This window comes from Oleidesulfovibrio sp., assembly GCF_047973035.1.
Classification (GTDB): Bacteria; Desulfobacterota; Desulfovibrionia; order Desulfovibrionales; family Desulfovibrionaceae; genus Oleidesulfovibrio.
The window spans coordinates 1-55,939 of sequence record NZ_JBKEBF010000018.1 but is presented as its reverse complement, the minus strand read 5'-3'; the positions used below and the strand labels follow the sequence as shown (position 1 = coordinate 55,939).

Genomic DNA, 55,939 nt, shown 5'->3' with positions numbered 1-55,939 from the left:
CGATTTTGAAGTGACCAAGCAGATGATTGCTTATTTTATCCGCAAAGTTATTTCAGGCATGAGTATGGCCAAGCCGCGAATCGTCATCTGTGTGCCGACAGGGATTACGCAGGTTGAAAAGCGTGCTGTCATTGAGTCTGCCCAGCAGGCCGGTGCACGTGACGTTAAGCTGATCGAGGAGCCCATGGCTGCTGCCATCGGTGCGGATATGCCCATTAATGAGCCTTTTGGCAGCATGGTGGTTGATATCGGTGGCGGCACTACAGAGGTCGCCGTTATCTCTTTATCTGCAGTTGCGTATGCAGAGTCTGTGCGCGTGGCAGGAGATGCCATGAATCAGGCCGTGCAGCGTTTTATGCAGGAACGTTTCCAGCTACTGATCGGCGAAAATATGTCCGAGCGTATCAAAATGACTATCGGTTCGGCATATGAGTTGCCGGAGCGTCTTACCATGTCTGTGTCAGGAAAGGATATGGTTACCGGAACGCCTAAAGCTGTAGACGTTTCTGATGCTGATGTTCGTGATGCTTTGATGGATCCCGTAAAGGCCATTGTTATGGCCGTGCGTAAAGCTCTGGAAAAAACACCTCCAGAACTTGCCGGTGACATAGTGAGTAACGGCATTCTGCTGGCTGGCGGCGGGGCTTTGCTTAAAGGACTGGACAAGTTGATAACAGCTGAAACGGGCCTGAAAGTCGCTATTGACTCGGAGCCGCTTACTACGGTTGTAAGGGGCACCGGGCGCACTCTGGATGACAAGAAGTTTTACAGCAAAGTTTACGTTAACTAAAACAACAACTGCTTAAGGCGGCCTTCAGGCCGCCTTTTTTCTGGTTTATAACAGGACGCTCGATGAAAGATTCATATAAAGCCCTGTGTGACGCTGCTCTGAACGTGGTAACTTCTGCAGGCATGATTATGGCCGAACACTGGAGTAAGCCCAGAAATATCCGGCTGAAAGGGCGCATTGATCTGGTTACGCAGACTGATGTTGCCCTTGAGTTAGCCTTGAAAAACGGACTGAGCAAAGTTTTGCCTGAGGCCACGTATCTGGCAGAGGAAACTGCAAGTGACGGATGTTTGGGAGAATGGACCTGGGTTATCGACCCGCTGGACGGCACAACGAATTTTGCTCACGGTCTGCCTTTTGTCGCATCTTCGGTGGCTTTGTGGCATAAAAACAAAATTGTTGCCGGCGTTGTGCACAACCCCATTCTGCAGGAGAGCTTCTGGGCTGTCCGCGGTGGAGGCGCGTGGAGGAAACAAGGACAGAGTGAAGCGCTGGCGCTGCATGTATCCGAAACGGCAATCTTGCAGGACGCTCTTGTAAGTACAGGGTTCCCTTATTCAGTGGCCGAAGATAGCGCAGAGGTGTTGAGCTGGCTGAAACAGGCTCTTGAGCGTTCAAGAGGTGTCAGGCGGTATGGAGCTGCCGCTCTTGATCTGGCGTACCTTGCAGCTGGTCATTATGATGTTTTTTATGAAATCGGGCTAAAGCCATGGGACACTGCTGCAGGTTGGCTTCTTATCGAAGAGGCAGGCGGGCATATTACTTCGTTTGATGGTGTATCTGCCTACCATCTGGGAGATCGCGGGATTCTGGCAACCAACGGCCAGCTGCATTCAATTGCGGCGGCAGGTTTGTTTGGTTCGTAATAAATCGCACGTTAGCGTTTGTCTGGAAACATGTGGCCGCTTTTATATGCCCAGAGAGCCGCTGGTGTAAGCATTTCGCTGAAGTGTGTGACCATAGCGGCCATATCTGCTTCATCAATGAACATGCCTTCACTCACTTCTTCATGATTTGGCTGAGGTGTAGCGGACGAAAGTCCTGTGGAAAAAAGAGCTGTAAATGCTTGCCCTGTTTCTTTTGATGCAGACAGCCTCCCGAGCTCTTTCATTGTGGGAACGTTGATCCCCAACTCTTCATGGAGTTCTCTGAGAGCTGCTCCCATGAATGATTCTCCGGCCTGAACATGCCCTGTAGCGGACAAATCCCATCTGTCAGGGTAGGCTTTTTTGTTTTTTGCACGTTTTTGCAGGTAGACTCTGCCTTTTGTATCATACAGCATAACCAGAACAATTTTATGAGTAAGTTCTTGCCGATGTACGGCTGATGCTGGCATAACCAGAAGCGTGCGGCAGTCTGCATCCACAACTTCTATGGGGAGTTGTTCATTTGTGATGGCATCATGGACCATATCGTGTTTTTTGGAGTCTGGTTGCTTGGTCATGTCTTTTATAGAGTGAAAATTGTTAATGACGATACGCGATGGTTTTTGCCGCTTGTCAGCGGCTGACACTGACGAAATTGTTACACTGGAAAAGAGCTGCTTTTCTACCCCATGGACAGAAGAGCAGTTTAATTTGGCGTTTAAACAGAAAATCTTTTCTGTGTTCGGCTTCAGAGTATCCGATAAGGTTGTGGCTTATATTGCTGTATATCATGCCGCGGGTGAGCTGGAAATTCTTAACATCGCAACACATCCCGATCATAGACGACGTGGTTATGCTTGTAAGCTGCTGTCGATGATGTTGCAAGTGGCTGCTCAAATGGGTATCGAGCGGGCATTACTTGAGGTGCGTCGCAATAATCATCCGGCCATCAATCTATATGAACATTTGGGGTTTGAGGCCGTTGGCGTAAGAAAAGGTTATTATCGGGATACAGGAGAGGACGCCATTGTATACTCGCGCGACATAGTTGTGTACAATGAGAGTTTAGACGCTCAGATTAGTGAGGATAAATAAGTATGAAGAAACTGATGGCTGCGAACTGGAAAATGTTCAAGACGGCTGATGAAGCTGTTCATACAGCTGAGGAATTGGTTGATGTAACTGGTGTTGTTCCGCAAGACAGGGAAGTTTTAGTTTTCTCGAATTTTATAAGTCTTTCTGGAGTAGCTAAGACCTTTTCTGCTCAGGCCGGCTTCTTTTGCGGAGCGCAGAATGTTTATCCCGCGAAAGAAGGCGCATTCACTGGCGAAATTTCTCCGGATATGATTACTGCAGCAGGTGCTGGTTGGGTACTGACAGGACACTCCGAACGTAGAAGCATTCTTGGAGAGAGCAGTGAGTTTGTGGGCCAGAAAACAGCATTTTGTCTTGAAAACGGACTTAACGTTGTTCTCTGTATCGGCGAAACGTTGGAAGAGCGTGAGAGCGGTCGCCTTGAGAGTGTCTTGCGTGACCAGTTGAGCAAGGGGCTTGCCGAGGTGCCTGTCGATATTGCTCCTGACCGCATTGCAGTGGCGTATGAGCCGGTATGGGCAATCGGCACCGGTAAGGTTGCCGGACCTGCAGAAATCCGCGAAACTCATGCAGGCGTCAGATCACTTTTGCGTGAACTTTTGCCTGCTGCCGCGGATAATATCCGTATTTTGTACGGCGGTAGCGTGAAGCCGGATAACGCGTCAGAAATCATTTCTCTTGACAATGTGGACGGAGTCTTGGTAGGTGGCGCTTCTTTACAGGCTGAAAGCTTCAGCCGGATAATTCTTGCTTGATTTTCGCTGTTGCGGAATCGCATATAGCTCCGAGGAGGAACAAGAACCGTGCAAACTCTGATTCTTACTCTTCACATCATCGCTTGTATTGTACTTACGGTGCTTGTGTTGCTTCAGTCCGGCAAGGAAGGTATGGGCGTCATCTTTGGTGGCGGCAGTTCTTCTATGTTTGGCGGAGCAGGTGCCGGCGGTATGCTGGCAAAACTGACTGCTGTTCTGGCAGCTCTTTTTATTGTAACATCTCTGAGCTATAACTACATCAGCGGTGCTGATCGTCGTGCAGAATCCAGCATTATTGATGTTCAGGTTGAAAAGCCTAAACAGGCTCCTGTCAGCATTGAAGAACCTGCTGAAAAGCCTGCAGCTTCCGAGCAGTAATTATTTGTGAGCCGAGGTGGTGGAATTGGTAGACACGCTATCTTGAGGGGGTAGTGGATTACGTCCGTGCGGGTTCAAGTCCCGCCCTCGGCACCATAAATTTTAAAGGCTGTAGCATCGCGCTGCAGCCTTTTCTTTTTCATATTTTTTTCTGGAGAGTGCAAATGGCTCCCAAATTAACTTTTGTTGTGCCTTCTTATAATATGGAAAAATGGCTTCCCGTGACCCTTGAGTCCTGTTTGGCTCAAACAGAGCAGGACATTGAGGTTTTGGTTATTAATGATGGTTCAACTGATAGAACACTCGAAATTGCTAAGACATACGCTAATGAGGATTCTCGTGTGCGAGTTATTTCGCAGCAGAATCTGGGGCTAGGGCCTACTCGTGCTGTGGGACAACGAGAGGCAACAGGTGAGTATATTACCTGGCTTGATGCAGATGACTTTCTTGATAAGGATGCTGCTAAAGAGATGCTCGCCGTCGCCTATCGGGATAGCGTTGATATGGTTTGCGGGAATGCTGTTGTTTTTTCGGAAAAGACTTTTAATACACGTAGTTACTTTTATTTGCCTGCGGTCTCAAATACAACGTTTGCAAATCCTAATTACTGGAAATGCAAAGTTGTTTGGCGTTGGATAATTAAAACACAATTTTTGCGTGAGGCTGGGGTACATCATCCTGCTTTTAAATTGGGACAAGATGTGTGCACTATGTATCAGGCCCTTACGCAGGTTTCTAGGTTTTCTCAATGCCCGCATCACTTTTATTACTTTAGGCAAGATCATAAGCGCACGTCATCTGCACTTGAGCTGGAAGTGGAGCACCAGATCAGGCACTTTCAGGAAGTCAAAGCGATTCTTATGCAAGCTCAGGCAATAAAACCGCTAGTAAAGTACCTTAATGAAAATCTTTTTCGGGATATTAAGAAGCTTGCTCCGCGAATGGTAGGCGCGGATGCTGTGTGGCGCGAACGTTGTATTGAGTATTGTTTTGATATCTTTGACGGGCTGAATGCCGAATGGTTCAGAAACACTTTTCTTGCACCGGAGCTTAAGGAGCAGAACGCTTTTTTGCCCTTAGTTGACGCTTTGATTGCTAAAGATATACAGGCTGTTTCGCAACAATTCGACTATTGGATGGAACAGGGACTGCAGAAAAAAGCCCCGAACAAAGAAAGTCCGTTTCACACGGTTCGTCGTCATTTCAAAGCTATATTGTTGCCACGATCAATAAAGACAAGGCTGTTGTTGCGGGGTTTGGAACGAGCGGCACAAAAACGTTTGCGTCGATCAGGGATAATATAGTGATAAGGAGGGGATTTTCCTCCTTTTCTTTTTGTTCATGGCTAGCCTCGAAGTATTTTCTCGTTTACTGTCATAGATAACGCTTTCACAAAAGAGACATTATGACTGCAGTACAAGTACATTTTGACCATGAAGAGCATGCGTCTTTGATTTTTGAAGGCAGCTGGACAATCCACGACAGACTACCTGACGTTACAGCTATCCTTGATGAGCTCCGCAGCCGGAAAAAAATTCGACGACTTTCTTTTTTCGGCGATGCAGTTACTGGTTGGGACAGCTGTCTGCCGACTTTTTGTCGGTCAGTGCTTGCAACTGTACCGGTAGATTCTGTTGCTGTTGACCTGGCCGGTTTGCCTGAGGGTGTTGTGCGCCTGCTTGACCTTGCTGCAAAAGTTCCCGAGCGGGCTGGTGCAGCCCGAAAGGAGATCAGGACTGGGCTGATAACTGCAGTAGGTGAGGGAGCTTTGCGCGTATGGGATGATACCCGTATGGCATTGGCTTTTGTAGGGGAAGTCAGTCTGGCTTTTGGCAAATTGCTGCTTGGAAAAGCTGTTTTCCGTATGTCTGATACCATATATCAGTTCAGAGTTTGTGGAGCTCAGGCTTTGCCTATTGTTTCGCTTATAAGTTTGCTCGTCGGATTAATCTTTGCGTTTGTCGGAGCGGTACAGCTTAAGATGTTCGGAGCCGAGATTTATGTTGCCAGCCTTGTGGCCATTGCCATGGTGCGGGTGATGGGCGCTGTAATGGCAGGTATTATTATCTCAGGCAGAACTGGCGCTGCATTTGCTGCAGAGCTTGGCACTATGCAGGTGAATGAAGAAGTTGATGCACTCTCTACTTTTGGAGTTTCTCCCCTTGAATTTCTGGTACTTCCCAGAATGCTTGCCCTTATTTTTATGATGCCATTGCTCTGCGTCTATGCTGACTTTATGGGGATTCTTGGCGGAATGATCGTAGGTGTAACCATGCTGGACATTAGCCCTGCTCAGTATTTTCATATGACATGGCAATCAGTGAAGCTTTCATATTTTGTTATCGGCGTGTTGCATAGTTTTGTTTTCGGCATATTGATAGCTTTGTGCAGTTGTTATAAGGGGATTAATTGCGGCAGAAGTGCCTCTGCTGTCGGAGAAGCCACAACAGCGGCCGTTGTTACAAGCATTGTAAGCCTGATAGTCGCGACTGCTGTCATTACATTTATTTGTAATGTAATGGGCGTGTAATGGAGCTTTAATATTTTGGACAATACAGAACATATCAAAGTTGACTCTCTGACCGTTGCGTATGGAGACTTTGTTCTAATGCGTAATCTTTCGTTCAGTATCGGCAGAGGGGATATATTTGTCATTATGGGAGGGAGCGGGTGTGGTAAAAGCACTCTGCTCAAGGTGTTGATCGGGCTAAAAGCTCCCGCTGAGGGGGAGGTACTTATCAACGGGCAAAACCTGTGGCAGCTGAGCGAGGCTGCACGTCAGGCTATACTGCGTAGAACGGGTATGCTGTATCAGAGCGGGGCGTTATGGAGTTCATTAACCCTTGCAGAGAATGTCGCCTTACCATTGCAGCAGTATACTGCTCTTTCCGCAGCAGAAATTTCTGATCTTGTTTCGTTCAAACTGTCTTTGGTGGGCCTTTCCGGTTTTGAGCAATTTTATCCGTCGGAAATCAGCGGCGGGATGCGGAAACGGGCTGGTCTTGCCCGTGCTATGGCTCTTGATCCAGAAATTTTATTTTTTGATGAGCCTTCCGCCGGTTTGGACCCGGTGAGCGCTCATTTGCTTGATGAACTTATTCTGGAACTTCGGGACAGTTTGGACGCAACAATTGTAATTGTTACTCATGAACTGCCGAGTATTTTTGCTATTGGTACTAACTCTGTTTTTTTAGACGTCACCAAGCGCACGATGACTGCGACAGGCAGCCCTGTGGAGTTGCTGGAAACATCTGATGATCCAGAGTTGATTACGTTTCTTACCCGCGGACAAGGACGCGGGCAATTTGACGGGGAACAATTATGAGTCAGCGGAAAAATACTGTAGTCGTCGGGGTGTTTGTCATTGGCGCATTGTGCTTGTCTATTCTTTTGCTTGTTCTCATCGGCTCAGGGAGTTTTTTTTCGAAAAAAACCCAGTGTGTAATGTTTTTCGAGGGAAGTGTTAAGGGGTTGAGTGTCGGCTCGCCAGTTGTCTTTCGCGGAGTTAAGGTCGGGAGTGTTTCTTCTATTTCGATTTATACCAATCCTGAAACGTTGAAGTTTACCATTCCTGTTTTAGTCGATTTTGAGCGAAACAGCCTTTCGCTGGCTTCTGTAGGTGTGGATAGTTCTAGTAGTTCACTTGAAGAAATTTTAAATGTGGAATCTGAACTGGTACTGGAACGATTAATAACAAAGGGGCTGCGTGCCCGTTTGGATATGCAGAGTTTTGTCACCGGTCAGCTTGTAATTACATTAGACTTTTATCCTGATAAACCTGTTGTTTTGCATCCTTCAGCAGCTGTTCCTGAAATCCCTACGATTTCATCTGCATTGGAGGAAGTAACAAAGACATTCGAACAACTTCCTTTGAAAGAGCTTGCTGCGCGTTTTTTAAATACGCTTGATAATATTGATAGGCTCGTAAGCAACCCTCAGATGCAGGCTTTACCCGGAGAAGTGTATGCCTTTGTTAACGAGAGCAGAGACGCTGTTGCACAGGCCACGTTGCTGATGAGGGATACCCGCAAAATTGTAACGCCGCTTGCGGAAGAAACCAGAAAGACAGTAACCAGCTATGGTAAGTTGGCTGAAAATGTTGACAGTCGGGTTGTTGAGGTTGCTGCTTCATTGAATAAAGTGCTTGCTCGGTCTGAAAAAGCTGCTGAGGGACTCAGTGCGATGACTTCGCCTGATGCCGCTTTGGTGCGGGATTTGCGTGATACGCTGAGAGAACTGGCAGGAGCCGCTCGCTCCTTGCGTGTTTGGGCTGATTATCTGGAAAGGCATCCAGAGGCTTTGATTCGCGGAAAGGGTGATTACAGGAGATAACAATATGAAATTTCGAGTTAGCAACGTTTTATTTTTGATTTCACTGCTTGTTGTTCTTGGTGGTTGCGGAGGCAAAAGTGCGCCGACCCGCTTTTATATGCTGGAAGCAGGTAGCGCCAGTCCGTCTTTGACCCAAGCCAGTCCGGTAGTTATTCTGGAAGAGGTGACTATTCCACCGTACCTTGATCGGCCCAATATCGTAACGCGAACAAGCGGAGCAAGGGTGCATCTGGCCGAATTTGATTATTGGGCAGAGCCGCTACGTGATGCTGTTGCGCGTCATCTTTTGATGGAGCTGTCCAGAGCTTCTGGCGCCACAGTGATCGTGGCTCATTCTGTTGAAAGAGATTTTACCTTGAAAGTTGCCATGCTGCGCTTTGATGCAACAGAAGACGGGCAGGCAATCCTTCAGGCCATGTGGCGCCTTGAGCCTTATCAGGAACAGTCAGGCGGTTCTGCCAAGTCGTGGCGGCATGCTTCTTATAGTGAAAAAGCAACAGACTCATCTTATGCTGCGATTGTGAATGCTCAAAGCAGGTTACTGAGTAAGCTGGCAGAAGAAATTGCAACTTCAATCAAGTAACAGCGGTTTCCAGCTTAAAAAACAAAGCCCGCTGACACCACTCGGCGGGCTTTGTTTACGGGGAGAGACAGGCGTAACAACAATGCTACAAACTGTGCCTGCCAAATCTTTTTATTAGCATTCGTTGTGTTAATAAATATTAACACAACGAATAAATAATTATCTTAATGAATTAATATCAAGCTTAGATCCGCAGCATGGGCATCGGGCAAGCAAGGCAGAGCTTTCATCGTCTGCAGTGTTGAAAAAAACGGTGTGCCACGAGTTGAACAGGTAGCGTACCCAGACAGAGGCTCCACAAGAGCAAAAACGTTGTTGCATGGCGGTCTCCTTTGTTGCAAAAAGTTAACATGCAGGTGCTTAAAAAAGGCGGCGCACCGCCTTATGTATAAAATAATTACTGGTACTCTCTGCCTACCCAGATGACTTTACCTATGATTCGAACAGTTTCAAGTTCATCTCCGCGAAGGTAGACAGGGGAGTAAGCCGGATTATCACTATGTAAAATAAGCCCTTCAGGCTTTTTTTCAACTCGTTTGACCATTACGGCGTCCTCAACGCCTACAGCAAAGATGGTCCCGTTTCGCAGAGTAGTATGTGATTGATCTACCAGCACAGTATCTCCGGCATAAATTTCAGGTTCCATACTGTCGCCGATAACATCCATCAGTACCATACTGCGAGGATTTCCCTTCTTTTGTAACCAGCTGAGCTGGAATATATGCTCTTCAACGGCAGCAGTTCCCACTTCCAGAGAACCACCACCCGCACATAGTTTTGCTTCGACTTTGGGAACAGGATAAAGTTCGGATTCAGCAAAAGCCTGCTGAAATGCTTCGATATTACCAGAACCTGTTTCCAGCCAGTCGGGAGATAGAGCAAACATTCGAGCAATCTTTAGTACCCATTTTTCAGGAACTGCATCTCTTTGCTTCGCTTGAGTAACGGCAGATCTGTTAACACCCAGAGCTTTGGCTAAAGCTTGTTGTGTCGTAAGATCTGTGGATTCTTTTACCCGGCGAAAGAATATGCTGAAAGAGAGTTTTGTCATGAATTCCTGTTTGGGTTGATGTCCGTCTGTTCACTTTTGTTAACGCAATGGTGATTAGCTGTCAACAGGACAGGAAAGATAAAGTTAACTTTTATTAACTTGTTCTCAGTCTTATTTAAGATTTCTTCGGGTGTACGAGGTATAGTCCTTGATTTCAGGGTGATATACCTGAGTCATATTCGGGCTGGTAATCAAAAAGTCTGCTGTGGAGCGGTTATAGGCTGCGGGAATGTTATAAAGTACAGCAAGCCGCAGAAGAGCCTTGATGTCAACATCGTGAGGGTGGGGGGCCATCGGGTCAATAAGGAAGAAAAGCATGTCCAGCTTTCCATCCGATATCATTGCGCCCAGCTGTTGGTCGCCGCCCAGAGGGCCGCTTTTCATAGGAGTAACGTCTAACTCTGGAAACGTTTTTTTCAGCAGGTTGCCGGTTGTGCCTGTAGCAAAAATATGGTGCCCTTTTAGAGCGTTAAGATTGTCTTTTACCCAGTCCAGCAGATCCTGCTTGCGCTCATCGTGCGCAACCATGCCGATATTTCTGATAATATCCATACCGTTTCCAGAGTTATGGAAGTGACTCTTCAGGGCCTATCAGGTCTTCGTATGTTTCTCTACGACGGATGAGGTTTGCGTGCTGTCCGCTTACCAGAACTTCTGCTGCCCGCGGGCGCGAGTTGTATTGCGAACTCATGGTAAAGCCGTACGCTCCGGCAGAGAATATGGCCAGAAGCTCGCGCTGCTCCACAGCAGGCATTATTCTGTTACGGGCAAGGAAGTCGCCGGATTCACAAATCGGCCCCACTATATCGACAGTATGCTCAGGGCGTCCCATCGGCGTTACTTCTGCCACATTGTGATGCGATTGATAGAGCGATGGGCGGATGAGGTCGTTCATTGCAGCGTCTACAATGACAAACTCCTTGCTGGCAGTTTTTTTGGTGTACTGCACTTTGGTAACCAGAATACCGGCGTTGCCTGCGATCACGCGACCGGGCTCAAGGATCAGGGTGATATCAAGCCCTGCGAGCATTTTTGTGAGAACGGAACCGAATTCCTCAGGGTGAGGCGGCTCTTCCTGATCGTACGGAATGCCCAAGCCTCCGCCAAGGTCCAGATAATTGATGCACAAGCCCGCTTTGCACAAGCGTTCACGGAACGCAAGAACACGTTCAACTGCTTCAATGAACGGTGACAGACTGGTCAGCTGTGACCCAATGTGACAGTCGATTCCCATGGGCACAATTGCAGGCATTTCCAGTGCGCGCATGTAAGCTTCATAGGACTGCTCAAGATCAAGGCCGAACTTATTCTCTTTTAGTCCTGTCGAGATATAAGGATGCGTCTGTGGGTCTACATCGGGGTTGATGCGTAGAGAAACATTGGCCGTGTGACCTGTCTGATGAGCAACCTCGTTGATCCGCTCCAGCTCGCCGCGGGACTCGACGTTAAACATCAGAATACCGGCTTCAAGTGCCTGATGGATTTCAGTGCGCGTTTTTCCGACACCGCTGTACACAATCTTTGATGGAGCAATACCCGCCCGCAATGCCCGATACAACTCGCCGCCGGAAACAATGTCCATCCCTGCACCCAGTTTGCCTAACAGGCGCAGAATATGTGTGTTTGAACATGCCTTTACAGAGTAGCATGTCAGGTGTGGAATTGAAGCAAATGCAGAATCGAATGCTGTGAAGTGTCTTTCAAAAGTAGCCTGCGAGTATACGTACAAAGGAGTGCCGTAGCTGCTGACCAGTTCGCGGATAGGTAAATCCTCTGCGTACAGTTCTCCGCCACGATATGTGAAATGATGCATAGGTTTCTCCTTGTGCGCACTAGCGAAGCGTGAGCATTTCGACGTTGCTCAGTGCATAGGGGGCATTTCTGTGAGTACTTCTGGCAACAAACCGCCAGCGGTAGCTCGGTGCGTTATCATCAACGCAGATTGTCTGAGTGAACTCATTATTTTCACCCTGAAGACCTAACATACCCGCAGAATAAGTGCGGCGCATGGTCGGCTTAAAGGGGCAAGTCGGGCAGTTTGCATCTTCCGCCACGGACTCTAATTCGATAACCACAGAATCAAGCCGCAGCATATCGCCTTGCAACGTGCCCGAAAAGCCTATGCAGTTTGTATCTACAGGTGTCGCAGCTGCTTGTGACCAGTTGAATGTCCCCGGTTTATTCTGAGGGACTGGAGGTCCTTTTTTACCGCAGCCTGTAGCTGTAAAGCTGAGGGTGAGCAGGGCGGCAAGGCACAGGAGTACCTTGCAGGCCTTTGTGGCCGATGTGCGACGGGAAGTTTTAGTCTGCATTTTGTTCAGACCCCCAGAGGAGTTTCCACTCGCTGAGCACTGTCAAAGCCTCAAGCGGAGTAAGATTGTTTGTATCAAGATCGCGCAGTGCTGTCAGGACGGGCGGCTCAAGCCGGGATGTCTTTTCCGGTTCAGTGTCTGGCGCTGGAAGATCCGGCGGTTCGGGCATTCCCGGCAGAAGACTTTGTGATGTCGCAGCGACGTCAATATGTCTGGAGCTGTTATCTTTGGCCTTTTGCTCAAGCGTTCCCAGAATTCGTCTGGCGCGTTGTACTACGTTTTGGGGAACTCCGGCCAGCTTTGCCACTTCAATACCGTAGCTTCGGTCTGAGGGGCCGGGCACCAGACGCCGGAGGAATACAATGTCACCACCCCATTCTTTAATGGCGATGTTCATGTTATGGACTCCGGGGATTTTTCCTTCCAGAGACGTCAACTCGTGGTAGTGTGTGGCAAACAGGGTGCGGATGCCCCCTTGTTGCTTTTTCATAAGCTCTTCAACGACTGCCCATGCAAGTGCAAGCCCGTCAAATGTGGACGTACCACGACCGATTTCATCTAGAATGACCAGGCTTCGTTTACCGGCCTGTCTTAAAATACGGGCTGTCTCCATCATTTCAACCATAAAGGTTGATTGGCCTTGCGCAAGGTTGTCTGATGCACCGACTCGCGAGAATATCCTGTCGCAAAAGCCTATGCGGGCTTCACGGGCTGGCACATAGGAACCTATCTGGGCAAGAATGCAGATGATGGCAGCCTGACGTAACACTGTAGACTTACCAGCCATATTAGGGCCGGTGATAAGGAGTAAACGCCGCTGGTCATCAATGCGCAGATCATTGGGAATAAAACCTGCCGAGCCTTGCACCGCTTCAACAACTGGATGGCGTCCTTCACGTATGACGATATCCTGATCGTCATGAAGTTCCGGCTTCACCCAGTTCCAGTGGCGTGCAGCCTCTGCCAGACCTTGCCAGTGGTCTAATGTGGCAAGTATATCGGCCATGAAGAGTACGCGGGGGCGTGCCTGTGCGATGTGTTCTCTGACCTGATGGAACAACTTGAGTTCCAGCGTCTTGCGTTTATCAGCCGCTGAAAACAGGCGATCTTCCAGTTCTTTCAGTTTTTCTGTGGTGTAGCGCTCTGCGTTTGCAAGGGTCTGGCGGCGGACGAAATAGTCAGGCAGTTCAGTGGCTGCAGATCTGGGGACCTCAAAGTAGTAGCCGAAGACCCGATTGTTCCCCAGCTTCATTTTGGTAACGCCGGTAGACTGTTGTTCTTCGGCCAGCAGTTCATTCAACTTTGCCGTGCCGTGCTCTGTAAGATCCATCAGCTCATCAAGTCCGGCGTGGAAACCTGCTCTGAACAGACCGCCTTCGGTGATGACATGCGGGGGATTGTCCACCAGCGCGTTATCCAGAAATTCACAATAGTCGTCCAGATCATCCCAGCTTTTCAGCAGTCTGTGCAGAAAAGCGGGCAAGGTCGTACCTTGAGCCTCGTCTGGAGTGGCGTAAGTTCCGGCAGTGCTTAACGGTGCGGCCAGCAGTTCACGGACTGGCGGCAGGGCATGCAGGCTTTGCCGCAAGGCAACATAGTCTTTGGGCGTGGCGCGGTTAAGGAATATTCGTGTGCTCAGCCTTTCAATATCATAAACAGTGTCCAGAGCTTCTCTGAGCTGCTGTCTGAGTGAGTCATTTGAAAAGAAGTGAGAAACCGCTTCCTGAGTTTCAAGAATTGGCGCCTTTTCGCGCCACGGATGCTTCAGGCGCTCCTGAAGGAGGCGTCCACCCATAGGGGTGACTGTATGATCCAGCACATGCCACAGGGTGCCTTTGCCTTTACGCCCGTCCAGCCTGCGGAATAATTCAAGGTTGCGCTCGGTTATTTCGTCGAGCAGCAGATGCTTGTTCAGATTGAGCGGTTTAAACTGCCCGAGATGATTGAGGTCCTGCTTTTGTGTTTGAGCAAGGTAAACCAGCAGCGCTCCGCAGGCACGGACAAGTTCATTTTTGCTTTCAAGGCCCAAAGCTCCCAGCTCTGCAACCTGCTGAGCCGCTAAAAGTTTTTCTGTGGCTCTGCGGGCGTCAAAATACGCACGCTCAGGCACTTTGGTGATCTGAGTGTCTGTCAGCTCCAGAGTGGCTGGGGCTGAAAGGCCGTCTGCAAGAAGCAGCTCACGAGGAGCCATTTTTTGTGCCCATTGCCAGAGTTCCTGCTCCTTACGGCTTTGAAGCCCCGACCATTCACCGGTGGAAAAGTCTACCCAGGCGAAACCGCCGGCACCGGATGTGGAATCCCAGTAAAGAGCCCCGAGGTAGTTGTGCACTTTGGGAGCCAGATTGTCATCGTCAAGCGCTGTACCGGAGGTGAGCACCCGGATGACACTTCGTTTTACAAGGCCCTTAGCCTCTTTGGGGTCTTCCACCTGTTCGCATATAGCAACTTTGAATCCCTTATCAACCAGCTGGTTTATGTAGCCTCTGGCTGCATGGTGTGGAACACCGCACATGGGGACTTTGGTTTCTGCGTTAGGGTTACGGCAGGTGAGGGCTATCTGTAGTTCGCGTGCTGCGACTTCGGCATCATCAAAAAAGAGCTCATAAAAGTCGCCCATGCGATAGAACAGCAGGGCATCGGGATATTCTTCTTTGATGTTCAAGTACTGCTCGAACATCGGAGTCAGCTTTGGGGTCTGAGTGGTCATTGGTCAAGAAATGAACAGTTGTAATCTGTTTGTATAGAATGTGTTTGCGTGTTGATGAACAATGAATGTGCAGCGGTGTTGTAAGGTGGACAACGTTAGTCCTGCAGAGATGTTCTGAAGCCTATCGAATGCCAGCTGCGACAACGAGGGCAGCGGTAGAACGTGGTTTTGCGGTGCAGACCGCAAGCTCTGCACACAAACTTTTTTACATGGTGTGCATGTTCTACAAAAAATTCAAGCTGTCCTTTGAAAACCGGCGACAACGGCTGCTGTGACATGGCGATGTCTAAAAGAGCAAGCCTTGCTGCCCAGAAATCCGGATTAAGGACCATTGTCTTGGCAAGCCATGCGTTTGCAGTTTCAGTGTCGCCACAGCGCAGCAGGTTCAGCGCACCATAGTATTGCAACAGCAAATCCGGCTTCTGGTCTTCTACTACCGATAGCACAGATTTGCAAAGCTGCATCCGAAAATTTTCAACCTGTTGCGTCGGTACGTATTTAGGAAGAGTAAGGTGCAATAAATTTTCAAGAATCAGAAAACGCAGGTCGGCAGGAACGCTTTCAAGAGCGTTGGACAATTGTTTTTTGGTTTTGCGCCAGTCTTCATCAAGGGCAGACAATTTTATGAGTTCCTGCCAAGCTTCCACGCTGCCGTGGTTTACTTTTAGCGCGCGCGAAAGAAGCTTGCGCCCTTCGTTTTTTGCCCCGCTCTGGAGTAGCTCCTGAGCGTGTCGAACAATGTAATGAGCTTGAGGGATTCTAAGCCCGAGCTTGCCGAACAAGGCTGCGGCTTGATCAAAGTTGCCGCTTTCGGCATGCAGTCGGGCCATATCGCGGGTAATTTCGTCTGACTCCCCGATAAGTCTGCGGGCCTGATCAAAAGCCTGAAGAGCGCGGTCGATGAATCCGCCGCGTTTGTAGTCGTGGCCTAACTCGAAGTAGACGCGAGCCTTCAGTTGATCTTCCAGATTAGGGCGGACGATAAGAGTATTTCGTAACTGAATGGCTCGTTCTATATCGCCCTGAGCACGAAACAGGTTGCCCAGGGCGAGATAGATTTCAACCGAGTCTGGATCATTACGCACCGCATGGCTAAGCGCTCTGATGGCGGCAAGCCTGTCACGTTCTCCCGGGTCTTCACCCAGAAGAGGCGTCAGGATTTCTTTGTCTTTAGAAGAAGACAAAAATTCCGGAAGCTTTATTGAGGGAAGGCGAAAGCGTGACAAAAAAGACACGGGTGTCTCCGCGGTTAAGCGTTAGTTGGCTGTTTTTCTGCTGCGGGCTCTTCAATAACCTCTGCTGCGGGAAGCTGGTTTGCTTCTTCCAGGGGCAGGGTGCGCAGAGAGTTTACTTCTTTTTCCAGACGGCCGATCTGCTTGCGTGCACGGCGGAGTGCTGCACCCAGACGGATGCGTTCTGCAATGAAGTAAACCAGAGTTGCCAGAGCGCCGACCAGAAAGCCCATCAGGAGCAAAAAGTAGAACGGCAGAGGAATTGTCTGCCAGGCACCCATGAATAGATCGAACCTAAGGGTAATGGGCTGCGAAAGAACCTGCGTGTTTTGCACAAAAAACAGCATGGAAACGAAAAAGAGCAGCACCAACCCCAGAACCTTGATGAAACGCATGTATATCCTCCTTAATTAATCGCCCGAGGGCAGCCTTTCGAAGTACGGTTTTAACGCGGCATACGTAGCATCGAGATGCTCCGGTATTACACGTGTTTCGTCCATAACAGCCATAAACGACGAATCCCCGTTCCAGCGCGGAACAAGGTGAAAGTGCATATGTTCGCGAATCCCTGCGCCTGCGGCTTCACCAAGGTTCAGCCCGACGTTGATTCCTTGCGGATTAAAACGTGCTTTTAAGATTCGCACACATTCCTGAATCAAGTCCATGCATTCGTGTGCTTCTTCGGGCGAAAGTTCAGCCAGACTCATCACATGGCGGTATGGGGTAACCATGAGATGGCCGTTATTATATGGAAATTTGTTCATGATGACAAAGTTGAACTTACCACGATGCAGGATTAAGCGTTTTTCGTCTTCTCGGGTATGTTCCGGAAGACAAAAAACACATGAGTCAGGCTTTGGCCCCAATATGTACTGCAGGCGCCAGGGGGCCCATAATGTCTTCATATTGTCTCCATACGTTTTTGAACATTCGCCGGTTTAGAATTTAAAAAGCACGGCAAAAATCGACTTGAGAAAAAACAACCGAAGTCCGGCGAGCTTTTCATGCAGTGTCGAAACTACCTACACAGTCAAAACGTCGAACGCAATCAAATCCTTGCTGCGCAGACGCCGGTTTTGCCTAAGTGGATGAAGGTAGGTGCCAGTCTTTGCCGAAGTTGTATTTACCAAGCAACTCGTAGGCCATTTCCAGCTGGTCTTTGCGGTTTGTCACAATGCCATCAAGTTTGGCTGCCAGAATTTCATTCAGCACCACGCCGAAGCACGGGCTGGGGGTTCCCCCCAGAACCTGCAGGTCTTCACCTGTTATGTCCGGCTCTATATCTCTGAGCTTAGTAAGGTAATGTGACACGAACTTTCTGATTTCTTCAATCTTGGTTCGTGCCATAATGTACAGAAGCCCTTCGACGGGCAGTGAATGCAGAATGTTATACAAACCGCTCATAGAGCGGTCTTTGCGGAGCCACGTGGATAAAAGCGCTGCAGCCTCACGGCTGTTTTCACGTAACATAAGAAAATCCTTTGCCTGTTTGCGCGGCAGGTACAGTCTGCCCAGCAGGTCGGATACCTCTGCATATTTGGCGTTATGACAAAGGCCCAGCAACAGAGCTATCCACGCCTCGGCTGGCGGGTCCTGATACAGCAAACGATGCCAGCCCAGCACTTTTTCCAGATCTTCTATTATCTGCTCTTTGCCATAGCTTAATGCCAGCACCGGATGTGCAGCCCGAAGTAGGTCAAACTCTTCCATGCGCTTAAAGCAGGCAAGCGGAGAGGCTTCGTTCATGATCAGTTGCAATTCATGAAACAGGCGGGAGCCGGAAAGCTTTTCAATGAGCCCCAGCCCGAGAGCATTTTTAATAAGACGCGATGTTTGAGGGCCTATGACAAAATTATAGCGTTTTTCAAACCTGATAGCGCGTAAAATGCGGGTTGGGTCTTCAACAAAGCTTAATGAATGCAGCACCCGTATACGCTTATCTTTAATGTCCTGCTGTGAGCCGAAAAAGTCTACCAGTCTGCCAAAGCCTTCGCTGTTAAGCTGAACTGCAAGGGCATTAATGGTAAAGTCACGCCTGAACAGGTCCATTTTTATGGAAGACAGCTCAACGGTCGGCAGGGCAGCGGGGTATTCGTAGTACTCTAATCTTGCCGTTGCCACGTCTATGCGGCTTTCTTTGCCAGATTCATCTTCAAAGATCACAACGGCTGTTTTAAATTTCTGGTGCTCCCGTACTCTGCCGTTCAGCTCTTCCGCAAGACGTTTGGCAAAAGCGATCCCTTCGCCCTCAACAACAATATCCAGATCAAGGTTCGGCCTGCCGAGCATCAAGTCGCGTACAAAACCTCCGACTATGTATACTGACACCCCCATGGCATCACCCAGCCTGCCGGCAAGTTCCAGCCATGCTACATGCTGTCTGGGGAGCTTTTCCCGAACGATAGTCTGGATATTGCGCTCACGTTTTTTTTCAGGCTGCAGTGTTTCCGGTATGCGGGCGGGTTCTTCGATTATTGTATTGATCAGGTCGGTTCTGGTCACCACGCCGATGGCATTACCATTAACATCTGTCACCGGAACAATACGCTGTCGCTGCCCTACAATTGTTTCCATCAATGTGTGTAAGCTGTCGTCCGGAGTGGCTGTACTAAGCTCCCGGTTCATGTAGTCGGTAACAGGAACTTCTCCCAGCCCGTGTGCTGTTGCCCGTGTGGCTGTCTGGTATTCTATGTAGCCGGAGCAGACGGCTGTTCCGGGGTGCATGATAGGAATGGCCTTGAGGCCGAAGCGCTGCATTGTTTCAGCCACTTTTGCAATACTTGCGGTTTCGTCTTCGGAAATAACCGGAGACGACATAAGCGCCCCGACAGAAAGCTGTTTGTTTACAGCAGAGTAGAGGAGAGAGAAAAGTTCATCCTTTACTTGAGATAATGTCTTGAACTTTACGGATGCAGAAGCCGCGTATGAGTGTCCGCCTCCACCTAGTTCGGTACATATTTCACCCACGTTGACATCGCTGATGCGGGAGCGGGCAACTACTTGAACCCTGTCTTCCATACGGCCGAGGGTAAAGAGCACTTGAATATTTTCCATATCCATCAGCTTGTGTGCAAGCAGAGCAAAATCCCCCATGTATGCATCCATGCTTGCTTCCGCAATAACTACTGGAATTCCATTGATGTCATGAGTATGCGCCGATTCAAGCAGCTCGTTAAGAATGCCTATTTGCTCACTGGTCAGATCTCGGGTCAGGAGTTCTGAAATTGTATTCAGATCCATACCTTGTTTCTTCAGCCAGCCGGCAGCGACAAAATCGTGTTCCGTGGTGGAGGCGAATGTAAAGGAGCCTGTATCTTCAAATATTCCCAGCCCGAGAATTGTTGCCTCGTCCGTGGTCAGGCTAGCTCCGGTTCGCATGATCTCGTGCGTCAGGATAGAAGCTGTTGCTCCCCAGTTTTGAACCTGACAGTAGGTGCCCTTGATATCTTCTTCAGTTTCTGGGTGGTGATCATAAAGGTGTACTTGAACCTCAGGACGTTCAAGTATCGCATGAACATGAGGCACCCTTGAATATTGTCTGGTATCTACAATCACCAATGTTTTTACGGAATTGACGTCGATTTCTTTAGCTTGTTTAAAGTTAAAGAGGTAGGTCGCGCTTTTGATGAAAAAATGTCTGAGGGTTCGCTCCTGACTGCCGGGAAAAAGAAGCGTAGCTCCGGGGTACAGTTTGCCAGCCGCAACAATGGAAGCCAGCGCGTCAAAGTCGGCATTGGCATGCGCAGTAACAACGACAGGGGCTGCGATTGTTCCTTGGCTGCTTGAAGTCTCGGGCATTGTAAAAGTTCCGTATATTGTCTGCTGTTATGCTTTTATTTTTGACCGTGGATGGAATTCTTTGTGAATTTTACGCAGGCGTTCCATCTCGACATGGGTGTAAATCTCTGTTGCAGCAATATCCGCGTGTCCCAGAAGCATCTGCACAGTTCTCAGGTCTGCACCGCCTTCAAGCAGGTGTGTTGCGAACGAATGCCTGAATGTGTGCGGAGAGACATTTCGCTTGATACCGGTTTGTGCAACATAACGCTGTACAGCTTTCCAGACTGCCTGCCTTGAAAGACCTTTTCCGGACCTGTTCAGAAAGATAAAGTCTTCAACCGGGTTAAAGGCAGGGCGCCAGTCTCGCAGGTACGCTGTCAAAAAATCTGCTGCTGCCGAGTGCACAGGGACAGCGCGCTCCTTTGAGCCTTTGCCAAATACTCTTACAAGGCCTGTCAGCGGATCAAAATCAAGCGGGCGTAATGAAATCAGCTCGGTAACACGCAGGCCTGCCGCGTACAGTAGTTCAAGCATTGTTCTGTCACGGAAGCCGAGCTTATCTTTTAAGTTGGGCTTGCCCAGCAAAGAGGCTATTTCATCTTGAGAAAGATATTCTGGAAGCGTCTTGGGTATTTTAGGGTTTTCCAGAAATTTAGCAGGATTAGAGTCAAGCAGGTTATGTTCTACGCCGTATTGAAACAATCCGCGTAATGATGATAACTGGCGGGCAAGCGATCTGCTTGTAAGTCCTTTGCGGCGTAGGTGCATAATATACAGCAGCAGGCTTTGATCGGTAGCATGATCAAGTGAACTGCGCTTTTCCTGCAGAAAGAGCAGGAAGCTATGAAGGTCACTTTCATATGCTGCCAGTGTATTTTCTGCCAGCCCCCGTGAAATCAGCTGATATTGCAGAAAGCTGTCAACAATCGGGTGCGAAGGAGCAGTGGGAGTGGAGGTCGTTTCATTTTTCGGCATATGAGAGCAGTGTGTAATATTCTTGATTGAAGAGATGTTTTAAGAATAGTACACAGGCCTCTGATTCGTAACAAGAGCTAAAAATTGACTCTCGTAACGACAATCGGTATTTTCGTCAGACTCTGCCGGAACGCAGATGAAGTGTTCCGGCTGTATTAAATAATCAAGGCTTATGGCAGAGCCTTGCTATACCGGCAGGGATGAAAATCCCAAGGAGACAATCGAATGACCCAGTTTACTCTCGCCGACAGGCTTGCAACGCTTCCTCCGTATCTGTTTGCACAGATTGATAAGGTAAAGGCAGAGGTTGCTGCACGTGGGGTTGATATCATCAGCCTTGGTATCGGCGATCCTGACCTTCCGACGCCCGATTTTGTTATCAAGGCGCTGCAGGAAGCTGCGGAGCGTCCTGCTAACCATCAGTATCCGTCTTATGTAGGCATGCTGACCTTCCGTCAGGAAGTGGCCAACTGGTACAAGCGTCGCTACGCTGTCGATCTTGATCCTAAAACCGAAGTGCTTACGCTGATCGGTTCGAAAGAGGGCATTGCCCACTTCCCAACCGCATTTGTAAACCCTGGTGATTTGGTACTGGTGTGCCCGCCTTGCTATCCCGTGTACGCCATTGCATCACGCTTTGTGGGCGGTGTGGTTAAAGAGCTGCCTCTGCTTGAAGAAAATGACTTCCTGCCCGACCTTGACTCCGTTGATGAGGAAACATGGAAGAAGGCCCGCTGCATTTTCGTCAACTACCCGAATAACCCCACAGCGGCTATGGCTCCGCGCAGCTTCTTTGAAAAGTTGATTGCCATTGCCAAAAAGTACGAAGTTATCGTGGTACACGATGCGGCGTACACCGAGATGTATTATAATGAAGATAACCGTCCGCTTTCCATTATGGAAATCGACGGAGCAAAAGACGTGGCCATCGAGTTCAACTCGTTGTCCAAGCCTTTTAATATGACTGGCTGGCGTATTGCTATGGCAGTCGGTAATCCTTCGCTTGTTGCCGGTCTTGGCAAAGTTAAGGAAAATACTGATTCCGGTGCGTTTCAGGCTGTTCAGGAAGCCGCTATTGTCGCCCTGCGTGACGGCGATGACTTCCTTGCCGAAATTCGCGAAATATACCGTAAGCGCCGTGACACTGTAGTCAACGCTCTGCAGAAGGTGGGCATTACTTGCCGTGTGCCGGAGGCTTCTTTGTATGTGTGGGCAAACGTACCCGAAGGATACACTTCCTCTGAGTTTGTTACCCGAGTGTTGCAGGAAACCGGCGTAGTTATGACGCCTGGTAACGGCTTCGGTGATGCAGGCGAAGGCTACTTCCGTATTTCGTTGACTGTAAACGATGAAAGGCTGGAGGAAGCGGTATCCCGCATCGCAAATCTGAAATAGCGTATATCTGCCTTGGTTCAAACCAAGGTGATACTGTGAATAATCTGGATAAGGCTGCAGCTGCTGTTGCAGCCTTATCTGGAGTTTGTGTTGAGGCAGGTTCCTCAGTTTACCGTACTGAGCCTCAGGAAAATAAAGATCAGGAGTGGTTTGCCAATCAGGTTATCCGTTGTAGTTGCCAAGGCTACTCGGCGGAAGAGTTGATGACTGCGCTGCTTTCCTGCGAAGCTGAATTAGGGCGGGTTCGGGACGTTAGTACGCCGGCTGCCCGGTTTGGTCCCAGAGTGATCGATATTGACCTGTTGTTGTACGGTGCAACGCAATCTGATAGTGAGTTGATTACGTTACCGCATCCAAGGATGTGGCAGAGGGCGTTCGTGCTGGTTCCGCTGTTAGATGTTTTTGTGGAACCACAAGAGCAGGGCGATGGTGTTATAATACGCGCTGACGTTCTGGACTCACTTGAACGGTTGGAATTTCGTGTCGAGGGCGACTGCATCTGGCAATAACTGCACCAAGAAGAGGGGTCATAAATGCTAAAGTGGTTGATCATCATCGTTGCTGGCTATCTGTTGTTTCGCATGCTGACAAACGACCAGAAGCGCAAGTCTAAAGATGGTGAAAAAGAAAAAGAGCGTATGTACGCAGCGGGTGAAATGGTTAAAGACCCGATTTGCGGCGCCTATGTTGAAAAAGATGGGGGCATTAGCGTACGCGACGGCGAGACTATTCACCGCTTTTGCAGCTATGATTGCCGCGATAAGTTTCTGGAGCAGTTGCAAGGTGGCGGAAGGGAAATTCCCGAAGCTGCCAAGCATGATGCAGATTAACTCGCTACAACTGAGTATTTCAGAACCCGTGATCATTTTGATCACGGGCTTTTTTGTGCCCAGAGTTGTTTTTCAGCTGTGCAGAATGAGACGAAAGGCATTCTTAGTGAAGATGGTTGTTGGAAAGGAAGTGCGTATTTGGCTTTTATCAAACTTCCAGCGCTCTAAGTGTGAAGGCTGAAGCTTTGTCCGGTTTTTTATATTCAGGGGCTGAAAATTGAATCTGAGGCAATGCGACCAGAATAGCTACAGGGGCGTTAGGGGAAAAGAGACGAAGTGTGATGAAAACGGAAGAGCCGCATTATTCTTATTTGAAGCTGAAAGACAGTCTGCAGGTTGGACGTTTTTAAGAAGGAAGTTGTGGCGTTGAATTGTTGGTTTCAAGGGGAAGTTTAAGGGAGAGATATATTTTTGATAATGTCTCATAATGTAAATTATGTTAACTTTTGAACATGAGAGATGATTTAAATTCAGTATATTGTGTGTTTTTATGAATTCGCGAAACAATCGATAAGCTTTCGGCTTAACGCTGCTCTGCGGTCTTGTTTTTTAATGGATGCTGGGCATTAAAAATGCCCGTCAAATATTCAATCTGACGGGCTTGATGCTTTTTTACGGCTTATGGGGTCGACTTTACGTTCACTCGTGCTCTGGGCGTGTTTTCCAGCGTTTGTGCATCCAGAACCATTGCTCCGGATACTTTCTGACGAACTCTTCAATATTTTTTGTGTAATACTCTGCAACCAGTCTGATACGTTCTTCTGTGGTGCCTTCAAGTTTGGCTGTATCAATGGGTTTATGACAATGGAAAACAAGTCGGCCATCTGGCTGTCGAGTCAGAAATACCGTCAGAACAAGCGCGTTTGCTCTGGTTGCCAATAATGCGGGTCCGCGGTTTACTGCTGCCAGCTTCCCCAGAAAAGGAAGGAAGATAGCTTCAGAGCGGCTACAGTTATGGTCGGCAAGAAAACACGCTATCGCATTGTTTTTTAATGCCTTAAGGATGGGACGAACTGCGTTTCTGTGCTCTACTATCCTTATATTATTAGCTCCTCGTAATGAGCATATAATGTTCTGTAATGTTTTGTTTTTTTGCTTGCGCATAACTACAAGCTGCTCGCGATCCGCGGGAGCGTATATTGAAAGGCAGCCTGTGAGCAGTTCCCATGCACCTAAATGGGCCGTAATGCCCACCACGGGCCTTTCTGCAGCAATCGCCTCTGCCAGATAGTGTGCGTTGTCTATGATCAGACGCTCTTTAAGTTCTTTTTTGGCTGTGGGGTTGAGTAATATTTCAAGGAATGATTGGCAGTTGCTGGAAAAACTTTCCTTAGCAATAACAACTGCTTTTTCTTTCGGAACATCCAGCCGTTTATGGATGTTCTCTATCGCCAGCTCTCTGCGGCTTTTTAAAGTCAGCCAAAATAACGAGCCAAGCCCTCTACCCAATGCTTCGATTTGTCGGGAAGTAATGATTTCCCCTAACTTCAGTACGCTTTTTGCTGCAATGCTTGTCATTTATGCCTTTCCGAGCGCATCTAGTTTGTTTTGAAGGACTCCGACTTCGCGGGTGACTTCTTCAGCTTCGAGCGAGTTTGCTTCAAGCGTATACGGCTTGCCATAGTGAATGTGGATGTCACTGAACGGTAGCGGCAACTGGAATTTGTCCCAGGCTTTTTCAAACTTCTTCGAGTTGGCCATTAAAATTCTTACAGGGACAACATGGGCAGGTGTTCGTTGTGCAAGGAATATCGCGCCCTCTTTTACTTTATGGCGAGGGCCACGCGGTCCGTCTACTGTGATGCAGCCGCAAAGGCCCTGGTTGCGCATCATTCTGGAGGCTTGAAGCAAAGCCTTCACTCCGCCTCTGGAGCTGGACCCTCTGGCTGTATGCAGTCCAAGCCGCGAAAGTACGCCAGCCAAGTATTCCCCGTCTTGGCTTTGGCTGACAACGGTGACAATTGCAAGGTCGCGCTTAACATGCATAAGAGGAAAAAGCTCGTCGTGCCACAGGGCAAAGACCATTGGCTCTTTGCGGGCCCATAGCGCGTCTATTTCTTCTCTTCCTGACTCGTTGTAGTGCAACGTTGAGCACCAGGCCTTGTAGAGACCATAAAGTGGCGGGCATACCAAGGATGGGCTGATTTTCATGTTACGCCTTTTCCAGTTCACTGGATTTGCAGCTGTTGCTGCCTTCCTCGGTTGTATGCTCTGTCTGGAACTGCATGTTGTAAAGACGGGTGTACAGGGAGCATTGGCCCAGCAGCAGCTCATGGCTGCCTTGCGATACTATTTTCCCTTTTTCCATTACCAGAATTCTGTCGGCGCCCAGAATGGTAGAAAGCCTGTGGGCGATGACAATGCTGGTTCGTTTTGCCATGAGGTTTTCAAGTGCTTTCTGAACGATTTGTTCAGATTCGGAATCAAGCGCACTGGTCGCTTCGTCCAGAATAAGCAGAGGCGCATTTTTAAGAATTGCCCGGGCAATGGTAAGGCGCTGTTTTTGTCCGCCTGACAACTTTACTCCGCGTTCGCCGATTACTGTGTCATAGCCATTCGTCAGCTGCAGAATGAAGTCGTGTGCGTATGCAGCACGGGCTGCTTCGTGTATATCTTCATCCGTTGTTTGTTCCATTCCGTAAGCAATGTTTTGGCTTACAGGAATGTTGAACAGGAAAGAGTCTTGCGAAACCATGGCGACGTTGCGGCGTAAGCTTGCAAGCGTGTAGTCGCGGATATCAACTCCATTCAGCAGAATACGTCCTTGGCTTTGTTCATAAAAGCGCGGGATGAGGTTTACAAACGTAGTCTTGCCCGCACCGCTGGGACCGACTATTGCCACTCTTTCGCCTTTTTTGACGGTCAGGTCTACGTTGTCGAGTGCAGGAGTTGCGCATCCGGCGTACTGGAATGTCAGATTTTCGAAGCGGATTTCTTCAAAATTGCCGTCAAAGGGAATTGTTCCGTCTTTTTCGACTGTGATCTCTTTTGAATCAAGAATTTCAAATACCCGCTCTGCCCCGGCCAAAGCGCGCTGTATGTCCATGTTCGCAGAATTCAGGCGCTTGACAGGGTCGTACAGCATGACAAGCGCTGCAACAAATGAGAAGAAAGTACCGGGGGTTGAGGCCCCGTCGATGACCTGCTTGCCGCCGTACCAGATGACAAGGCCGATGCCCAGTGCGCCTACAAGCTCCATAACCGGAGAGGAAAGCTCACTGAATATTGTTTCTTTTATCGCTATTTTTACTAGACGATCATTTTCTTTTTTAAAGCGCACTGCTTCTTTTTTTTCAGTGGCAAAAGCCTTTACCACTCTGATTCCGCTGAAAATCTCTTGCAGAAAAACAGAGATATCAGAGACCTTGCTTTGGTTGCGTCTTCCCAGTTTTCTGAGCTTGCGACCGAAGTACATAAAAGGCAGCGCTGCCAGCGGTAGAACAAGAACAGCCCAGATGGCTAGAAACCAATCTTGGTAGAATACAACGCCGATCAAAGTAACCATGGTGATTACCTGCCGGACAATCATTACCACAGAAGGCAAGCTGGCCCGAATGAGCATTACATCATTAATGATGCGCGACATAAGCATTCCGACCTGGTTTTCCTCATAAAACCGTGTGGGAAGGCAGATTATTTTTTCGTACAGCTCGTTCCTCAGGCGCTCAAGCACCATTAACCCGCAGTAGCGCATAAAGTAGTTCTGTATATATCGCCCGATTCCTTTGATAGTAATAATGACGATATATGCTACGGGGATAAGCATCAGCATTGTTTCGTCTTTGCGGATGAAAATATCATCCAGTGCAGGTTTTACAAGGTAAGCTGCAGCACCGGTGCAGGCCGCGACTGCAAGCATGCCTAATATTGCAAAGAAAAAATGCAGTTTGTAAGGAGTAAAATAGCCAACAATTCGAACAAAAAGGCGGCGGCTTTCAGATTGTTGTACCGCTTTTTTGTCAGCAGCTTTGTTAGATTCTTTAGACATTGATATCCGTAAGGCTGTAGTCAGCCGTTGCTTTTTGCAGTTATTATCGTCAATATCGTCTGACTGCGCGTAGGTTGCAAACTGATACGCGCTTTGAATTTCTTTTTCGTACCCAAACAGGAGCCGCATAATGCCAGAAATTGAACTGAACTGCCAGAGCCTTCCCTGCCCTCAGCCTGTGCTGAAATGTAAAGAATGTCTTGATGCTCAGTCTCCCTCGCAACTCTCTGTAATTGTAGATAATGATGCTGCAAAGGAGAATGTTTCCAGATTCTTGGCTTCTCGTGGCTACTCTGTGAATGCTGAAGCTTCAAATAATATCTGGAAACTTAAAGCGACACTTGAAGATACTGTGCCCTGCGAAGTTTGTGAAGTCATGACTGACCACGTTGTCCGGTCCTTTTCGGATAGAACGGTTCTGCTGTTGACCACTGACGTTATCGGTTCCGGCGATGATGTTCTGGGTGGAAAGTTGATGAAGAATTTTCTGCTTACCCTACCCGAACTCGGGGAAACTCTCTGGCGTATTATAATGCTGAACGGTGCTGTAAAACTTGCAGCTGAAGGTAGTCATGTCGTGGATGAGCTTTCGGGGCTTGAAAACTCCGGTGTGGAGATTCTTGTATGCGGGACTTGTCTTGAGCATTTCGGCTTGCTGGCTTCTAAAAAAGTTGGAGGCACTACCAATATGCTGGACGTTGTAACCAGCTTGCAGCTTGCAACAAAGGTCATCCGGCCTTAAAAAACACTAAACATAAAGTTGTACTTGAAGTATTCATGAATAAACGTTCTGGTCACGAAAAGCGTTCACCGCATCAGCGCAACGCAGCACAAAAGAAAAGTGTTCGTCGAGCCGGCAAGACGCCCGAGACGTCTTCACATCCTCGTAGTACCTCACCTGTTGCGTCAAATGGCTCTGGCGATAGCGCGGTAAGGATTAATAAAGCGTTGGCTGATGCGGGTATTTGTTCCCGCAGAGCTGCTGATGAGCTTATCTTGCAAGGTGCAGTAGTTGTAAATGGTGATGTTGTTCGGACGCCCGGTGTTAAAATTGTTCCGGGACAAGACCAGCTGGCTGTAAATGGTAAAGTTGTTACTTTGCAGGCGGCTACCGCAAAAACATATACTTACCTTTTAATGCACAAGCCGGTTGAGGTGGTTACTACTGCCAGTGATCCGGAAGGGCGAACAACTGTTATCGACCTGCTTCCTGCCCGCTATAAAAAGATGCGACTTTTTCCGGTAGGACGTCTGGATTTTTTTTCAGAAGGCTTGCTTTTGCTTACTGATGACGGCGCCCTTACACATCGCTTGACTCATCCTTCATGGCATTTGCCCAAGACATATACAATACGCGTACGAGGAGATGTGACCCAGGATGCATTGCGTGTGATGCGCGAAGGGATGACTCTTGCTGAAGGAGAAAAGTTGGCACCTGTCCAGGTAGAGGTGGTAAAAAGCATCCCCCAAGGGGCTGTGCTGGAAATGACTTTGATTCAAGGCATCAATCGGCAGATCAGGCGTATGTGTCGGGATTTTGGGCTTGTCGTGCTTTCTTTAAGACGTATTCAACAGGGCCCCATCTTGCTGGATGATCTGGAGAAAGGCGCTGTTCGTTCGCTTTCAAGGTCGGAAGTGGCAGCTCTTTATAAAGCTGTTGATTTGTAAGGCACTAAAAAAAGCCCTCTGAACTCAGAGGGCTTTTTTTAGTGCCTTATGGAATTACTGAAACAATTTTTTTTCCATTACCGTAGAAGATGTCCTGTCTTCAAGATCAACTCCTTTGGGCGGAGTAAAGGCAAACTTTTTATCAGTAACAGGGGCGTCAAACTTCATGTTGGAAAAAGTCAGGGTGTTCTCGTTACCGTAGAAGTCGACGATCATTACTTTATGGATTTCAGCAGTTTCGTTTACCCATAGAGTCGCCTCCGTCAGTGTCTGCTGAGGGCGGAACGGGTATAAATGAAGCTTGGTCAATCCATCTTCTGTTCCTTCATGTTCTACTTCAAAGTCTGATTCAATCTCACCTTGTCCGGTTACAAAACGCAGAATCGAACTTGAATCTTTAAGCATTTCCAAAGGATACTTGTATACAACCTCTTCATCTACGAGATAGTTCCAGATTGCATCATCGTTGATGACAATCAGCTCCTTTGAAGGGGCTGTGGTTTCCCACCGCAGAGCCTGCGGCTTTTTAAAGGATATAGTTCCAGTACGCGTTTCAGTTGTACCACTCTGCTGGTGTTTAAGAGTCTGGGTAAAGTCTGTGCTTAATGTGTTAAATGCACGGGACTGGCTTTCAATACGTTGTACGAGCGCAGCCGTATCTGCTGCAAAACAAGGTGCAACCAGTCCGGTAACCAATAAGATTGCAAGCGAAACAGAAGTAATAATCTGATTCATCTGTGATTTCCTTTTTAGCTTTCTCTGGCACCAATGACCATTCTGGGCTTACTACCATCCGCAGGGCCGATAATGCCATCCTGCTCCATCTGTTCAACATATCTAGCGGCTCTGTTGAAGCCGATGCGGAAACGACGTTGAATGAGCGAGATTGAGGCCTTGCCTTGCGCCATGACGAACTGAACGGCCTCTGCATAAACGGGATCATCAGCTACGCTGTCTCCGCCCATGCTGCCGCTTACAGCGTTTTCATCCTGTGCAGGGCTGCCCCATTCTGCAAAGTCAACACGATAACTCGGGGCCTGCCGTTCTTTCCAGTAATTTACAACGGTAACAACGTCTTCATCTGATACAAAAGCTCCATGCATGCGCTGCAAGCGTCCGCCGCCCGGTTTGAAGAGCATATCCCCTCTACCCAGCAGATGTTCTGCGCCGACAGTATCAAGAATGGTTCGCGAATCGTGCTTTGACGTTACCTGAAACGAGATACGGCACGGGAAGTTCGCTTTGATGAGGCCGGTAACAACATCTACGCTCGGGCGCTGTGTTGCAAGAATCATGTGTATACCGGCAGCACGGGCAAGCTGTGCAAGGCGGACGATGCTTGTTTCCACTTCTTTTGCAGCGGTAAGCATAAGGTCTGCCAGCTCGTCGATAATGATAACGAGGTAAGGAAGCAGCTCAAGGTCGCAGAGCTCTGGTGGTCTTTTGTCCCCAACGTCTTTCAGCTTCTGATTGTAGCTGGTGACATTTCGTACGCCAAGGCGGGCCATCGCTTCATAGCGCTTGTCCATTTCATGAACGGCCCAGTCCAGTGCATTTTTTGCCTGTGACATGTCGGTAACAACCGGATGTACAAGATGCGGCAGATCCGCATATACGGCAAGCTCAATGCGTTTGGGGTCCACAAGAAGCAGTTGAACTTCTTCCGGGCGGGATTTGTAGAGAAAACTCATTAAAATTGAGTTGATGCAAACACTTTTCCCAGCGCCTGTGGCTCCTGCAACAAGTAAATGCGGCATTTTTGCCAAATCTGCCACTGTCGGGGTTCCGGCTATATCCTTGCCTACTGCCATGGTAAGCAGTGATTCCGCTTTACTGAACGAATCGGCTCCAAGCAGCTCTTTCAGGCTGACAGTTTCCCGCTCTTCGTTAGGAATTTCAATCCCTACGGTGTCTTTACCCGGAATGGGTGCCTGAATGCGCACAGCTATTGCTTTAAGCGCAAGGGCAAGGTCATCGCTGAGGTTTGCTATACGGCTTACTTTTACGCCGGCTGCGGGCCTGATTTCAAACATGGTAACAACAGGCCCGGGCGTGATGCGGACAAGCTCGCCTTGTATGCCGAAGTCCGCAAGACAGTTCACAAGTGTCTGCCCTTTTTCTTCCAGAATTGCTCTCGGTGCCTTTTTATCAATACCTTTGGGTGTTTCCAGTAAAGAAACAGAGGGAAGTGCAATTTTGCGTTTCGGGCGTACTGGAGCAGCAGCCTTTTGTGGTTCTGGCTGCTTTACCCGAGGTTGCGAGTCTGCGCCTACTGTCGTTGAAGGAGTAACTTCAGGCTGTAAGTTTGCCAAGGGCTGTGATTCGTGTAATTCTGGGCCAATATAAAACTGCCCTGCGTTCTCTGCCTCTTTACGGGGCTGCGGGCTGGTCATGACGGGTTCATCCTCAAAGGCAAAAAGCGATGCCCTGTCCTCTTCTGCCGCCGGCAATTCCACGCGCTGTGAAAGTACGAGTTCGCCTTCGGGCTGAGAAGGAAAGAAGTTTTTCCAGATTTCTTTTGCCTTGTTCCACACTGCTCCGGCTTTACTTTTTTTGACGGCAGGGGGGCGTTCGACTCGCGAAGAAGAGTCATGCTCTATGATATATTCTGTTTTTTCACTACGAGTAGCCTTGTTGCCTGAGCGCATACGTTCCGGCATATGGATGCTGGCGATGAGCGTGGCAAGTAAAGCGGCTACCGTTGCCCATGTGAAGCCTACGGCAAGCTGTAACGCCACGATAAATAAAAAAAGCCAGATTATGCTGGAACCGGCAACGCCCAGAAATAAGGTGCTGAGGCGGTACAGTTCATTGCCGAGCAAGCCGCCGCCGTTGATATCCCCAAGGCTGACAGGTATGGCTGAGGCAAATGTTGCAATGCACATTGCCAGCAATGTTAAGCCTACCCAGCGCCACCATTGAATATCGCCGGACTTAAGGTAGTGTCTGCCCGCCGAGGTAAGCAGCGCTATGGGGATCAGATAGGCTGCCAGACCGAAAATGTCTGCCAACAGCCCGGATGCATAGGCGCCAGTGAGCCCTGCCCAGTTTTCGAACCCTTTTGACCTGCTGGTGACATGGTTGAAGCTGGGATCTGCCTGACTATGGGATATCAGGCTTAAAAGGAGCATAAAGCCTAAGAAGACGAGGAAGAGAGCAAAAATCTCCCGCGCCAATCTGTTACCTTTCGAAATGGTTCGCCTCCATTGGACGTTGAAAACTTAAAGGAATAAGGGACACAGCTTCTTCAGCCATATCCCTTACCGTAACCAGGATTATGCGTCCATAGGTGCCGGTGTTTTGGCCGCCGGTACCAGATGATGGGCTATTCGCGGCCCATATATTCCCGGGATTCAGTGTTCACTTTTACTCTGTCGCCGATGTTTACGAAGATCGGAACCTGAATAACTATGCCGGTTTCAAGGGTTGCAGGTTTGGTAACGTTAGAAACGGTATCGCCTTTTGCGCCCGGCTCGGTCTCTGTTACTTCAAGCACCAGAGCTGCAGGAAGTTCAAGCTCAAGGGGCTTGCCGTTGTACAGCAGTACACGCACGGTCTGACCGTCTTTAAGAAATTCTTCTTTACCCGCGGTAGTTTCAAGGGGCATGTAAATCTGTTCGTATGTAGTCAAATCCATAAAGACAAGGTTTTCATCTTCGCGGAAAATAAACTGCATATCGCGGTTTTCCATGTCAGGCTTGCCGACTTTTTCACCGGAACGGAAGTTGTTATCAATAATGCGACCGGTAAGCAGGTTGCGCAGCTTGGTACGCACAATTGCACCGCCTTTACCGGGCTTGAAGTGCTGAAAATCTACGATTTCAAACGGGGTGCCATCCATCTCAATGCGCAGACCGCGCCTGAAGTCAGTGGTAGAAAACATTATTCCTCCGAAAAAGTTAACAATAAAGCCCGTTGGCCTGGTTCCTAAGGTTATTCTTCGCGTTCCTGCAGGTGCATTGCCAGAGCCTGTACTCCTAACGCGTAACTCATAAGGCCGAAACCGGCGACTACGCCGATGACATGCCTGCCTATGAGGCTACGCTGACGAAGTTGTTCGCTTCTGGCAAGAACGTTGCTGATGTGAGCCTCTACACAAGGAATTTTGATCCATGCAAGACAGTCTGCCAGAGCAAGGCTTGTGTGAGTATATGCTCCGGCATTTAACACTACGCCGGACGTTCCATCGGCGCGGGTGGCTTCCAGTCTGTCAATCAAAGCTCCTTCAGAGTTGCTTTGAAAATGCTGAAGTGTAACCCTGCCGGCATTGTCACCCATGAGTTGCTTCAGCATTGCTGGTAAGTTGTCCATGCCCTGTGTACCGTATATTTCTGGCTGTCTTTTGCCCAGATGGCCAAGGTTGGGGCCGTTCATTATCAAAATGTTGAAGCTTTTCATGCTAAAAATCCTCTTTGTTTTTGCGCCTCGCTTCTGCTAGCATCAGAAAAGCAGGCATCGACGGACGAAAAGCTGAATATTTTTTCCCAAGCTACAAATCTTGTCAAGTCTGCCTGTGTGTTGAGTTTCAACAAGCATATTTTTAACAACAGATTTAGTTATGCAGCCAAAATTAGTACTTGATAGCACCATTTATACTCTTGATCAGCTTATAGCATATACTGCGCCGCAAATTGCCCTTGCGGGGCGTTCAAATGTAGGCAAATCTTCTCTTGTAAACACGCTTGCAGGGCGCAAAGGCCTTGCACGTATAAGCTCTACTCCCGGCAAAACGCGTAGTATCAACTTTTATCAGGTTGACCCTGATGCCTACTATGTTGTTGATCTTCCCGGATACGGTTACGCACGATGCAGTAAGGTCGAGCGCGAAAAGTGGGCGAAGCTTATTCGTAAATATCTTACAGATACGCCTGCAGTCTGCGGTATCGCGATTTTGCTTGATTGCAGACTTACTCCGCAGAAACTTGATGTTGAGCTTGCATCCTTTGCAAGACAGGCAGGTATACCGCTATTACCGGTTTTGACCAAGGCTGATAAGTGCAAACAGCAGGAGCGTGCTAAGCGCCAACGAGAATGGCGGGACATTCTGGGCGGCGGGAATCCTATTCTGTTTTCCAGCAAAACCGGTATGGGTAAAGACAAATTGTGGAATGCCCTGCACCGTATGGCATTTCCTGATTTTGTCCATGACATTGAGCCGGAATCTGATTCTGAAGAATAGTGTTTTTAGTGGACTAACAAAAAAGCGGAACTTTCGTTCCGCTTTTTTTATGCAGTTTTGGACCGTGATACATAGACTAGCCTGAAGATGGCGGAACCGCCGAAAAGGGCATTTGCTCCCCATGCTGCAACGCCCGGGGGCAGAATTCCGTTTTCTCCAAGCGAACCACCAATGGTAAACAGCGTATAAAACACAAAAACCAGCAGCAGCGACGCCCCAATATTCAGATAAATGCTGTCCCGCCAAGTTATTAAGGCAAGCGCAATTAAGGCCATTGAAACCAGTGAGAACGCATAGGCAAGCTTCATATGCCACGCAGTGCGAAGTGCTTCTACGTTGGAACCGCTCTGCTTCAGCCTGTTGATGGCATCTTGCAGTTGCCAAAGAGGAAGGCGTGACGGGTCTCCTCTCGGGTCGACGATGGCAAACGCCTTAACGTCCTGCTGAATGGGAAGCACTACCCTTTCAAGAGTTTCTACTTCGTAAGCACCGGGAATAAGACGAGTGCAGTTTGTGAGGGTCCACTTCCCTTCAGTGGCTGTAAAGTGTGCAGCAGTCACAACCTGTAACACACTGTTTTTGTCTTCTCCCAGCTCGTATACTGTAACGTTGGTGCCTTGCTCTTTCAGCGGCTGCAGTGTGCTGATTTTTATAACTCTGTTGCCTTCAGTAAACCAGAGGTTGGCAAGAGTCACTTCTCCCGCTTGGCGATTGCGGACTTGCTCTTTCCATATCTGGCTTGCTTCTTTCTCTCCGTAAATGCCTAAAACCTGAGAGAATCCTAACTGTATTCCTGCCCATATCATGGCGTACACGATGAAAAAACGTGTAAGGCGCAGAAAGGATATGCCGCCAGCCTGAAGAGCGACCAGTTCCCTGTCGCGGGCCATAATGCAAAGCTGAATGACTGCGGCCAGTAAGAACACCGCAGGCAGAATCTGCGAAATGATCAACGGCGTTTTGACTGCAAAGTATTTCAGGATAACTTCAGCACCGAGTCCGGCCCCGAGAAAGTCATCAAGCCTGTCAAACAAGTCTGAAAGCAGATATATTCCTGTTCCGATGGTCAGCGTAAGCAGAGTCAGGAACAGGTTAGTTTTTAAAAGATATCGTGAAAGAATGCTCACTGTGCGCTCTTTTTACGGAACAGTTTTATATGAGAAAGATAACTCGCCAGATTAAGCGAGCGCTCGCGCTCTGCTCTGTCCAGCCAGAACAGGCCGATAGCAAGAAAAATCAAGTTAGGCATCCACAGGCCCACTGCCGGAGGAATTGTGCCTGATTCCCCCGTTGAAAGGCCGACGGACAACAATGTATAATACACCAGAAACATGGCCAATGCTAACAGGATGCCGAATTGCTTTTCAAGCCCTTGGAAAGCGCACGCCAGAGGCATTGCGAATAAACCTAACACAAGGCAGGCCATTGGTAGTACCCACCTTTTCTGAAGTTCCACCTCTACCTTTCGCATGAAGTTGGCGTCTTTTTGGGCCATCGGATGTGACGGGTTGATACTGCGCAGGTCCTGCCACGAAAGTTCTTTAGGCTTGATTTTCCCTAGAGTTACACCCTTGAAAATCTGACTGAGCTCCAGACGTACAGTGTAGTCTGAAAAGTCGAGGACGCTTACACTGTCTTGCTGTTGGCGATAAATCTTACCGTCATGCAGCTTAAAAATGAGTTCTCCGAGCCGCTCGTCGGAAAGAAGCCTTCCAGAAGGGGCAAGAATAAGAATGCTGGTGCCGTCGCGGCTGTTGTCTTCTACCATGACATAGCCAAGCTCACCGGAACTGCTGTCCACATTTCTTGCAAACACAGTAAGCCCGGGCACTGTCTGGTTGAAAACTCCCGGTTGCAGTACGATTTTTGCGCGGGTGTTCGCTATTTCCATAATGGTATGGCGGAAGTTACCCATTCCCCATGCCACTCCGGAAAGTGAAATGTACAGGTTGAAAGCGCCGCAAATCAGGCAAAACAGAATTGGTGCAGGCAGAAGCTGAAAAAGGCTGAGGCCGCCTGCCTTAAGCGCAATCAGCTCTCTGTCTGTGCTCATGCGAAGGAACGTCAGGAATACGCTGAGCATACAGGCAATGGGTATGATCAGTGTAAGGAAAAGCGGGCTCAGGTATACGAAAAGAGTTGCCATATCGAGCGCTCCAAGGTCGAGACCGAGAAACAACTCGCGCAACTGCAGCATCCTGCCGATGAGGATCAGTGAGAGCAGTGAACCCATGCAGAGGCCGAAAAGTGAAAAAAGCTCTTTGAAAAGCTGCTTCTGCAACAGGCTGATATGAGAACGAAACAGAGAGTGCCTCCCTACTTCTGCTGGGTGGTGACTGAATTATTTGTGCGGAGAAAATCTTCGAGCATCTGACAGTCCTTAGGGCTTAAGTTGAAACGCATTCCTGCTTCTTCAATCAGTTTTTCAACGGGTAAACCGCTTTTTCCGGACTCCGCGATGTACTCAATAGCTTTGCGAACAAGTTCGCTGCCAGGCATAATTGTGGTCATTTGGACATCCTGAAGTTGATTGGTGCAGACTGGCTTAACGCAGCCAAGGAATCAGGCTTTCTACCTTATCACCATGTTGCTTGCAACAGGTTGCAGCATAAGCTATTCGCCTGTTCAGAGTTTTCGCCATTTGTCACCCCACACTTTACACAGGTATTATTGTTAATGACTGATTTATTGATTGCTGCCACTTTGGGTCTTGTAGAAGGATTAACTGAATTTCTGCCTGTATCTTCCACTGGGCATCTTATTATAACCGGCTACCTTTTGGACTATACGGGACCAAAGGCTGAATCCTTTCAGGTTGCTATTCAGTTAGGGGCAATTCTTGCCGTGGTCTGCCTCTATAAAGAACGTTTTAAAGATTTATTCAACTTCAGGTGCGAGCGACGTTTTTCCGGTATTCGCGGCTGGCTGCTGCTGGCACTTACATCGGCTCCGGCAAGCTTTCTGGGGCTGTTGGCTCATAGTTACATAAAAGAGCACCTTTTCGGACCGGTTACCGTCGCCTGGGCTCTGGCCATAGGTGCAGTGTATATTCTGCTTGTTGAAAGGCGAGGTGAAGGAACCAGCTATGAGTCGCTAGATGATGTCACGCCCAAGCTGGCTTTAGGGATTGGGCTCTTTCAGTGCCTTGCACTATGGCCCGGTTTTTCTCGATCCGCCGCGACAATTATGGGCGCTTTGCTGTTAGGCAGCCGACGTAAGCTTGCGGCGGAATATTCTTTTGTTGCTGCCGTGCCCATTATGTTTGCCGCTACCGGTTACGATCTGTACAAATCCGCCTCGTTATTTTCAGTTGCGGATCTTCCTTTCTGGGCTGTTGGTTTCGGCGTTTCTTTCTTATCAGCCTGGCTTGCTGTGAAAACCTTCATTCACCTTGTCGGCTGCATGACGTTCAGGCCGTTTGCATGGTACAGGTTGGCCCTTGCGCCGCTTGTGCTTCTTTTTTGGGCATAGGTGAAAAAAAACTTGCAAAGGTTTTTATTCTTGGATAAACACTGCCTCCGTCGCAACAACGACATCGGATGGCGAGGTAGCTCAGTTGGTTAGAGCATGCGGCTCATATCCGCAGTGTCGGGGGTTCAATTCCCTCCCTCGCTACCATCAATAATACTCCGGCTTATGGCGGAGTTTGCTTTTTCAGTGGCAGACCATTTGTTCTTTTTTTGATGAAAAGATTGACAACTTGGCTGAAAAAAGTCACAAACCAAATCCCGCAACACAAGTGTTGCATTTGCGGCGAGGTAGCTCAGTTGGTTAGAGCATGCGGCTCATATCCGCAGTGTCGGGGGTTCAATTCCCTCCCTCGCTACCAAGAAAATAAGCCCCGTTTTACGGGGCTTTTTTTGTATCCTCTGGATTATCATTCACCCCCCTGACCATGCTCCCTATATTGGATACATGGTTACGACTTCCCTAAAAACATACTTCAGATCTCAAGAAACGCGCTCCTCAGGTATCTTTGCGGCGTTCCTTACTTTATTCCTTCCGGCTGTATTCTTATCTGCCTTTGCTATCGGCTTTTTTTTCTACGCGGATAAACAGCAGCAGCTCAATATGGAAAAAAAACAGGAACAAGCTCGTGTGGGCCATGCATATGACGGCACCTCGCTGGAGCTTAATCTTGTTTTTCAAAGTGTATTGAATGCGTTGAATCGTTTTTCTCTCTTTGCCTATACCGAAACCCCTGACGAACAGAATTTTGCGCAACTGAAGCAGGACCTTTATGCTTTTGCGGTTGATAATACCCAATTTGACCAGATCAGACTGATTTCTGCCTCCGGCATGGAGCTGTACAGGGTTAATCGAACCGAAACAGGCCCTGTTGTTGTACCTGATGATTATTTGTCAGACAAATCAACACGTTACTATTTTAAAGAAATGATGAACATCAAGCCTCATGAATTGTATATTTCACGGCTTGATCTGAATATTGAAAATGGAGTGGTTGAAGTACCTTACAAGCCTATGCTCAGAGTTGGAGCACAACTTGTAAATAGCCAGGGAAAAGTCGTCGGCGTTATTCTTTTCAATTATCTGGCAGAGCACATTCTTAATGGTATCTGGATGAAACAGAACTCCCAAGAGGGCTCTTTGATGCTTCTTGACCATGATGGTTACTGGATGCAGTCAGATACTCCCTCACAGCATTGGGGCTTTATGTTCGGGGATATGCTGGGGGTGTCTTTTGCCCAGAAGAACCCTTCTGTCTGGCAATATATGCAGCGTATGGGTGCCGGTCAGATAGAAACTGATGAGGGCATATACACATTTGCTGCTCTGGCTGCGACTCCCGTAGGACATGTAATTTACTCCCGAAGGCAATACGAAGTTCCTGCTCACCTGCTACGGGATTGGTACATCGTTTCATTTTTACCACATCGTAGTATTGCTGATTTTTTATGGGCCGAAGGTCTGCCCTACTCCATGACATTTTTCCTTGTCTGTTTGCTTAGTATGGTAGGCACCTTTATGCGTGCTGGTTTTCTGCAGGAAAGAAAGGAAGCTATGCAGGCCCTGAGACAGAGTGAGGAGCGTTTCAGGGGAATTGTTGAAACATCCCGCGACTGGATTTGGGAGATGGATTTGAGCGGCTGGATTACTTACTCCAGCCCGAGAATAGAAGAAGTGCTCGGCTATACAGCTGTAGAAGCTACAGGCAAGCGCATCTTTGACCTCATGTCATATAATGATGCCAGAAATGCTTGGGGACAGTTTATGGACGCTGTTGAGCAGGCTTCGCTGGTGGAAAACAATGAGAATGTATTTCAGCATAAATCCGGTCATCGGGTGGTTCTGGAGTCTAATCTGGTGCCGATGGAAGGTGAGTCCGGAGAACTGCTGGGTTTCCGCGGAATAGCAAGAGATGTAACCGAAAAGCGTATAGTGCTTTCTCAGCTGGATACGGCCCGTAAAGAAGCTGAAGCCGCAAGCAAGGCTAAAGGAGAATTTCTTGCGCGGATGAGCCATGAAATTCGTACACCTATGAACGCAGTCATAGGTATGAGCCACCTTGCACTTAAAACACCTCTTACTCCTAAGCAACATGATTATCTGAGTAAAATTCAGTCTTCTGCGAATTCGCTGCTGGGTGTAATTAATGACGTTCTGGATTTTTCCAAAATTGAGGCGGGTAAGCTGGAAGTTGAAAATGTGCGGTTCAATCTTGAAACCGTTTTGACGAATGTTGTTGGCGTAAACTCCATTTCTGCCTCTGAAAAAGGGCTCGAATTTTTGCTGGATATGGGAAAGGACGTGCCGTTGGAAGTATATGGCGATCCTTTAAGACTGGGGCAAGTTTTGACGAATCTGGTAAGCAACGCGGTCAAGTTTACTGCAAGCGGAGAGGTTATTGTTGCTGTTAAGGTGGTTTCTTCGCATAGCGATGTGGCGCGTGTTCGCTTTACGGTTAAAGATAGCGGTATCGGCATGAACCAGGATGAACTTACCAAGCTCTTTAATCCGTTTTCTCAGGCTGATGGATCTATTACCAGACGATACGGAGGCACCGGCCTTGGTTTGAGTATCAGCAGCAAGCTTGTTCAGCTTATGGGTGGAGAGCTTGTTGTAGAAAGTGAAGTTGGTGTCGGCAGTGCTTTTTCATTCGAGCTGGACTTAAGGTGCAACGCTATTGAGCCGGAAGAATTAGAAGAACAGGTATACGAGCTTGCAGGGCTTCAGGTGCTTGTGGCTGACGACAATTTTACTTCCAGAGCCATTTTGAAAGAAGTTCTGGAGTCGCTGCGCTTCGAGGTTACCCTTGTAGAGACAGGTGAAGATGTTTTGCGCGTGCTTCAGGCCGAGGGCGATCGCTATCAGGTTATTTTGCTTGATTGGCGAATGCCGGGAATGGACGGACTGGATTGTGCTAAACGCATCAGGGCCATGCATTTAATGCTACGCCCGACTATTTTGATTATTACGGCTTACGGACGAGAAGAAGTTTTAGGCGGATTTCCTTCCGATACCATTGACGGGGTTCTGCTCAAGCCTGTCGCCAGATCTCTTTTGCTCAATACTATCGTAGATGCTCTTCCGGGTTATGCCAATTCTGTAGGCACTCTTTCCGGTGGTAACTTTGATGCTCATGAACTTTCACGGGATTTGGGCGGGAAAAACGTACTCGTTGTGGAAGACAACAAAATTAACAGACAGATTGCAAAAGAACTGCTGGAAACGGTAGGCGTACGGGTTACTCTGGCTGTTGATGGAGTGGAAGCCCTTGAACTTGTAGAGAAATATGACTTTGACTTGATCTTTATGGATATCCAGATGCCCAAAATGGATGGCCTTGAGGCATGTCGACGTATCAGACAACTGCCGGATAAACTGCAACCCCCCATTGTAGCCATGACAGCTCACGCCTTGACAGGTGATAAAGAGGCCAGTTTGCGCGCCGGCATGAACGATCACATCACTAAGCCGATTGATCCGGATCAGCTCTACGCTTCTCTAACACATTGGGTGCGTTCGGGGGCATCGTTTGAGGACTCTCCTCCTCCGTTGGCGGTCTCTGTACGAAGAGATTCTGGACAGAGGACGGAGTCTGGCAATGATGGAAGTTCAGCAGAAACGGGAAACTCTGCATCAGACGATTCCCCCTTGCTGGATACAGCACTAGGCTTGATGCGGGTGAAAGGCAACCGCCACCTACATGACGGTCTGCTGGCAGAATTTATCAGTGAATTTAAAAACTACCCTGCCCTGATGCGTTCGTTTGTGGAGAGAGATACCCCTGATGAGGCGAGAAAGCTTAATCATGCTCTAAGGGGTGTAGCTGGTAATATTGGCGCTACACGTTTATTTAACCTGTCTGTAAAATTGGGCGATTGCCTGAAGAAAGAAAGCCTGGGGTGCGCTCCGCTGCTTTCTGAGCTTGATAACGTTATGCATGCTACTGTTGATACAATATTACAGTATCTTAAAAGTGCTGAACACAGTTTGAACTCTGAAGCTTCTCCGCTTGCGTCAGGCGTTGCAGCCGCCCGTATTGAAGAGCTGCGTTCGTTGTTGCGGGTGCATGATACCCGTGCCCTTGATGTGCTTGATGAGTTGCGGACAACTATTCAGTCACAACAGCCAGATATTTATGATGCCCTACTTCGTGCTCTAAATAAGTTCGATTTTAAAGGTGCACTGAAGCACATTAATCGCATGGTTATTTCCTCTGACGATGAAAGGATGGTGTAGTCATGACAAGGCCAAGCCGTGTGCTCATCGTTGATGATAACCATGTGAATATTCTTATTCTTAAACAAATTCTTGAAGAAGAACATCAGGTTTTTGCTGCTGTTAGCGGCCCTGAGGCTTTGGAGCTGGCAAGTGGCCGCCCGCAACCTGATATTATTCTGCTTGATGTGCTGATGCCTGAAATGGATGGATATGAAGTGTGCCGCAGGTTGAAAGAGAATATTCAGACGAAGGATATTCCGGTTCTTTTTGTAACTACTCAGGGAGAAGAAGAAGACGAGGCGGCAGGGTTGGCAATGGGGGCTGTGGACTACATCGTAAAGCCAGTACGCCCCTCTATTGTGCTGGCACGAGTGCGTAACCATCTGCAGTTAAAAATGCACCAGGACAGGCTTGAAGAACTCGTGCGGGACAGAACTGTTGAACTTCAGTTGACACAGGATGTTACAATATTCTCTTTGGCTTGTTTGGCTGAGATGCGAGATAATGAACTGGGGGGGCATTTTAAAAGAACGCAGAACTATGTGCGCCTTTTTGCTACGGTAGCTAAAGATAGAGGCGCATATCTGGACTACTGGAGTGAAACTCCGATCAGCATGTTGTACAAGTCTGCTCCGTTGCACGATGTCGGAAAAGTAGGCGTACCGGACAACATTTTATTAAAGCCGGGCAAACTGACCGATGAAGAGTTTGCAGTTATGAAGTTGCATACCGTTTATGGAAGAGATTCTCTGGAACGGGCCGAATCTTTACTACAGTATAAGTCTTTTTTGAGTGTGGCTAAAGAAATCGCGTATTCGCATCATGAGCGCTGGGATGGGCGCGGGTACCCTGAAGGGTTAGCAGGGGATAAAATTCCTGTCAGCGGTCGGATTATGGCCATTGCTGATGTGTATGACGCGTTAATCAGTAAGCGTGTATACAAAGATCCCTTCCCGCATTCCAAGGCTGTACAAATAGTTCTTGAAGGCTGTGGTACACATTTTGATCCTTTATTGTGTGAGATTTTTGAAGAGCATCAGAATGATATCAGAACCATTGCTCTGGCAGATGCAGACCTTGAAGAAGAGCGCCTTGCTCTTTCCATGTAGATAGGGGGTAGGCTTTGGATTATGTCCATGACTCATCCAACGGAAAGACTGATCATATTGGCTGTCGATGACATTCCGGCAAACCTTTCAGTGTTGCATGGCATTCTGAGTGATGAATTTACCCTGCTGACTGCTACAAACGGTAAGGATGCCCTTGAGCTTGCAGCCGGAGAAAACCCGCCTGACCTGATTCTCCTTGACGTGATGATGCCGGGGATGGACGGATATCAAGTCTGTCGAGCCCTTAAGCAGCTACCCGCAACAAAAAATATCCCGATTATTTTTGTGACTTCTTTGGATGATGCGGACAATGAAGACAAAGGGTTACGCTTAGGCGCTGTAGATTATGTCCTTAAGCCTTTTTCCCCTCTTGTGATCAAAGCAAGAGTGCAGACCCATCTGGCATTGTTTCGGCAACAGCGGATACTCGAAAAATTGGTCCGCAAAAGAACCAAGGAGCTATTGCGGGCCAAAGAGCGTGCAGAGCAAGCTAGTAATGCTAAATCTGTTTTTCTTGCCAATGTCAGCCATGAACTGCGTACGCCGCTTAACGGTCTGCTCGGTATGGCCCAACTACTGTCCTCTACCAGCTTGAACAGCGAGCAAAGGCAACTATTAAGCAGGCTCAAGCAGTCTGCGGGCAAGTTGCTTTCATTGGTTTCTGACCTGTTGGAGCATTCCAGCATTGATTCCGGCTTGCTGCGCCCTCACTACGAGTCTTTTGTTTTTCTGGATTCGATAAGCTCATTGACGCACTCTTTTTCAGAGCTACTCGGAAAAAAAGGAGTGCATTTTTCTTTTTCTGCGCAGGAGACCATTCCGCAAAGCCTCATCGGAGATCGTGGTGCAATGCTTCAGATTCTGTTCAATCTGCTGGAAAACGCATGCACTTATACAAGTGCGGGCGTTGTTGATTTGCAGGTTCAGCTGTGGGGAAAAGAAAATGCATTTTCTGAAGGCAGGAAAAGAAGGCTCTGGTTGCGTTTTGAGGTGCGCGACACCGGTGCAGGTATTCCAGCTGACAAGCAGAAGGACATTTTTTCAGCCTTTGCAATTGCTGAACACTTTTTGACCAAGCGTCTGGGAGGTGCCGGACTCGGCCTTGCCATTGCAAAGCAATTAGCCGAGCGGGACGGAGGAGAAATTACTTTTGTAAGTGAAGAAGGCGCAGGAACAACATTCACCCTTGTTTTGCCTTTTCAGATTACGTGCGAGGCACAATGAGCGACGCTCGGTAAGAATCAGAACAAGTTGGGGGAGGATGGGGGTCTCTATGGCACCTATTTTGCTTTGTTTTGAGTGGTAGCCTGATAAGGGAAATACCTGCAGCGTTGGTCAGGAGGATATTATTGTGCCCATTGATAGCGATTATAATTCGTTGTCGCAAATGATGAGAATTAAACCCCTGCAGGAGGGGCCACAGTCTGCATCTGGAGAACGGGGGGAGGCAGTGACGGCCTCTCATGGTCGGCTGGCTCAACTGGCAGACAGAATAAGTCTTTCCTCTGTTGGTCCTGATGTAAAGCGGCAGTTGGAGTCTATTGCTGAACAGGGAGGAAACGTAGCTCCTGTTCTTGAAGACAACATTTCGCAGTTACAGGATGTTTTTATAGAAGAACTGCAGGGGATTATGAATGAGGCAGGCATCAGTCTGGATGACAAGCTCACTCTGCATCTGCAGGCGGACTCTCTTCAGGTTGCAGGGGCTCATCCTGACAGACAACGTGTGGATGAACTTCTGGCTTCTTCTCCTGACTTGTCGGGAGCTTTTAGAGAGCTTGCGGCCCAGTCTGAGCTGGTCCGTGACCTGAACAGCCTACGAAATGCTGTAGGTGCGGCCTCTGCTTCGCAACGGTATCATGCGCAGTCTGCTATGGGTGGTGGCGAGTACAGAGTAAGTATGAAGGGGGCTATGGCGCATTTTTACTTTTCAAATTGATTCGTTTTCCTCTTGCCAGCATGATATTTTGTGGCTACATGATTGTTGCACAAGCGGCGGATACCTTCTTCCGCTAAAAATTTCAGATAAGGGGGCGCACTGGTTTCGACGGGGATGAAGAAGCCGGAGTGGCAGGTCGAGGCGCCGCTGGCCTCGTAAAAAGCGGCAAAAAAGTAATTGCAAACAACGATTACGAATACGCAATGGCAGCCTAATTAGGCTTGCTGCACCAGTTAGTTGACGTCAGATACGCTGATTGGTGACAAACTCATCTGGCTGGCATCCAACGCCGTTCGTCGCTGCGGGTGTGAGACCTTTTCAGACGGACTTGCTGCCGGTAGCCCGATCAGGGGCATCACCAGTTTGCGAGCTTGAATTCCTGATCTAAACCTGTAGAAGCTTCGCGTGGATTATTCTCGGACGCGGGTTCGATTCCCGCCGCCTCCACCATTTAGAAAAGACAAACCCGTCTCTCTGGGGTCATTCTCCGGGGTGACGGGTTTTCTTTTTTCCCTTGTTTCTAAAGGGTTTGCGCCCGTTTCACATCTTTCCAAAGCACCTCTCCACACCATCGATTCTCCCCATCTTCCAGCCTTTCTTTCTCTGTTTGCCCCCTGATTCTCTGTTTTCTCCGGACCAAGTCCGAAGCGCGTCCGGGAAGCTACATCCTTGATTGATATGGGTTTGCGGCTTGTTGCCGTTTTTGGCGGTTGTCTTAGGTCATCGTTCGATGCCGCAACCGGACGCTTTTTTCGAAATCGCCCGCCTCGGCCATGAAAAGAAGCGCGGTCAACTCCGCTTTCCTACCCCCTAATCGAGTAGGAGGGGGTGTCACCACCCCCGTCCTCTCACACCACCGGGCATACGGTTCCGTACCACGGCGGTTCAGGTAACACGATGTAGCCTGCGGATCTGATCGAGCAGTGACACGAGTCCAAGTCCATCAAAGTATTTCCTGGGGAATGCTTGGTTCATATGTGACGCCCCTGAGTTCCACCAGGGACCCCGGCCGTTCGTTGCCGACCGCCAGGCCCGCTCCTCCCCAAGTCCTCTCTGCATCAGTTTTCTTGCACGTGTGTACGAGCGTTTCCATTGTCTCCAGAGAATGCACCGCAGCTTCCGCCGCAGGTATCCATCCATTTCTTCGAAAACGCCTCGTGTTTCCGCAAGCTTGAAATAGTTAGCCCATCCCCTCAGTTTTGGCGCAAGGATGTCTATCACGGTCGTTAGCGAGCGACCTCGACCGCTGCGGAAGATTTCCCGAAGCGCCTTCCTCAGGCGCTGCACGACTTCAGGAGCGACTCTCAGCCGGGGCTGACGGTGCGCCGTCATGCTATATCTGAGAAACTTCCGCTTCCAAGGCCGGTCCACTGCGCTTTGGCTGTATTGACCCTCAACTTCAACCGTTTTGAGAGAAACAGAGTAATCGAGGCCATTACACGTTCCCCCGCCCGCAGAGACCGCACGTAAATGTTGCAGTCGTCGGCATATCGGCAAAACGCGTGACCTCGGCGTTCAAGCTCCTTGTCCAAATCGTCCAGAAGGATATTGGACAAAAGCGGGGACAGAGGACCGCCTTGCGGCGTTCCCTCGCCCCGTGCAGAGACAAGTCCTTTCTTCATGATCCCGGCCTGCAGATAGCGCCGTATCAGCATGCGCATCCGCCGGTCCTCCACCTTGCGTGCCACCCGCGCCATCAGCACGTCGTGATTCGCCCGGTCGAAGAACTTTTCCAGGTCCATATCCACTACAAACCGTCGTCCTTTGGCTACATGTTCACGCGCCTGCTTCACTGCCTGGTGCGCTCCTCGGCTTGGACGAAAGCCGAAACTGGACTCGGAAAAGCCAGGATCAAAAATCGGACTCAACACCTGATGCATGGCCTGCTGGATAAGGCGGTCCAGTGCCGTCGGAATGCCCAGTTGGCGCATTCCTTTTCCCCCCGGCTTGGGGATTTCCACCCCCAGCACAGGTTGTGGTCTGTACCGACCCTCCAGCAGTTCGTCTTTGATGTGCGGCCATTGCTCACGGAGAAAAGGCACCAGGTCGTCCACAGTCATTCCGTCTGTACCGGGAGCCCCTTTGTTTCTCCGTACCCGTTTCAGGGCCGCTGTCATGTTCTCGCGTTCGACCACCGCTTCCATCAGCCTCTGCCGCCCAGAAGAGAAGGTATCCTTGCTTTCCGTGAGCTTTGACGCGTCACGTCCCTGCTCTTGGGGATTCCGTCCCCTACCCTCAGGAGTGATCGATGGCATCTCAGCCTTCTTTGCTGCGTCTGCGACACTCATCCGAAGTTCGGCTCCTCTTCGTGTTACCTGTTCGGGCCTTCAGTCCGGTCGAGGGACCTACTATGCCTTCTGCTGACTTCTGCCCGCCCATCCCACCGCCTCACGACGGCAGTAGCACTTGATGGCAGACGGACAGATCTCCCCGGGTAATGCGCACCCGCCTTCCCGCTTATGCCCGCCACATATACAGCCATGCCTTCCGTGCAGGTACTGGACTTTGGAGATACTTGCCTCCTCATCCGCCATGGATGCCTCGTATGTGGTTCCTGTTCGTCGGGCCAGCGTTTTGCCTTCGGCTTCCTTCAGATTCCACCTCACGGTGGACACCCTTGCCGTTCGGCTAACGATTCCCCCTGCCGGGTTCGTAGAGGACTTGCACCTCCAAGCAGGTGCGCCCTGCCGGGCGCACAAGTAGAAAAGCCGACGCTGATGGTCGGCTCTCTGGGGCAGTCTCCGGTCCGGTCGTCAGTCGGTGACGAAGCCGAACTGGCGGCGCTGCTCGATCCAGTCCTCGGGAAAGGTCTGGGTCAGTTTGGCCAGCGAGAGCCCATTAGGTTCCTCACCGTTGATCAGGGCTTCGACGATGTCGGGGGCCAGGGTCGTCAGCTTGAGAATGCGGGCCACATACGAGCCATCGACGTCGAGGGTACGGGCAAGCTCGCTGATGGACTTGATCTGGCCGGATTCGAGGATGTCGGCCCAGGAAAAGGCCCTTCCCAGCGCCTGGAGAATGGCGGACTGCACCGGTTCCTGCGCTCCGGTGATTTCTCCATCCAGGGCCTGGGGAGCGATGACCGTCTTGCGGCCACGCATGCGCCGGATCAGCATCGGGATGTGGATCTGCAGGTTGCCGTTGTCGGCAACGGTAATGGTCGGCTTCATTTTCATCGGCTTGCCCTCCGTTCGGTGACTTCGCATGCCAGACCAGCCAGCTCGGCGATGAGCGTTGTCAGCCCGTTGGTACGCAGCTCCATGTCGATTCCGGTCTCGCGGATCTCGACCTTATCCACCAGGAGGCGGATGAGCCGATTCCGTTCCACCGGGAAAAGGTCTTCCCAGAAGCCCTCGACATTCTGGAAGGCCTCCGACACATCCTGTTCCGTAATGCTGCTCCCCTGGTAGGCTCTGCATCGCTCGCTCACATGGGTCAGTTGTTTCGAGAGCTCGACCGCCTGGCGATTGACCGTCGTCAGCATCTCGGTCTTGCCCGGCTGATCGCTGCCGGGTTTCATTAATTCGAGAGCCTGCTCCCGCGCCTGCGACAGCTCCATCTCGAGTTGGGCTTTCTGCTTGAACAACCGCTCCCGCTCTGCCTGCTCGATGTCCCGGGCCGCGAAGTAGGTCTTGGCCACCAGCGTCGGTGTGCGGAACACGGCGCTCAACTGTTCGATTACCGCCTGCTCGATGTCCCCGGCGGGAATCCGTTTGAGCGGGCACCGGCTCACGGTCCGCTTGCTGTCCTTCTGACAGATGTAATAGGTGTAATGGCGGCCGTTCTTGCGGGCGTAGGTCGGTCCCATCGAGCAGCCGCAGTGGCCACAACGGATGACGCCTTTCAGCGGGGCGACCATTTTGGTTCTGGCCATGGAAACCTTGACCGGTTTGTTGTCCTCCAGGATGGCCTGAACCTTATCCCAGGTCGCCCGGTCGATGATCCCTTCGTGCTCACCGGGGTAGCTGCGGTCCTTGTGGGCGATCTCGCCGATATAGATCCGGTTGTTCAGCAGCCGGTAGATGTGGGCTGTGTTCCATTCGGAGCCCTCGCGCACCTTGCCTTTCTTGGTGGTCCAGGCCTTGGTGCGGTATCCCTGTTCGTTCAATTCCTGGCCCAGCTTCTTGGCCGAGCCGATCTGGATGAAGCGGCGGAAGATGTACTGCACCGTCCTGGCTTCATCTGGGTTGACCAGCAGCTTCTTGTTGTCCCTGTCGACGTCGTATCCGAGGATGGGTACGCCGCCGCAGTATTTCCCCCGGCGCTTGGCTGCCGCCACCTTGTCCCGGATACGTTCGGCGATGACCTCCCGCTCGTACTGGGCGAAGGTGATCAGGATACCGAGAAACATCCGGCCGGTGGGATCGGTGGTGCTGAAGTGCTGGGTGACCGAGACGAAGCTGACACCCTTCTCGTTGAAGAGGTCGATCATCTTCATGAAGTCCAGCAGCGAGCGGGACAGCCGGTCGACCTTGTAGACGACGATCACATCAACCTTCCCGGCGTCGATGTCCGCCAGCAGGCGGCGCAGCCCCGGACGCTCCATGTTCCCGCCCGAGAAACCACCATCGTCATAGCGATCCGGCAGAGCCGTCCAGCCACGCATCCTCTGGGCTTCGATATAGTGTTCCGCCGATTCCCGTTGCGCATCCAACGAGTTGAACTCCTGTTCGAGCCCTTCCTCATGACTCTTGCGTGTGTAAATGGCACAGCGCAGGGTCTTGTTCTTGCCCGGCGCGACATTGCTGTTATCAAGCATCCGAACCTCCCTCGGCTTTTCTGCCGTAAACCTTCTTCAGTCCGAAAAAGACCTTGCCATTCCAGCGCGTCCCGGTGATCTCCCTGGCCACCGCGCTGAGCGACCGAAAGGTGCGACCTTCGAACTCGTAGCCATCGGCAAGAACGATCACCTCATTGCGCCGGTCGTTCCATACCCGCACAAGTCTGGTCCCGGGCAGGATCGCCTCGTTTGATTTCCGCTCCTCTGGGATGCGTCGATTGACAGTGGCGACCGGGTCCTCCTTGGCGGCCTGCTGGAGATGGACCTTGGCCTGCTCCGACAACCCACCGTAGAAAAGCTCCTGGATGCGATAGGCCAGCCGCTTGATGAGGAATTGCTTTTTGTACTGGGGCGGCTCTTCGCCGTAGAGGTCGAGCCATTTTTCCCGGAGCTGCTCCAGGGACATGGATTGCAGCAGGGCCATCTGCCGAAGGACCGAGCTTCGGGTTCGGTCCTGATTCTTGCCGCCGGTGGCGGCGTTCTGTAACTCATTCATTTTCAACTCCTTATTTTGGTTTCCGGACGAGTTGTCATGAATGAATGCTCTGTTCCGGCAATGAATCAAGTCCTTCTCCGAGCACAGGGGAAGAATCTTGGAAAACCGCTAACTCATTGCCTACACATGCTTTTTTTGCCTTTCGGCGCAGGACCGCCGTAGCCAGAATGGAGGCGGCTGACTGGAGCCTCGCCTCACCCGACAGGCGGCCGGGATTGCCGTTTTCGCCGAGATCTTCCGTCCCCGGCACATCATTCATTTCCTGTACATCCAACATCGAACACCTCCGGTGGGACCGGGGGACTGGATGGTGTGGATGCCAGAAAACGGCGGCGGTCGGGATGCACGTTCGATGGCACCCACAACCGCCTCAGCTCCGCCTCTGGTCGGTTATCTGGTTGTGCCCGGCTTGAACCGGACTTGCGTTCGTTACCTACCGGAGGGACGTGCAAGATGACGGAATCAGACGAGAAGTCCTGTCTTTTTGATTGACCTGATGTTCATCAGGTCGTATATTTATTGGTCATAAATTGGGCTAATCCGCTCAGTGGCTACGACACGGAGCAATCGCCATGGGAAAGAAAAAGCTATCGGAAATAACCGACCCGCAGGCCAGGACGCTGAGGGTCATTTGCCAAATCATCGATGAAAAGGGGTTACCGCCAACGGTGAAAGAATTGTCGGAAGTCCTCGGTATAAGCCACGCGAGCGCCCACGAGCAGATCGCTCAACTGGTTCGGAAAGGCTATCTGAAGAAAGAAGCTCGTAAGGCCCGGAGCATCGTCGTCATCAGGAGGCCCGAATAACGATGCCGGGTCGCGACAAATAAGGAGATCGACATGGGGCACGTCAGACTTGGGAGCCTTCCAAGATCGAAGGCATGGAAAGAGGTGGTCGGCCTGATCACGGCCGGTGCCGACGTGTCCCAGATTGCAAATGCCACAATACGGGCGGCTGACAAGGCCTTCTCATTTGTTCTCAACGATGAGGGGTTCACCGAGGCGGTCTGGTTGATGACCCAGCTCGCCATTGCCGCAAAAAAAGAGAACTTCGGCGAGCATCTCCAATCCCTCGGTGTCAACCTGCCGCAGGATACATCCCTTCCCGATCTTGCCGCCGCAGTCTCCGAGGCACTGGATAACAAATTGGAGTCCAACGGTGGCCGGTCCGACCTCGGTGAAATGTCTCAGCGGGCATTGGTTGGAGCCCTGGTGGAGCACATCTCACCAAAGCTGCCGTCTCTGTTCGCCCCCGGACCAGATGATGTTCGGGCCGCACTGGCTGCGCTCGGAAAAAAGCGGGAGTTCGGAGAACTGTCGCGGACTTTCTTCGCCAAGCTGACCAACGAGAGCATGAACTATTTCCTGTCAAAAACGCTGGCCACCCATCTTGGCGAGGGCCAGCGCTTTGCCACCATGAATGAAATGGGACAATTCGAGAAGGCCCTGAACATGCACTGCAAAGAGGCTTCCCTGATCGTCGAACAGTTTTCAGCAGACTGGTTTTCAAAGCACAGATACGAAGAAGGTGGTGACATCTCCAGGGAATCTTCCAATGGCTTCGCCTCCTATGCGCTGAAAAAGATGAAGGACGAGCTAAAAGAAGGAGCGCGAGCCGATGCAAGATAAGCGTTACATCATATGCGGAAACGCACCGACCGATGGGATTAAGGAAAACCCTGACCGGGATCTGCGTCTGCGCCTTTGGGGCAAAGACGGGCCGGACAAGATCACCCTGCGCATCGAAGACATTCATACAAAAATTGTCAGAAATGTGCCGGATGTCTTCCAGGATCTGCTTGAGATCGCAACCTATGTTTACTGCGCCGACCAGGCCATTCCACGGGGAGCCGATGACGTCGATTCCTTCGGGCACGGCTGGCGCAGAGATCTGCACTTCATCATCCCGGTACGGACCCCGGATTTCTGGAACGGGCAAGAGATTCTGCAGGCGCTGTGCTCGACGCTTGGCTTCCTGTCCGACGACAACTACCACTTCGAGTTCACCAAACTGAAAGAGGCACACGCTTTTCAAGGCTACCTGGACTTCAACGATGACGGACGTCTTCACGGTTATCCGGAACAGGTGGTGATGTTTTCGGGCGGCCTGGACTCGCTGGCGGGAGCCATTGACGAGGTACTGAACGAGAAACGACGGGTCGTTCTGGTAACCCACAAGCCGACCCAAAAGCTCAACAAGCGCCACCGTCGGCTGGAAAAGATGATTGCCGACAAGGCTGGCGAAAACGACCCCCTCCACATCGGCGTTCGCGTCAACAAGAACAAGAAACTCAACAAAGAGTACACCCAACGGAGCCGCTCCTTTCTCTATGTATCTATCGGGGCGACCATTGCGCGGATGCTGAACCTGAAGAGCGTCCGGTTCTACGAAAACGGCGTCATCAGTCTAAATTTGCCGGTCTGCGCCCAGGTAGTCGGCGGACGGGCAACTCGCACCACCCATCCAAGGGTGATTCGAGGGTTTCAGGAAATCATCAGCCTGGTGGCTGGCGAGCCGTTCACGATTGAGAATCCCTACATCTGGAAAACCAAGGCCGGTGTCATCGAGGTGATCACCAAGGCCGGATGCCAGGACATGATCGCGGCATCGACCACCTGCACCCATACCTGGGAGATGACCAATCACCATACGCATTGCGGAACGTGTTCGCAGTGCATCGACAGGCGTTTTGCCATGATTGCGGCAAAAGCCGATCAGTACGACCCGGTTGAAGCCTATAAGGCCGACATCTTCACCCAAAGCAGAAGCAAGGATGAAGACAAGATCATGACGGCCGCCTACCTGGAGCGTGCCAACCAGGTCCGTGATCAGGATGACATCACCCAGTTTATCGCTCGATTCAGCGAAGTGAGTCGGGTCTTCCGCTACCTGAATGGGAACCCCGGAAGCGTGGCCCAAAAGGTGTATGACCTTTACAAGCGTCACGCCACGGAAGTCTGCGAAGCGATGGACACCATGGTCGGCCGCAACATCACCGCCATCCGCCAGCGCACCTTGCCGGGAGACTGCTTGCTTCGGACGGTCTATGAATCGGGATCGGTGATCTCAGTCCCCGCCATTCCGGTCGAGCAGAAGCAGCCGGACAACTATTTCAGGAAGCGCGGGGGTGTCTGGGCTGCACGCTTTAACGGCAATGCCGAGGTGCTCGTGACGGGTGTCGACAAAGGGGCCGAGTACATCAACTTCCTCCTGGCAAGGCCGAACAAGGAAACCTCGGTCTACGAGATCGTCTGCGGGTTCGCCATTAATACCTGCAACACGTTTCTGAACTCTGATGAAACCGAAGACGGTTTTCAGGTCACCCAGGGGGTTCCGTTGGGCGATACCGGCTTCGTCGCCGACCGCAAGGCTATCGAGCAGTACCGGGAGGCTGCTCACGATCTTCTTCGAGAAATTGAAGACGCCCGGGCAGAAAATAACGATGCCGAGATTCAGCGGCTTGAAGAAGAAATGGCAAAGGTGACCACAGCGATCAACGAGGCTGTTGGCTTGGGTGGCAAACTCCGGAAATCAAACGACAAGCGAAAGAACGTCCGTGACGCCTTCCGGAGCGCCGTGAACCGGGCCATCAAGTATCTGGAGAAGTACGACAAGCCGCTGGCTGCCCACTTGAAGGAGTCCATCAAGTGCGGCAACGAACCGGTCTACCGGACCGAAGAGGAGATCGTTTGGGAGGTCCGCCCGATAGTCAACGAATGACCCGGGACTACCCAGGAAGAAAAAACTAAAAAAATTTTCCGCTACGCCAAATGTAGCCATTGCGACGCCGGATGTAGCGCCTTCCCCAATGAAGGCGCGATCCGGCGTTTTTTATTGGTCAGCACAGGGTTGGCCACCGGGCGTGCCAGAACTTCCGAACAAGGAGACTGGCAGTGGCACAAATCAACAAAGCACACCTCACCCCACCGAAGCGGCGACTCATCGAGTTGATGCAGGACATCAACTTCGGCCGCATCACGAACATTCCGGTCCGCGACGGCGAGCCGGAACTCACCCCTGACACGGTCATCGAGCGCGAGATCAAGCTGGGCGGACAGCGCGGTCCCCGGCCCGAGCGCGACCAGGATGACTTCATCCTCAAGCAAGAGGTCGTGGCGCTGCTGGAGCACCTCGCGCAGATGGGCAGCGGAAAAGTCTGCCTGCTCGAGATTAAGCACGGTCTCCCGTTCCTGATGCGCATCGAGGAACGGGCAGCCTGAACACGTAACGACCTGAACCCTTAGACACTGGACAACAAGCTGGACGCATGGCGGAGGCTGTTGTGGGTGTCGCCGAGCCGAATACGGCAATTGGCGGCGTACCTGCGACCCCTTCGCCCACGCGACAGCTTTGTCCTGTGATCTGGCCCGTGCCGACACCCACGCGGACCTCCTCCTCGCTCCGAGGAGGCCCCGATGGTTTCACAGAATTCTTACGACGGCATCGATAAGTATGCCGCCGACCTCATTCGGCACAAAGCACGTCAACTCGTAGGCAAAGCCGGATTCACCGAGGACGACAGACCTGACCTCGAACAGGAACTGATGATCGATCTGCTGCAGCGGATGCGGCATTTCAATCCCGCCAAGGCCAAGAAGACCACCTTCATGGCCCGGATCGTCGAACGTCACATCTCCACCATTCTGGAGGCCCGGTTCGCCCAATGCCGGGACTGGCGGCTCTGCCAAACATCACTCAACGAACCCCTCGACAACGGCGAAGGCGACACCACCGAGCGGATCGACTTCCTGGACAGCGAGGGCTCTCTGGGAAGCGGCACCCGCGAGACAAGGGAGCGCCTCGGCCATGAGATCCGCATGGACCTCGACCGGGCCATCACCTCGCTGCCGGAAGAGCTCCGGGATCTGTGCGTGCGCCTGCACGACAGCACCATGGCCGAAATCGCCCGGGAGATGGGCATTCCCAGAACCACACTCTACGACCGGCTGAGCAAGCTGCGGGAGGCTTTCAGCGAGGCTGGCCTGACCGACTACCTGTGATCTCCGACGCATCAGCCCCGGCTCCGGTAAGTAAGCACCGTGCCGCATGGTGCGGCTATCCGGGGCCTCGGAAATCAGAACCTGAACAAAAGAGGAGTTCAACCATGACTCACGACACCTACAAGTACCGTTTTGACGAGTCGGTCCCGGCCCAGGAACTGGAAGACACTTTCATGCTGGCGATGCTGGCCGTCGAAAGCCTGCATGGCCGTTCCCGTGTGCGGATGGAGAGCCGGTTCAATCTGGACAAGGCCCGCCGTACCTGCGTGATCGACGCCTCCACCGATGTCGGCAGTGATCTCGCCCGCATCTTCACCGGCTTCGCCACCAAGGAGTACGGCGAACGCTCGGTCCTGATCGAACGAACCCAACCGTCGGGCTGCGCCTGCGCCTCCAAGCATCGCGCAGCGCCCGCCGCCGAAGCGGGGGTGGCGGTATGAGCGAGCTGATGACCACCACCTATTCCATGTGGCGGCTGTTCCGCAACTGCCGCATGGCCTGCAAGTGGCGCTACATCGACGAGCTGGTGCCGCTCGAGCGCGACCCCAATCTGGCCTTCGGCTCGGTCATTCACGACTGTCTGGAGTGCTGGCACGGCGAGCGGGATCTGGCCAAGGTCCTCGACCACATCGACCGGACCTATCCGAACCGGGCGCAGGACGATCATCAACAGGCCGACTGGCATCTCGCCCGAGCCATGATGAGCGCCTATGCGGAACACTACCCGGCCGAAGAGTTCGAGGTCGTCGCGCTCGAGAAGACCTTCGAAGGTCCCATCGTCAACCCGGCGACCGGCGCGACCTCGCGCAGTTTCATTCTCGCCGGGAAGGTGGACGGCATCGACCGTCAGGATGGCCAGTACTTCCTGCTGGAACACAAAACCGCCTCGCAGATCGATGCCAGTTACTTAGAGCGGCTGTGGACCGATTTCCAGATCATCATCTACGCCTGGTACCTGTAGCAGACCCTCGGCATCACGTTCAGCGGCATCATCTACAACTTCCTGATCAAGG

General features: G+C 50.4%; 56 protein-coding genes, 3 tRNA genes, 1 other RNA gene and 1 pseudogene (1 of these 61 cut by a window edge). 32 read left to right on the top strand and 29 right to left on the bottom strand.

Annotation, left to right across the window (positions count from 1 at the left end; all coding sequences use genetic code 11):
- Together ACK5LI_RS05300 and ACK5LI_RS05295 are read left to right on the top strand one after the other, a co-directional pair.
- Positions 1-790, top strand: partial view of a rod shape-determining protein gene (locus tag ACK5LI_RS05300; protein WP_416946942.1) — the 3' portion only. Its footprint begins 233 nt before the window's first position; only the last 790 of its 1,023 coding nucleotides appear in the window; its start codon lies beyond the left edge, outside the window; it ends in the stop codon at positions 788-790.
- A 62-nt stretch (positions 791-852) separates the two neighbouring features.
- Complete coding sequence (locus tag ACK5LI_RS05295) at positions 853-1,656, top strand: inositol monophosphatase family protein (protein WP_416946940.1); 804 nt, start codon at positions 853-855, stop codon at positions 1,654-1,656.
- An 11-nt stretch (positions 1,657-1,667) separates the two neighbouring features.
- On the opposite strand, the gene ACK5LI_RS05290 is transcribed toward ACK5LI_RS05295, so the two are convergent.
- Positions 1,668-2,234, bottom strand: a complete 567-nt coding sequence (locus ACK5LI_RS05290) for an NUDIX hydrolase (protein ID WP_416946938.1) — start codon at positions 2,232-2,234, stop codon at positions 1,668-1,670.
- Positions 2,235-2,259: 25 nt separating this feature from the next.
- Between ACK5LI_RS05290 and rimI the strand changes: the two genes are divergently transcribed.
- From rimI to ACK5LI_RS05245, 9 genes are all read left to right on the top strand, one after another.
- Complete coding sequence (gene rimI / locus ACK5LI_RS05285) at positions 2,260-2,751, top strand: ribosomal protein S18-alanine N-acetyltransferase (RefSeq protein WP_416946936.1); 492 nt, start codon at positions 2,260-2,262, stop codon at positions 2,749-2,751.
- 2 nt (positions 2,752-2,753) lie between these two features.
- Entirely contained in the window at positions 2,754-3,506 is a 753-nt protein-coding gene (gene tpiA, locus ACK5LI_RS05280) for a triose-phosphate isomerase (RefSeq protein WP_416946934.1), read from the top strand.
- A 48-nt stretch (positions 3,507-3,554) separates the two neighbouring features.
- A complete protein-coding gene (secG, locus tag ACK5LI_RS05275) occupies positions 3,555-3,884 on the top strand; it encodes a preprotein translocase subunit SecG (protein WP_416946932.1) in 330 nt (109 codons plus the stop codon).
- A gap of 10 nt (positions 3,885-3,894) precedes the next feature.
- Positions 3,895-3,980: transfer RNA gene (locus ACK5LI_RS05270), tRNA-Leu, on the top strand.
- A 68-nt stretch (positions 3,981-4,048) separates the two neighbouring features.
- Positions 4,049-5,188 (top strand): glycosyltransferase family 2 protein, encoded by a 1,140-nt coding sequence (locus ACK5LI_RS05265; RefSeq protein ID WP_416946930.1) that lies wholly within the window; start codon positions 4,049-4,051, stop codon positions 5,186-5,188.
- Positions 5,189-5,289: 101 nt separating this feature from the next.
- Positions 5,290-6,414 carry an MlaE family ABC transporter permease gene (locus ACK5LI_RS05260; RefSeq protein WP_416946928.1) on the top strand — a complete coding sequence of 375 codons (1,125 nt, stop codon included), beginning with the start codon at positions 5,290-5,292 and terminating at the stop codon, positions 6,412-6,414.
- A 78-nt stretch (positions 6,415-6,492) separates the two neighbouring features.
- Positions 6,493-7,209: an ABC transporter ATP-binding protein gene (locus ACK5LI_RS05255; protein WP_416946994.1), complete on the top strand. Its 717-nt coding sequence runs from the start codon at positions 6,493-6,495 to the stop codon at positions 7,207-7,209.
- Entirely contained in the window at positions 7,206-8,216 is a 1,011-nt protein-coding gene (locus ACK5LI_RS05250) for an MlaD family protein (RefSeq protein WP_416946926.1), read from the top strand. The genes ACK5LI_RS05255 and ACK5LI_RS05250 overlap by 4 nt, the downstream gene beginning before the upstream one ends.
- Before the next feature lie 4 nt (positions 8,217-8,220).
- Positions 8,221-8,799 carry a PqiC family protein gene (locus tag ACK5LI_RS05245; protein ID WP_416946924.1) on the top strand — a complete coding sequence of 193 codons (579 nt, stop codon included), beginning with the start codon at positions 8,221-8,223 and terminating at the stop codon, positions 8,797-8,799.
- Between the two features lie 159 nt (positions 8,800-8,958).
- Here ACK5LI_RS05245 and ACK5LI_RS05240 read toward each other — a convergent pair whose 3' ends face one another.
- The 11 genes from ACK5LI_RS05240 to xerD all read right to left on the bottom strand — a co-directional run bounded on the left by ACK5LI_RS05240 (position 8,959) and on the right by xerD (position 20,856).
- A complete protein-coding gene (locus ACK5LI_RS05240) occupies positions 8,959-9,120 on the bottom strand; it encodes a hypothetical protein (protein ID WP_416946922.1) in 162 nt (53 codons plus the stop codon).
- A gap of 76 nt (positions 9,121-9,196) precedes the next feature.
- On the bottom strand, positions 9,197-9,850 hold the full coding sequence (locus tag ACK5LI_RS05235) for a LexA family transcriptional regulator (protein WP_416946920.1): 654 nt from the start codon (positions 9,848-9,850) through the stop codon (positions 9,197-9,199).
- A 111-nt stretch (positions 9,851-9,961) separates the two neighbouring features.
- A complete protein-coding gene (locus ACK5LI_RS05230) occupies positions 9,962-10,402 on the bottom strand; it encodes a methylglyoxal synthase (protein ID WP_416946918.1) in 441 nt (146 codons plus the stop codon).
- Positions 10,403-10,415: 13 nt separating this feature from the next.
- Positions 10,416-11,663 (bottom strand): diaminopimelate decarboxylase, encoded by a 1,248-nt coding sequence (gene lysA, locus ACK5LI_RS05225; RefSeq protein ID WP_416946916.1) that lies wholly within the window; start codon positions 11,661-11,663, stop codon positions 10,416-10,418.
- Positions 11,664-11,682: 19 nt separating this feature from the next.
- Positions 11,683-12,162 (bottom strand): hypothetical protein, encoded by a 480-nt coding sequence (locus tag ACK5LI_RS05220; protein ID WP_416946914.1) that lies wholly within the window; start codon positions 12,160-12,162, stop codon positions 11,683-11,685.
- On the bottom strand, positions 12,152-14,869 hold the full coding sequence (gene mutS, locus ACK5LI_RS05215) for a DNA mismatch repair protein MutS (RefSeq protein ID WP_416946912.1): 2,718 nt from the start codon (positions 14,867-14,869) through the stop codon (positions 12,152-12,154). Before mutS ends, ACK5LI_RS05220 begins: the two co-directional genes overlap by 11 nt.
- A gap of 95 nt (positions 14,870-14,964) precedes the next feature.
- On the bottom strand, positions 14,965-16,104 hold the full coding sequence (locus tag ACK5LI_RS05210; protein WP_416946910.1) for a tetratricopeptide repeat protein: 1,140 nt from the start codon (positions 16,102-16,104) through the stop codon (positions 14,965-14,967).
- A 14-nt stretch (positions 16,105-16,118) separates the two neighbouring features.
- Entirely contained in the window at positions 16,119-16,496 is a 378-nt protein-coding gene (locus ACK5LI_RS05205; protein WP_416946908.1) for a LapA family protein, read from the bottom strand.
- 15 nt (positions 16,497-16,511) lie between these two features.
- A complete protein-coding gene (locus ACK5LI_RS05200) occupies positions 16,512-17,006 on the bottom strand; it encodes an HIT family protein (RefSeq protein ID WP_416946906.1) in 495 nt (164 codons plus the stop codon).
- A gap of 175 nt (positions 17,007-17,181) precedes the next feature.
- Complete coding sequence (locus tag ACK5LI_RS05195; protein ID WP_416946904.1) at positions 17,182-19,899, bottom strand: CBS domain-containing protein; 2,718 nt, start codon at positions 19,897-19,899, stop codon at positions 17,182-17,184.
- Positions 19,900-19,926: 27 nt separating this feature from the next.
- The gene (gene xerD / locus ACK5LI_RS05190; RefSeq protein WP_416946902.1) at positions 19,927-20,856 is read right to left on the bottom strand and encodes a site-specific tyrosine recombinase XerD; all 930 of its coding nucleotides are present in this window, start codon (positions 20,854-20,856) and stop codon (positions 19,927-19,929) included.
- Positions 20,857-21,081: 225 nt separating this feature from the next.
- On the opposite strand from xerD, the gene ACK5LI_RS05185 reads away from it, so the two are divergent.
- Genes ACK5LI_RS05185 through ACK5LI_RS05175 form a run of 3 tightly spaced genes read left to right on the top strand, consistent with a single transcriptional unit; the run spans position 21,082 to position 23,081 of the window.
- On the top strand, positions 21,082-22,251 hold the full coding sequence (locus ACK5LI_RS05185) for an LL-diaminopimelate aminotransferase (RefSeq protein WP_416946900.1): 1,170 nt from the start codon (positions 21,082-21,084) through the stop codon (positions 22,249-22,251).
- A complete protein-coding gene (folK, locus tag ACK5LI_RS05180) occupies positions 22,227-22,760 on the top strand; it encodes a 2-amino-4-hydroxy-6-hydroxymethyldihydropteridine diphosphokinase (RefSeq protein WP_416946992.1) in 534 nt (177 codons plus the stop codon). The genes ACK5LI_RS05185 and folK overlap by 25 nt, the downstream gene beginning before the upstream one ends.
- Positions 22,761-22,784: 24 nt before the next feature.
- On the top strand, positions 22,785-23,081 hold the full coding sequence (locus tag ACK5LI_RS05175) for a transcriptional regulator (protein WP_416946898.1): 297 nt from the start codon (positions 22,785-22,787) through the stop codon (positions 23,079-23,081).
- A 639-nt stretch (positions 23,082-23,720) separates the two neighbouring features.
- Here the strand turns inward: ACK5LI_RS05175 and ACK5LI_RS05170 are convergent.
- The 3 genes from ACK5LI_RS05170 to msbA are packed head-to-tail and all read right to left on the bottom strand — an operon-like array spanning position 23,721 to position 27,069.
- Positions 23,721-24,599, bottom strand: a complete 879-nt coding sequence (locus ACK5LI_RS05170) for a lysophospholipid acyltransferase family protein (protein ID WP_416946896.1) — start codon at positions 24,597-24,599, stop codon at positions 23,721-23,723.
- Positions 24,600-25,232, bottom strand: a complete 633-nt coding sequence (locus ACK5LI_RS05165) for a lysophospholipid acyltransferase family protein (protein WP_416946894.1) — start codon at positions 25,230-25,232, stop codon at positions 24,600-24,602.
- 1 nt (position 25,233) lies between these two features.
- Positions 25,234-27,069 carry a lipid A export permease/ATP-binding protein MsbA gene (gene msbA / locus ACK5LI_RS05160; protein WP_416946892.1) on the bottom strand — a complete coding sequence of 612 codons (1,836 nt, stop codon included), beginning with the start codon at positions 27,067-27,069 and terminating at the stop codon, positions 25,234-25,236.
- Between the two features lie 130 nt (positions 27,070-27,199).
- Here msbA and yedF point away from each other — a divergent pair, with 130 nt between their 5' ends.
- Both yedF and ACK5LI_RS05150 read left to right on the top strand, forming a co-directional pair.
- Complete coding sequence (yedF, locus tag ACK5LI_RS05155) at positions 27,200-27,811, top strand: sulfurtransferase-like selenium metabolism protein YedF (RefSeq protein WP_416946890.1); 612 nt, start codon at positions 27,200-27,202, stop codon at positions 27,809-27,811.
- 35 nt (positions 27,812-27,846) lie between these two features.
- Positions 27,847-28,737, top strand: coding sequence for a pseudouridine synthase (locus ACK5LI_RS05150; protein WP_416946888.1), 891 nt, complete (start codon positions 27,847-27,849; stop codon positions 28,735-28,737).
- Positions 28,738-28,791: 54 nt separating this feature from the next.
- Here the strand turns inward: ACK5LI_RS05150 and ACK5LI_RS05145 are convergent, their stop codons facing one another.
- The 4 genes from ACK5LI_RS05145 to ACK5LI_RS05130 form a co-directional block, all read right to left on the bottom strand.
- Complete coding sequence (locus ACK5LI_RS05145; protein ID WP_416946886.1) at positions 28,792-29,472, bottom strand: LolA family protein; 681 nt, start codon at positions 29,470-29,472, stop codon at positions 28,792-28,794.
- A 14-nt stretch (positions 29,473-29,486) separates the two neighbouring features.
- Positions 29,487-31,913, bottom strand: a complete 2,427-nt coding sequence (locus tag ACK5LI_RS05140; RefSeq protein WP_416946884.1) for a DNA translocase FtsK — start codon at positions 31,911-31,913, stop codon at positions 29,487-29,489.
- Between the two features lie 149 nt (positions 31,914-32,062).
- A complete protein-coding gene (gene efp / locus ACK5LI_RS05135; RefSeq protein WP_416946882.1) occupies positions 32,063-32,620 on the bottom strand; it encodes an elongation factor P in 558 nt (185 codons plus the stop codon).
- Positions 32,621-32,670: 50 nt separating this feature from the next.
- Positions 32,671-33,135, bottom strand: coding sequence for a type II 3-dehydroquinate dehydratase (locus ACK5LI_RS05130; RefSeq protein ID WP_416946880.1), 465 nt, complete (start codon positions 33,133-33,135; stop codon positions 32,671-32,673).
- 160 nt (positions 33,136-33,295) lie between these two features.
- Between ACK5LI_RS05130 and yihA the strand changes: the two genes are divergently transcribed.
- The gene (gene yihA / locus ACK5LI_RS05125; protein ID WP_416946878.1) at positions 33,296-33,916 is read left to right on the top strand and encodes a ribosome biogenesis GTP-binding protein YihA/YsxC; all 621 of its coding nucleotides are present in this window, start codon (positions 33,296-33,298) and stop codon (positions 33,914-33,916) included.
- 47 nt (positions 33,917-33,963) lie between these two features.
- On the opposite strand, the gene lptG is transcribed toward yihA, so the two are convergent.
- From lptG to ACK5LI_RS05110, 3 genes are read right to left on the bottom strand one after another with little or no spacing between them, the layout of a single operon-like run.
- Positions 33,964-35,043, bottom strand: coding sequence for an LPS export ABC transporter permease LptG (lptG, locus tag ACK5LI_RS05120; RefSeq protein ID WP_416946876.1), 1,080 nt, complete (start codon positions 35,041-35,043; stop codon positions 33,964-33,966).
- Positions 35,040-36,197, bottom strand: a complete 1,158-nt coding sequence (gene lptF / locus ACK5LI_RS05115; protein WP_416946874.1) for an LPS export ABC transporter permease LptF — start codon at positions 36,195-36,197, stop codon at positions 35,040-35,042. The genes lptG and lptF overlap by 4 nt, the downstream gene beginning before the upstream one ends.
- 35 nt (positions 36,198-36,232) lie before the next feature.
- Entirely contained in the window at positions 36,233-36,427 is a 195-nt protein-coding gene (locus ACK5LI_RS05110; RefSeq protein ID WP_416946872.1) for a hypothetical protein, read from the bottom strand.
- Positions 36,428-36,592: 165 nt separating this feature from the next.
- Here ACK5LI_RS05110 and ACK5LI_RS05105 point away from each other — a divergent pair, with 165 nt between their 5' ends.
- From ACK5LI_RS05105 to ssrA, 8 genes are all read left to right on the top strand, one after another.
- Complete coding sequence (locus ACK5LI_RS05105) at positions 36,593-37,387, top strand: undecaprenyl-diphosphate phosphatase (RefSeq protein ID WP_416946870.1); 795 nt, start codon at positions 36,593-36,595, stop codon at positions 37,385-37,387.
- Positions 37,388-37,457: 70 nt separating this feature from the next.
- Positions 37,458-37,534: transfer RNA gene (locus ACK5LI_RS05100), tRNA-Met, on the top strand.
- A gap of 134 nt (positions 37,535-37,668) precedes the next feature.
- Positions 37,669-37,745 (top strand) — tRNA-Met (locus ACK5LI_RS05095).
- 242 nt (positions 37,746-37,987) lie between these two features.
- Positions 37,988-41,620 carry a response regulator gene (locus ACK5LI_RS05090; protein ID WP_416946868.1) on the top strand — a complete coding sequence of 1,211 codons (3,633 nt, stop codon included), beginning with the start codon at positions 37,988-37,990 and terminating at the stop codon, positions 41,618-41,620.
- Positions 41,621-41,622: 2 nt separating this feature from the next.
- The gene (locus tag ACK5LI_RS05085) at positions 41,623-42,711 is read left to right on the top strand and encodes a response regulator (protein WP_416946866.1); all 1,089 of its coding nucleotides are present in this window, start codon (positions 41,623-41,625) and stop codon (positions 42,709-42,711) included.
- 27 nt (positions 42,712-42,738) lie between these two features.
- Positions 42,739-43,935 carry a hybrid sensor histidine kinase/response regulator gene (locus tag ACK5LI_RS05080; RefSeq protein WP_416946864.1) on the top strand — a complete coding sequence of 399 codons (1,197 nt, stop codon included), beginning with the start codon at positions 42,739-42,741 and terminating at the stop codon, positions 43,933-43,935.
- A gap of 127 nt (positions 43,936-44,062) precedes the next feature.
- On the top strand, positions 44,063-44,650 hold the full coding sequence (locus ACK5LI_RS05075) for a hypothetical protein (protein ID WP_416946862.1): 588 nt from the start codon (positions 44,063-44,065) through the stop codon (positions 44,648-44,650).
- A gap of 90 nt (positions 44,651-44,740) precedes the next feature.
- Positions 44,741-45,100, top strand: a transfer-messenger RNA (tmRNA) gene (gene ssrA / locus ACK5LI_RS05070).
- Positions 45,101-45,535: 435 nt separating this feature from the next.
- On the opposite strand, the gene ACK5LI_RS05065 is transcribed toward ssrA, so the two are convergent.
- From ACK5LI_RS05065 to ACK5LI_RS05035, 7 genes are all read right to left on the bottom strand, one after another.
- Entirely contained in the window at positions 45,536-45,982 is a 447-nt protein-coding gene (locus ACK5LI_RS05065) for a group II intron maturase-specific domain-containing protein (protein ID WP_416946860.1), read from the bottom strand.
- Positions 45,979-46,938: a group II intron reverse transcriptase/maturase gene (ltrA, locus tag ACK5LI_RS05060; RefSeq protein WP_416946858.1), complete on the bottom strand. Its 960-nt coding sequence runs from the start codon at positions 46,936-46,938 to the stop codon at positions 45,979-45,981. The genes ACK5LI_RS05065 and ltrA overlap by 4 nt, the downstream gene beginning before the upstream one ends.
- A gap of 60 nt (positions 46,939-46,998) precedes the next feature.
- Positions 46,999-47,256, bottom strand: coding sequence for a hypothetical protein (locus ACK5LI_RS05055; RefSeq protein ID WP_416946856.1), 258 nt, complete (start codon positions 47,254-47,256; stop codon positions 46,999-47,001).
- Positions 47,257-47,403: 147 nt separating this feature from the next.
- Entirely contained in the window at positions 47,404-47,826 is a 423-nt protein-coding gene (locus tag ACK5LI_RS05050; protein ID WP_192623651.1) for a hypothetical protein, read from the bottom strand.
- Positions 47,823-49,409: a recombinase family protein gene (locus ACK5LI_RS05045; protein WP_416946854.1), complete on the bottom strand. Its 1,587-nt coding sequence runs from the start codon at positions 49,407-49,409 to the stop codon at positions 47,823-47,825. The genes ACK5LI_RS05050 and ACK5LI_RS05045 overlap by 4 nt, the downstream gene beginning before the upstream one ends.
- Positions 49,402-49,926 carry a DUF2924 domain-containing protein gene (locus ACK5LI_RS05040; RefSeq protein ID WP_416946852.1) on the bottom strand — a complete coding sequence of 175 codons (525 nt, stop codon included), beginning with the start codon at positions 49,924-49,926 and terminating at the stop codon, positions 49,402-49,404. Before ACK5LI_RS05040 ends, ACK5LI_RS05045 begins: the two co-directional genes overlap by 8 nt.
- 34 nt (positions 49,927-49,960) lie before the next feature.
- Complete coding sequence (locus ACK5LI_RS05035) at positions 49,961-50,203, bottom strand: hypothetical protein (RefSeq protein ID WP_416946850.1); 243 nt, start codon at positions 50,201-50,203, stop codon at positions 49,961-49,963.
- A 295-nt stretch (positions 50,204-50,498) separates the two neighbouring features.
- On the opposite strand from ACK5LI_RS05035, the gene ACK5LI_RS05030 reads away from it, so the two are divergent.
- The 7 genes and pseudogenes from ACK5LI_RS05030 to ACK5LI_RS05000 form a co-directional block, all read left to right on the top strand.
- Positions 50,499-50,732: a LexA family protein gene (locus ACK5LI_RS05030; protein ID WP_022992976.1), complete on the top strand. Its 234-nt coding sequence runs from the start codon at positions 50,499-50,501 to the stop codon at positions 50,730-50,732.
- A gap of 33 nt (positions 50,733-50,765) precedes the next feature.
- Positions 50,766-51,554 (top strand): hypothetical protein, encoded by a 789-nt coding sequence (locus ACK5LI_RS05025; protein WP_416946848.1) that lies wholly within the window; start codon positions 50,766-50,768, stop codon positions 51,552-51,554.
- On the top strand, positions 51,544-53,646 hold the full coding sequence (locus ACK5LI_RS05020) for a 7-cyano-7-deazaguanine synthase (RefSeq protein WP_416946846.1): 2,103 nt from the start codon (positions 51,544-51,546) through the stop codon (positions 53,644-53,646). The genes ACK5LI_RS05025 and ACK5LI_RS05020 overlap by 11 nt, the downstream gene beginning before the upstream one ends.
- A gap of 173 nt (positions 53,647-53,819) precedes the next feature.
- A complete protein-coding gene (locus ACK5LI_RS05015; protein ID WP_416946844.1) occupies positions 53,820-54,146 on the top strand; it encodes a hypothetical protein in 327 nt (108 codons plus the stop codon).
- Between the two features lie 195 nt (positions 54,147-54,341).
- Positions 54,342-54,926, top strand: coding sequence for a sigma-70 family RNA polymerase sigma factor (locus tag ACK5LI_RS05010; protein WP_416946842.1), 585 nt, complete (start codon positions 54,342-54,344; stop codon positions 54,924-54,926).
- A 104-nt stretch (positions 54,927-55,030) separates the two neighbouring features.
- Entirely contained in the window at positions 55,031-55,366 is a 336-nt protein-coding gene (locus tag ACK5LI_RS05005) for a hypothetical protein (RefSeq protein ID WP_011367847.1), read from the top strand.
- A pseudogene (locus tag ACK5LI_RS05000) lies at positions 55,363-55,884 on the top strand (PD-(D/E)XK nuclease family protein); the annotation flags it as partial. The gene ACK5LI_RS05005 and the pseudogene ACK5LI_RS05000, both read left to right, overlap by 4 nt.
- Between the last annotated feature and the right edge of the window lie 55 nt (positions 55,885-55,939).

Excerpts from the sequence above, each read along its gene's own strand:
- ACK5LI_RS05295 (WP_416946940.1), top strand. The coding sequence starts at position 853 with ATGAAAGATTCATATAAAGCCCTGTGTGACGCTGCTCTGAACGTGGTA.
- ACK5LI_RS05290 (WP_416946938.1), bottom strand. The coding sequence starts at position 2,234 with ATGACCAAGCAACCAGACTCCAAAAAACACGATATGGTCCATGATGCC.
- rimI (WP_416946936.1), top strand. The coding sequence starts at position 2,260 with ATGACGATACGCGATGGTTTTTGCCGCTTGTCAGCGGCTGACACTGAC.
- tpiA (WP_416946934.1), top strand. The coding sequence starts at position 2,754 with ATGAAGAAACTGATGGCTGCGAACTGGAAAATGTTCAAGACGGCTGAT.
- ACK5LI_RS05265 (WP_416946930.1), top strand. The coding sequence starts at position 4,049 with ATGGCTCCCAAATTAACTTTTGTTGTGCCTTCTTATAATATGGAAAAA.
- ACK5LI_RS05260 (WP_416946928.1), top strand. The coding sequence starts at position 5,290 with ATGACTGCAGTACAAGTACATTTTGACCATGAAGAGCATGCGTCTTTG.
- ACK5LI_RS05255 (WP_416946994.1), top strand. The coding sequence starts at position 6,493 with ATGCGTAATCTTTCGTTCAGTATCGGCAGAGGGGATATATTTGTCATT.
- ACK5LI_RS05250 (WP_416946926.1), top strand. The coding sequence starts at position 7,206 with ATGAGTCAGCGGAAAAATACTGTAGTCGTCGGGGTGTTTGTCATTGGC.
- ACK5LI_RS05245 (WP_416946924.1), top strand. The coding sequence starts at position 8,221 with ATGAAATTTCGAGTTAGCAACGTTTTATTTTTGATTTCACTGCTTGTT.
- ACK5LI_RS05240 (WP_416946922.1), bottom strand. The coding sequence starts at position 9,120 with ATGCAACAACGTTTTTGCTCTTGTGGAGCCTCTGTCTGGGTACGCTAC.
- ACK5LI_RS05235 (WP_416946920.1), bottom strand. The coding sequence starts at position 9,850 with ATGACAAAACTCTCTTTCAGCATATTCTTTCGCCGGGTAAAAGAATCC.
- ACK5LI_RS05230 (WP_416946918.1), bottom strand. The coding sequence starts at position 10,402 with ATGGATATTATCAGAAATATCGGCATGGTTGCGCACGATGAGCGCAAG.
- lysA (WP_416946916.1), bottom strand. The coding sequence starts at position 11,663 with ATGCATCATTTCACATATCGTGGCGGAGAACTGTACGCAGAGGATTTA.
- ACK5LI_RS05220 (WP_416946914.1), bottom strand. The coding sequence starts at position 12,162 with ATGCAGACTAAAACTTCCCGTCGCACATCGGCCACAAAGGCCTGCAAG.
- mutS (WP_416946912.1), bottom strand. The coding sequence starts at position 14,869 with ATGACCACTCAGACCCCAAAGCTGACTCCGATGTTCGAGCAGTACTTG.
- ACK5LI_RS05205 (WP_416946908.1), bottom strand. The coding sequence starts at position 16,496 with ATGCGTTTCATCAAGGTTCTGGGGTTGGTGCTGCTCTTTTTCGTTTCC.
- ACK5LI_RS05200 (WP_416946906.1), bottom strand. The coding sequence starts at position 17,006 with ATGAAGACATTATGGGCCCCCTGGCGCCTGCAGTACATATTGGGGCCA.
- ACK5LI_RS05195 (WP_416946904.1), bottom strand. The coding sequence starts at position 19,899 with ATGCCCGAGACTTCAAGCAGCCAAGGAACAATCGCAGCCCCTGTCGTT.
- xerD (WP_416946902.1), bottom strand. The coding sequence starts at position 20,856 with ATGCCGAAAAATGAAACGACCTCCACTCCCACTGCTCCTTCGCACCCG.
- ACK5LI_RS05185 (WP_416946900.1), top strand. The coding sequence starts at position 21,082 with ATGACCCAGTTTACTCTCGCCGACAGGCTTGCAACGCTTCCTCCGTAT.
- ACK5LI_RS05175 (WP_416946898.1), top strand. The coding sequence starts at position 22,785 with ATGCTAAAGTGGTTGATCATCATCGTTGCTGGCTATCTGTTGTTTCGC.
- ACK5LI_RS05170 (WP_416946896.1), bottom strand. The coding sequence starts at position 24,599 with ATGACAAGCATTGCAGCAAAAAGCGTACTGAAGTTAGGGGAAATCATT.
- ACK5LI_RS05165 (WP_416946894.1), bottom strand. The coding sequence starts at position 25,232 with ATGAAAATCAGCCCATCCTTGGTATGCCCGCCACTTTATGGTCTCTAC.
- msbA (WP_416946892.1), bottom strand. The coding sequence starts at position 27,069 with ATGTCTAAAGAATCTAACAAAGCTGCTGACAAAAAAGCGGTACAACAA.
- yedF (WP_416946890.1), top strand. The coding sequence starts at position 27,200 with ATGCCAGAAATTGAACTGAACTGCCAGAGCCTTCCCTGCCCTCAGCCT.
- ACK5LI_RS05150 (WP_416946888.1), top strand. The coding sequence starts at position 27,847 with ATGAATAAACGTTCTGGTCACGAAAAGCGTTCACCGCATCAGCGCAAC.
- ACK5LI_RS05145 (WP_416946886.1), bottom strand. The coding sequence starts at position 29,472 with ATGAATCAGATTATTACTTCTGTTTCGCTTGCAATCTTATTGGTTACC.
- efp (WP_416946882.1), bottom strand. The coding sequence starts at position 32,620 with ATGTTTTCTACCACTGACTTCAGGCGCGGTCTGCGCATTGAGATGGAT.
- ACK5LI_RS05130 (WP_416946880.1), bottom strand. The coding sequence starts at position 33,135 with ATGAAAAGCTTCAACATTTTGATAATGAACGGCCCCAACCTTGGCCAT.
- yihA (WP_416946878.1), top strand. The coding sequence starts at position 33,296 with ATGCAGCCAAAATTAGTACTTGATAGCACCATTTATACTCTTGATCAG.
- ACK5LI_RS05110 (WP_416946872.1), bottom strand. The coding sequence starts at position 36,427 with ATGACCACAATTATGCCTGGCAGCGAACTTGTTCGCAAAGCTATTGAG.
- ACK5LI_RS05105 (WP_416946870.1), top strand. The coding sequence starts at position 36,593 with ATGACTGATTTATTGATTGCTGCCACTTTGGGTCTTGTAGAAGGATTA.
- ACK5LI_RS05090 (WP_416946868.1), top strand. The coding sequence starts at position 37,988 with ATGGAAAAAAAACAGGAACAAGCTCGTGTGGGCCATGCATATGACGGC.
- ACK5LI_RS05085 (WP_416946866.1), top strand. The coding sequence starts at position 41,623 with ATGACAAGGCCAAGCCGTGTGCTCATCGTTGATGATAACCATGTGAAT.
- ACK5LI_RS05080 (WP_416946864.1), top strand. The coding sequence starts at position 42,739 with ATGACTCATCCAACGGAAAGACTGATCATATTGGCTGTCGATGACATT.
- ACK5LI_RS05065 (WP_416946860.1), bottom strand. The coding sequence starts at position 45,982 with ATGACGGCGCACCGTCAGCCCCGGCTGAGAGTCGCTCCTGAAGTCGTG.
- ltrA (WP_416946858.1), bottom strand. The coding sequence starts at position 46,938 with ATGAGTGTCGCAGACGCAGCAAAGAAGGCTGAGATGCCATCGATCACT.
- ACK5LI_RS05050 (WP_192623651.1), bottom strand. The coding sequence starts at position 47,826 with ATGAAAATGAAGCCGACCATTACCGTTGCCGACAACGGCAACCTGCAG.
- ACK5LI_RS05045 (WP_416946854.1), bottom strand. The coding sequence starts at position 49,409 with ATGCTTGATAACAGCAATGTCGCGCCGGGCAAGAACAAGACCCTGCGC.
- ACK5LI_RS05040 (WP_416946852.1), bottom strand. The coding sequence starts at position 49,926 with ATGAATGAGTTACAGAACGCCGCCACCGGCGGCAAGAATCAGGACCGA.
- ACK5LI_RS05035 (WP_416946850.1), bottom strand. The coding sequence starts at position 50,203 with ATGTTGGATGTACAGGAAATGAATGATGTGCCGGGGACGGAAGATCTC.
- ACK5LI_RS05030 (WP_022992976.1), top strand. The coding sequence starts at position 50,499 with ATGGGAAAGAAAAAGCTATCGGAAATAACCGACCCGCAGGCCAGGACG.
- ACK5LI_RS05025 (WP_416946848.1), top strand. The coding sequence starts at position 50,766 with ATGGGGCACGTCAGACTTGGGAGCCTTCCAAGATCGAAGGCATGGAAA.
- ACK5LI_RS05020 (WP_416946846.1), top strand. The coding sequence starts at position 51,544 with ATGCAAGATAAGCGTTACATCATATGCGGAAACGCACCGACCGATGGG.
- ACK5LI_RS05010 (WP_416946842.1), top strand. The coding sequence starts at position 54,342 with ATGGTTTCACAGAATTCTTACGACGGCATCGATAAGTATGCCGCCGAC.
- ACK5LI_RS05005 (WP_011367847.1), top strand. The coding sequence starts at position 55,031 with ATGACTCACGACACCTACAAGTACCGTTTTGACGAGTCGGTCCCGGCC.